50 protein-coding genes and 1 tRNA gene are annotated in these 56,611 nt (G+C 66.3%); 26 read left to right on the forward strand and 25 right to left on the reverse strand.

All coding sequences use genetic code 11. The features are described 5' to 3' along the window. Positions 1-18: 18 nt before the first annotated feature. Together FHW94_RS21860 and FHW94_RS21865 are read left to right on the forward strand one after the other, a co-directional pair. Positions 19-95: transfer RNA gene (locus tag FHW94_RS21860), tRNA-Met, on the forward strand. 317 nt (positions 96-412) lie between these two features. Continuing rightward, positions 413-1,141: a hypothetical protein gene (locus tag FHW94_RS21865; protein WP_168557967.1), complete on the forward strand. Its 729-nt coding sequence runs from the start codon at positions 413-415 to the stop codon at positions 1,139-1,141. Positions 1,142-1,210: 69 nt separating this feature from the next. Here FHW94_RS21865 and gltX read toward each other — a convergent pair whose 3' ends face one another. From gltX to FHW94_RS21890, 5 genes are all read right to left on the reverse strand, one after another. Then, a complete protein-coding gene (gltX, locus tag FHW94_RS21870; RefSeq protein ID WP_168557968.1) occupies positions 1,211-2,539 on the reverse strand; it encodes a glutamate--tRNA ligase in 1,329 nt (442 codons plus the stop codon). Between the two features lie 44 nt (positions 2,540-2,583). Continuing rightward, positions 2,584-3,408, reverse strand: a complete 825-nt coding sequence (locus FHW94_RS21875; RefSeq protein ID WP_168557969.1) for an arylamine N-acetyltransferase — start codon at positions 3,406-3,408, stop codon at positions 2,584-2,586. Positions 3,409-3,535: 127 nt separating this feature from the next. Beyond that, positions 3,536-4,627: an alpha-hydroxy acid oxidase gene (locus FHW94_RS21880; protein WP_246866345.1), complete on the reverse strand. Its 1,092-nt coding sequence runs from the start codon at positions 4,625-4,627 to the stop codon at positions 3,536-3,538. Beyond that, complete coding sequence (locus FHW94_RS21885) at positions 4,624-5,304, reverse strand: Fe2+-dependent dioxygenase (RefSeq protein WP_168557970.1); 681 nt, start codon at positions 5,302-5,304, stop codon at positions 4,624-4,626. Before FHW94_RS21885 ends, FHW94_RS21880 begins: the two co-directional genes overlap by 4 nt. Before the next feature lie 10 nt (positions 5,305-5,314). After that, positions 5,315-6,064 carry an energy transducer TonB gene (locus FHW94_RS21890; protein ID WP_168557971.1) on the reverse strand — a complete coding sequence of 250 codons (750 nt, stop codon included), beginning with the start codon at positions 6,062-6,064 and terminating at the stop codon, positions 5,315-5,317. Positions 6,065-6,468: 404 nt separating this feature from the next. Here FHW94_RS21890 and FHW94_RS21895 point away from each other — a divergent pair, with 404 nt between their 5' ends. Further along, on the forward strand, positions 6,469-8,868 hold the full coding sequence (locus FHW94_RS21895; RefSeq protein ID WP_349237584.1) for a TonB-dependent receptor: 2,400 nt from the start codon (positions 6,469-6,471) through the stop codon (positions 8,866-8,868). Between the two features lie 81 nt (positions 8,869-8,949). On the opposite strand, the gene FHW94_RS21900 is transcribed toward FHW94_RS21895, so the two are convergent. The 4 genes from FHW94_RS21900 to FHW94_RS21915 are packed head-to-tail and all read right to left on the reverse strand — an operon-like array spanning position 8,950 to position 12,166. Beyond that, complete coding sequence (locus FHW94_RS21900; protein ID WP_246866346.1) at positions 8,950-9,906, reverse strand: FAD:protein FMN transferase; 957 nt, start codon at positions 9,904-9,906, stop codon at positions 8,950-8,952. Between the two features lie 23 nt (positions 9,907-9,929). Beyond that, positions 9,930-10,949 carry a DUF4198 domain-containing protein gene (locus FHW94_RS21905; RefSeq protein WP_168557972.1) on the reverse strand — a complete coding sequence of 340 codons (1,020 nt, stop codon included), beginning with the start codon at positions 10,947-10,949 and terminating at the stop codon, positions 9,930-9,932. A gap of 13 nt (positions 10,950-10,962) precedes the next feature. Beyond that, positions 10,963-11,469 (reverse strand): DUF2271 domain-containing protein, encoded by a 507-nt coding sequence (locus FHW94_RS21910; RefSeq protein WP_168557973.1) that lies wholly within the window; start codon positions 11,467-11,469, stop codon positions 10,963-10,965. Positions 11,470-11,491: 22 nt separating this feature from the next. Then, positions 11,492-12,166 (reverse strand): PepSY-associated TM helix domain-containing protein, encoded by a 675-nt coding sequence (locus FHW94_RS21915; RefSeq protein ID WP_168558010.1) that lies wholly within the window; start codon positions 12,164-12,166, stop codon positions 11,492-11,494. Between the two features lie 245 nt (positions 12,167-12,411). Here FHW94_RS21915 and FHW94_RS21920 point away from each other — a divergent pair, with 245 nt between their 5' ends. Beyond that, positions 12,412-14,214, forward strand: a complete 1,803-nt coding sequence (locus tag FHW94_RS21920; RefSeq protein WP_168557974.1) for a HAMP domain-containing methyl-accepting chemotaxis protein — start codon at positions 12,412-12,414, stop codon at positions 14,212-14,214. 18 nt (positions 14,215-14,232) lie between these two features. Here the strand turns inward: FHW94_RS21920 and FHW94_RS21925 are convergent, their stop codons facing one another. Together FHW94_RS21925 and glpX are read right to left on the reverse strand one after the other, a co-directional pair. Continuing rightward, positions 14,233-15,891 carry a hypothetical protein gene (locus tag FHW94_RS21925; RefSeq protein ID WP_168557975.1) on the reverse strand — a complete coding sequence of 553 codons (1,659 nt, stop codon included), beginning with the start codon at positions 15,889-15,891 and terminating at the stop codon, positions 14,233-14,235. Between the two features lie 108 nt (positions 15,892-15,999). Further along, positions 16,000-16,995, reverse strand: coding sequence for a class II fructose-bisphosphatase (gene glpX / locus FHW94_RS21930; RefSeq protein ID WP_349237585.1), 996 nt, complete (start codon positions 16,993-16,995; stop codon positions 16,000-16,002). A 109-nt stretch (positions 16,996-17,104) separates the two neighbouring features. Between glpX and FHW94_RS21935 the strand changes: the two genes are divergently transcribed. After that, complete coding sequence (locus tag FHW94_RS21935) at positions 17,105-17,629, forward strand: hypothetical protein (RefSeq protein WP_168557976.1); 525 nt, start codon at positions 17,105-17,107, stop codon at positions 17,627-17,629. A 67-nt stretch (positions 17,630-17,696) separates the two neighbouring features. Here FHW94_RS21935 and FHW94_RS21940 read toward each other — a convergent pair whose 3' ends face one another. Both FHW94_RS21940 and FHW94_RS21945 read right to left on the reverse strand, forming a co-directional pair. Next, positions 17,697-19,019, reverse strand: coding sequence for a homoserine dehydrogenase (locus FHW94_RS21940; protein ID WP_168557977.1), 1,323 nt, complete (start codon positions 19,017-19,019; stop codon positions 17,697-17,699). Positions 19,020-19,095: 76 nt separating this feature from the next. Next, positions 19,096-19,896, reverse strand: a complete 801-nt coding sequence (locus FHW94_RS21945; RefSeq protein ID WP_246866347.1) for a hypothetical protein — start codon at positions 19,894-19,896, stop codon at positions 19,096-19,098. Positions 19,897-20,315: 419 nt separating this feature from the next. Between FHW94_RS21945 and FHW94_RS21950 the strand changes: the two genes are divergently transcribed. From FHW94_RS21950 to FHW94_RS21965, 4 genes are all read left to right on the forward strand, one after another. Then, positions 20,316-20,978, forward strand: a complete 663-nt coding sequence (locus tag FHW94_RS21950) for an energy transducer TonB (protein ID WP_168557979.1) — start codon at positions 20,316-20,318, stop codon at positions 20,976-20,978. Between the two features lie 96 nt (positions 20,979-21,074). Then, the gene (locus FHW94_RS21955; RefSeq protein WP_168557980.1) at positions 21,075-21,836 is read left to right on the forward strand and encodes a MotA/TolQ/ExbB proton channel family protein; all 762 of its coding nucleotides are present in this window, start codon (positions 21,075-21,077) and stop codon (positions 21,834-21,836) included. A gap of 127 nt (positions 21,837-21,963) precedes the next feature. Beyond that, positions 21,964-22,494 carry a biopolymer transporter ExbD gene (locus tag FHW94_RS21960; protein WP_168557981.1) on the forward strand — a complete coding sequence of 177 codons (531 nt, stop codon included), beginning with the start codon at positions 21,964-21,966 and terminating at the stop codon, positions 22,492-22,494. 65 nt (positions 22,495-22,559) lie between these two features. Beyond that, positions 22,560-22,997 carry a biopolymer transporter ExbD gene (locus FHW94_RS21965; RefSeq protein WP_168557982.1) on the forward strand — a complete coding sequence of 146 codons (438 nt, stop codon included), beginning with the start codon at positions 22,560-22,562 and terminating at the stop codon, positions 22,995-22,997. Positions 22,998-23,188: 191 nt separating this feature from the next. On the opposite strand, the gene FHW94_RS21970 is transcribed toward FHW94_RS21965, so the two are convergent. The 4 genes from FHW94_RS21970 to panC are packed head-to-tail and all read right to left on the reverse strand — an operon-like array spanning position 23,189 to position 26,373. Beyond that, on the reverse strand, positions 23,189-23,530 hold the full coding sequence (locus tag FHW94_RS21970; RefSeq protein ID WP_168557983.1) for an arsenate reductase family protein: 342 nt from the start codon (positions 23,528-23,530) through the stop codon (positions 23,189-23,191). Between the two features lie 24 nt (positions 23,531-23,554). Beyond that, positions 23,555-24,064 carry a (2Fe-2S)-binding protein gene (locus tag FHW94_RS21975; protein ID WP_168557984.1) on the reverse strand — a complete coding sequence of 170 codons (510 nt, stop codon included), beginning with the start codon at positions 24,062-24,064 and terminating at the stop codon, positions 23,555-23,557. 46 nt (positions 24,065-24,110) lie between these two features. Then, complete coding sequence (dacB, locus tag FHW94_RS21980) at positions 24,111-25,508, reverse strand: D-alanyl-D-alanine carboxypeptidase/D-alanyl-D-alanine-endopeptidase (RefSeq protein ID WP_349237586.1); 1,398 nt, start codon at positions 25,506-25,508, stop codon at positions 24,111-24,113. Positions 25,509-25,518: 10 nt separating this feature from the next. Beyond that, positions 25,519-26,373 (reverse strand): pantoate--beta-alanine ligase, encoded by an 855-nt coding sequence (panC, locus tag FHW94_RS21985; RefSeq protein ID WP_168557985.1) that lies wholly within the window; start codon positions 26,371-26,373, stop codon positions 25,519-25,521. A gap of 118 nt (positions 26,374-26,491) precedes the next feature. Between panC and FHW94_RS21990 the strand changes: the two genes are divergently transcribed. From FHW94_RS21990 to FHW94_RS22020, 7 genes are all read left to right on the forward strand, one after another. Continuing rightward, positions 26,492-27,334, forward strand: a complete 843-nt coding sequence (locus tag FHW94_RS21990; protein ID WP_168557986.1) for a division plane positioning ATPase MipZ — start codon at positions 26,492-26,494, stop codon at positions 27,332-27,334. Then, complete coding sequence (locus FHW94_RS21995) at positions 27,331-27,615, forward strand: DnaJ domain-containing protein (RefSeq protein ID WP_168557987.1); 285 nt, start codon at positions 27,331-27,333, stop codon at positions 27,613-27,615. The genes FHW94_RS21990 and FHW94_RS21995 overlap by 4 nt, the downstream gene beginning before the upstream one ends. 30 nt (positions 27,616-27,645) lie before the next feature. Then, positions 27,646-29,049, forward strand: coding sequence for a phosphoglucomutase/phosphomannomutase PgmG (locus FHW94_RS22000; RefSeq protein ID WP_168557988.1), 1,404 nt, complete (start codon positions 27,646-27,648; stop codon positions 29,047-29,049). A 34-nt stretch (positions 29,050-29,083) separates the two neighbouring features. Beyond that, positions 29,084-29,245 (forward strand): hypothetical protein, encoded by a 162-nt coding sequence (locus FHW94_RS22005; protein ID WP_168557989.1) that lies wholly within the window; start codon positions 29,084-29,086, stop codon positions 29,243-29,245. Between the two features lie 83 nt (positions 29,246-29,328). After that, positions 29,329-31,035, forward strand: coding sequence for an Hsp70 family protein (locus tag FHW94_RS22010; protein ID WP_168557990.1), 1,707 nt, complete (start codon positions 29,329-29,331; stop codon positions 31,033-31,035). Positions 31,036-31,045: 10 nt separating this feature from the next. After that, positions 31,046-33,094, forward strand: coding sequence for a hypothetical protein (locus tag FHW94_RS22015; RefSeq protein ID WP_168557991.1), 2,049 nt, complete (start codon positions 31,046-31,048; stop codon positions 33,092-33,094). Between the two features lie 44 nt (positions 33,095-33,138). Further along, positions 33,139-35,568, forward strand: coding sequence for a ligase-associated DNA damage response DEXH box helicase (locus tag FHW94_RS22020; protein WP_168557992.1), 2,430 nt, complete (start codon positions 33,139-33,141; stop codon positions 35,566-35,568). Positions 35,569-35,758: 190 nt separating this feature from the next. On the opposite strand, the gene sucD is transcribed toward FHW94_RS22020, so the two are convergent. Beyond that, positions 35,759-36,643, reverse strand: a complete 885-nt coding sequence (sucD, locus tag FHW94_RS22025; RefSeq protein WP_022675716.1) for a succinate--CoA ligase subunit alpha — start codon at positions 36,641-36,643, stop codon at positions 35,759-35,761. Positions 36,644-36,646: 3 nt separating this feature from the next. Then, entirely contained in the window at positions 36,647-37,846 is a 1,200-nt protein-coding gene (gene sucC / locus FHW94_RS22030; RefSeq protein WP_168557993.1) for an ADP-forming succinate--CoA ligase subunit beta, read from the reverse strand. Positions 37,847-38,072: 226 nt separating this feature from the next. Between sucC and FHW94_RS22035 the strand changes: the two genes are divergently transcribed. Continuing rightward, positions 38,073-38,855, forward strand: coding sequence for a 3'(2'),5'-bisphosphate nucleotidase CysQ (locus tag FHW94_RS22035; protein WP_168557994.1), 783 nt, complete (start codon positions 38,073-38,075; stop codon positions 38,853-38,855). Positions 38,856-38,880: 25 nt separating this feature from the next. On the opposite strand, the gene FHW94_RS22040 is transcribed toward FHW94_RS22035, so the two are convergent. Both FHW94_RS22040 and FHW94_RS22045 read right to left on the reverse strand, forming a co-directional pair. Continuing rightward, a complete protein-coding gene (locus FHW94_RS22040) occupies positions 38,881-39,891 on the reverse strand; it encodes an aldo/keto reductase (RefSeq protein WP_168557995.1) in 1,011 nt (336 codons plus the stop codon). 133 nt (positions 39,892-40,024) lie between these two features. After that, positions 40,025-40,714, reverse strand: a complete 690-nt coding sequence (locus FHW94_RS22045) for an OmpA family protein (protein ID WP_168557996.1) — start codon at positions 40,712-40,714, stop codon at positions 40,025-40,027. Positions 40,715-40,896: 182 nt separating this feature from the next. Here FHW94_RS22045 and FHW94_RS22050 point away from each other — a divergent pair, with 182 nt between their 5' ends. After that, positions 40,897-42,222: a hemolysin family protein gene (locus tag FHW94_RS22050; protein WP_168557997.1), complete on the forward strand. Its 1,326-nt coding sequence runs from the start codon at positions 40,897-40,899 to the stop codon at positions 42,220-42,222. Here the strand turns inward: FHW94_RS22050 and FHW94_RS22055 are convergent, their stop codons facing one another. The 3 genes from FHW94_RS22055 to galE form a co-directional block, all read right to left on the reverse strand. Next, positions 42,223-42,846, reverse strand: coding sequence for an HAD family phosphatase (locus FHW94_RS22055; RefSeq protein ID WP_168557998.1), 624 nt, complete (start codon positions 42,844-42,846; stop codon positions 42,223-42,225). A 176-nt stretch (positions 42,847-43,022) separates the two neighbouring features. Then, complete coding sequence (gene ykgO, locus FHW94_RS22060; protein ID WP_008069451.1) at positions 43,023-43,148, reverse strand: type B 50S ribosomal protein L36; 126 nt, start codon at positions 43,146-43,148, stop codon at positions 43,023-43,025. A gap of 108 nt (positions 43,149-43,256) precedes the next feature. Further along, a complete protein-coding gene (galE, locus tag FHW94_RS22065; protein WP_168558013.1) occupies positions 43,257-44,276 on the reverse strand; it encodes a UDP-glucose 4-epimerase GalE in 1,020 nt (339 codons plus the stop codon). 222 nt (positions 44,277-44,498) lie between these two features. Between galE and FHW94_RS22070 the strand changes: the two genes are divergently transcribed. The 3 genes from FHW94_RS22070 (at position 44,499) to FHW94_RS22080 (ending at position 47,176) form a co-directional block, all read left to right on the forward strand. Next, positions 44,499-45,302: a DUF4136 domain-containing protein gene (locus FHW94_RS22070; protein ID WP_210425820.1), complete on the forward strand. Its 804-nt coding sequence runs from the start codon at positions 44,499-44,501 to the stop codon at positions 45,300-45,302. 102 nt (positions 45,303-45,404) lie between these two features. Continuing rightward, positions 45,405-46,019, forward strand: coding sequence for a DUF4136 domain-containing protein (locus FHW94_RS22075; protein ID WP_168557999.1), 615 nt, complete (start codon positions 45,405-45,407; stop codon positions 46,017-46,019). Next, complete coding sequence (locus FHW94_RS22080; protein ID WP_168558000.1) at positions 46,016-47,176, forward strand: M14-type cytosolic carboxypeptidase; 1,161 nt, start codon at positions 46,016-46,018, stop codon at positions 47,174-47,176. Before FHW94_RS22075 ends, FHW94_RS22080 begins: the two co-directional genes overlap by 4 nt. A 264-nt stretch (positions 47,177-47,440) precedes the next feature. Here FHW94_RS22080 and FHW94_RS22085 read toward each other — a convergent pair whose 3' ends face one another. Then, a complete protein-coding gene (locus FHW94_RS22085; protein ID WP_349237587.1) occupies positions 47,441-49,351 on the reverse strand; it encodes an EAL domain-containing protein in 1,911 nt (636 codons plus the stop codon). Between the two features lie 527 nt (positions 49,352-49,878). Between FHW94_RS22085 and FHW94_RS22090 the strand changes: the two genes are divergently transcribed. The 5 genes from FHW94_RS22090 to FHW94_RS22110 form a co-directional block, all read left to right on the forward strand. Next, positions 49,879-51,198 (forward strand): site-specific integrase, encoded by a 1,320-nt coding sequence (locus FHW94_RS22090; RefSeq protein ID WP_168558002.1) that lies wholly within the window; start codon positions 49,879-49,881, stop codon positions 51,196-51,198. A gap of 169 nt (positions 51,199-51,367) precedes the next feature. After that, entirely contained in the window at positions 51,368-52,432 is a 1,065-nt protein-coding gene (locus tag FHW94_RS22095; protein WP_168558003.1) for a chromosome partitioning protein ParB, read from the forward strand. A gap of 82 nt (positions 52,433-52,514) precedes the next feature. Beyond that, positions 52,515-53,438, forward strand: a complete 924-nt coding sequence (locus FHW94_RS22100) for a HEPN domain-containing protein (RefSeq protein WP_168558004.1) — start codon at positions 52,515-52,517, stop codon at positions 53,436-53,438. A gap of 795 nt (positions 53,439-54,233) precedes the next feature. Then, complete coding sequence (rlxS, locus tag FHW94_RS22105; RefSeq protein ID WP_168558005.1) at positions 54,234-56,183, forward strand: relaxase/mobilization nuclease RlxS; 1,950 nt, start codon at positions 54,234-54,236, stop codon at positions 56,181-56,183. Positions 56,184-56,255: 72 nt separating this feature from the next. Continuing rightward, a partial coding sequence (locus tag FHW94_RS22110) for a CopG family transcriptional regulator (protein ID WP_168558006.1) occupies positions 56,256-56,611 on the forward strand: 356 nt, incomplete at its 3' end.

Below are 56,611 nucleotides of genomic sequence, written 5' to 3' on the forward strand. Positions count from 1 at the left end.
GGGCTTTGTTGCTAACATCGCGGGGTGGAGCAGCCCGGTAGCTCGTCAGGCTCATAACCTGAAGGTCGCAGGTTCAAATCCTGCCCCCGCAACCACTTACACACTCACAACATCTCAGCCGCCTCTCACAACGAGGCGGCTTTGCTGCGTCTGGCGCATGCACCCCGCAACATACCCGCTCGCCTGTGGAAGGTTTTTTGTGTCCGGAAAGGGTGAACTCATGATCTGGACCGCTTCGTGGCTCCCGTGTAGCAAACGGATGCTGATGGAAATTTCGCGTCATGCCGATGGAGGTTGATTGCTTGATGCGCAGAGGCGAGAGAAAGAATCGTCGCATCCATGCCCTCGCTTGAGCCCACTTTCCCGCTGCATGACAACGGATGACCAGAGGGATCATCGACGGGGGACCTGAATGCATATCGTCAAGTTGTTACCGCTTGCCCTGGCCGCCCTGCTGGCTTTGCCGGCGCAGGCACAGGAAGCACCTGCAGCCGTCGCGGCGTCGGCAGCATCGTCGTGCGAACTGCACGTCTTTCCCACCGAGAACTATATCGGCCTGAACACCGGTCTGCTCTCGGGCATGGGCTTGCTGGGTGCGGTTGCCGATGTTGAGGCGCACAAGAACCGCGTGGCGACGGTCAAGGATCTCATGGCGGGCTATCTCGGGCCGGATATTCAGGTCGAGGAACTCAAGCGCGTCGGTTTCGTCAAGGCGCTCGGCCTGAATGACAGCTATCGTGTCATCATCGAGCCGGCGACGCCTTCGGGTGATGACGCTAAGGCGCATCCTGAAATCAAGGCGATGGCCAAGGCGTTCAACGAAAAGCTCAAGACTGGCAAGCGCGTAACCGCGTCGACCAACCCGTGCTATGCCGAGCTGCTCTTATTCAGCATCTTCTACCACAAGGCGATGATGTATGGCAGCAACCTGTTCGTTGGCACGATGTTTCGCGATTTTACCGGGCGTGAAGCACCGCTGGTTTCATCAGGCGCCGTGAAGAACCCTCTCGAAGATTTCCCGCCCAAAACGCCGGACAAAGTCGATGCGGCCAAGGCGGAACTGCGCGAAGCCTTCTCCAAGGACTTTCTCGAATGGGTCAACAAGAAGCTGGCAAAGCCCGGGGCCGTCCCTGCCAAATAGGGGCGTGAGGCGCCGACTCGTTGACTCTTGGCCCTGCTGCTTCGGCTGCCGAAACGGCGGCAGCCGGAGTTAATCGCCCAAGCGGCGCACCGCCTCGTCCTGGGCGATCAGCGGCAGCAGGGTTTTCATGTCGGGCCCGTGGTCCATGCCGGTCAGCGCCTGGCGCAGCGGCAGGAACAGGGCCTTGCCCTTGCGGCCGGTGCTGTCCTTGAGTGCGCCGGTCAGGGCAGGCCAGGGATCGTTCGTCCAGTCGAGCGTCGCTGCCACTTCCGCGGCCTCTGCCAGGAAGGCGCGCGTGTCTTCATCGAATGCCGGGGCGGCGATCGGTCCCTGGATGACCCGCCACCAATCGGCCGCTTCGCCGATGTGGGCAAGGTTGGGGCGGATCGCTTCCCACGCCGCTTCACCCATGCCCTGCGGCAGCAGGGCGGCAACGCGCGCGTAGGGCAGGCGATGGACCACCCCGGCGTTGACGCGCTGAAGTTCGGCTTCATCGAAACGAGCCGGCGCGCGCCCGAAGTGGGCAAGGTTGAAACTGGCGGCCAGTTCCTGCGCGGTGAGTGCCGGGTCGACCGGATCGGACGTGCCCAGCCGCGCCAGGAGCGCGACAAGGGCCTCGGGCTCGATCCCCGCCTCGCGCAAGTCTGCCACGCCCAGCGAGCCCAGGCGCTTGGACAACTTGCCTTCGCTGCCGGTCAGCAGCGCTTCATGCGCGAAACGCGGCGGCGTGGCGCCCAGCGCCAGGAACATCTGCACCTGCGTGGCGGTGTTGGAGACGTGGTCTTCACCGCGCAGCACGTCCGTTACGCCCATCTCGATATCGTCGATCGCGCTGGGCAGCATGTAGAGCCACGAGCCATCGGCGCGGCGCACAACCGGATCGGACATCTGGCGCGGATCGAACTGCTGGGGCCCGCGAATGCCGTCATTCCAGGTGATCGGCGTGTCATGGTCGAGCAGGAAGCGCCAATGCGGCTTTTCACCGGCCGCGGCCCGGGCGGCGTGGTCGGCCTCGGTCAGTGCCAGGCCTGCGCGATCATAAATCGGCGGCAGACCGCGCCCGAGCAGGATCTTGCGCTTGAGATCGAGTTCCTGGGCGGTTTCATAGCAGCGATAGAGCCGGCCGGCGGCCACCAGGCGCTCGAACGCGGCTTCGTAGATCGCGAAACGGGCGGACTGGCGCTCCTCGCGTTCCGGGTGCAGGCCCAGCCACGCGAGATCCGCGCGGATCGCCTCGACGTATTCTTCCCGGCTGCGTTCGGCATCGGTATCGTCGATGCGCAGCAGGAAGCGCCCGCCATGCTTTTGCGCCAGCAGCCAGTTGTGCAGCGCGGTGCGGATATTGCCGACATGCAGGCGGCCGGTGGGCGAAGGCGCAAAGCGGGTAACCACAGTCATGGCCCGCGCTATAGCGCGATTGGCGGCCAAGGCCACCCGTGGCGTTAGCCGAACAGGCGCGGTGCGAGCTGGCCCACTTCGGTATCGCTCAGTTCGATGTGGAAGACATCGGCCAGCGTGCGTTGCCAGGCTGCCGGATTGGGCAGGTCCTCCACATGGCGCGTCTTGGCGGTCTGCACCGTCATCTGTCGGTCGAGCAGCGAGGCGAAGCCTTGGGGCTGGACGATCGAGACGATGCACGCTTGCGTGAAGCGCGATTCGGGGCGCGTGGCGACCCAGTGGTTGGACATCGCGAGATCGAGAGCGCCGACTTCGGTGGTGTCGAAGCTGTATTGCGCTTCCCACGTGGCGCCATCCAGGCTGCGTTCCACCTCCCATTCGCCGCGCAGCGAACCCGGCGCCCGCGCCCGGCGCAGGCGGTGGCGATAGCCATCGGCGGCGAGCGCGCTGGCGCCATCGACCAAGGGCATGGGCGGGACATAGGACGAGCCGAACCCGGCGTCACCCAGCCATTGCTCGCCGCCCAGCGTCACCAGGCTGAACGTATGGGTGCGCGGCGGCACCACGCCCGGCGCCACCCGCAGCCAGACGCGGGCCAGCAGTGGCCGATTGGGCATGCCCATGGTGGCCAGCATCGCGCCGAACAGGCGATTGTGTTCAAAGCAATAGCCGCCGCGCGCGCGATCGACCAACTTGCCGCGAATGTCCGCCGGCTCCAGGCCGATGCCGCGGCCGAGCATCACATCGAGGTTTTCAAAACCGATCGACTGGCGATGGGCGCGCTGCACCTGTTCAAGCCCCTGCGGGGTGGCAGCAGGCGAAGTGGCGAGGCCGATGCGGGTGAGATAGCTGGGCAGGTCGCAGATCATGCGGCGGGGCTTAGAGCATTTTCAAGGCAGGTGGAATCACCTGCCGACTCGGAAAATGCGGCAAATCAAAATGGTAGAGCGCCGGCTTTGACGCAGTCAAAGTCGATCGCGACCTACCGCCTCGCGCTCACAAGGCAACCACCAGGGCGGGGTCGATCTCGCCCACATGCGCGCAGCCGCATTGGGCCATGGCGAGCTCGAATTCGGTGCGAAGGATGTGCAGCATATGGGCGACGCCCGCCATCCCGCCCACGGCGAGGGCATGGAACTGCGGCCCACCGACCAGAACGGCCTGTGCGCCGAGCGCCATGGCCTTGAGTGCATCGGCGCCGCTGCGAATACCGCCATCCAGCAGCAATGGATAGCCCGGCCCCAGCGCGGCGCGGATAGAGGGGAGCATGGCCAGCGCCGGCACCACCCCATCGAGCACCCGGCCGGCGTGGTTCGACACGATGACGCCGTCGGCCCCGGCATCACGGGCGCGCAGGGCATCGTCGGGGTGGAGCAGCCCCTTCACCACCAGCGGCAGGGCGGTTTCGCGGCGCAGCCAGGCAAGCGTTTCCCAGGTGGGTGCCTGCCGGGCCAGGGGACTGCCAAACACCAGGTGCTGCCCTTGCGCGCCGGCATGATGCCGCTGCGGCGGGAAGCCGGCCAGATTGGCCGCGCCGACCCCGTCGGGCAGAACGAATTCGGCGCGCTTGATCGCGGCATCCACGGTGAAAACCAGCACGCCATAGCCGGCGGCTTCGGCCCGGCGCACCAGGGCCAGCGAATGGGCAGGATCGGGCTGCGCGTAGAGTTGGAACCACGCCGGCGGTGGCGCGGGGTGCTGCAATTGCCCGGCGGCATCGCGAAGTGCCTGCGCGATTGCTTCCAACGGAACGCTCGACAGCGTGCTTGCCACCAGCGCCGTATCCATCGCGGCGGCGGCCTGGGCCGTGGCGATTTCTCCCTGAACGTGGGCCAGGCGATGGTAGGCGACAGGCGCCAGCAGGATGGGGGCGGCGTGGATCTGGCCAAACAGGGTGGTGGCAGTGCCACCCTTGTCCAAGGCACGCAGCATGCGTGGCACCAAGCCCCAGCGGGCGAGCGCGGCGCGGTTGGCGGGTGTCGCGCCTTGCTGGATATGCGCCCAGGTGGCAGGCGCGAGCCGTGCCGCGGCGTGGCGCTCGTAATCGGCCAGCGTGGCGATATCGTCTGGCAAAGGTGCGGCGCTCAAGGTTGCGACCAGCGGCGCAGCAGGTTGTGATAGACCCCGGTCAACGCGGCGACCGAAGGATGATCGGGCCGGTCGGTGGCCAGGGCCTGGATCGCCTGATCCATTTCGAACAGGCTGCGCCGGTCGGTTTCCGAAGGGACAAGGCTCTGCGTCCAGAAGAACGCGGCGAGGCGGGTGCCACGGGTAACCGGGGTGACGTGATGGTGGCTGGTGCCGGGATAGAGCACCATGTCGCCAGCGGCGAGCTTGACGCGGTGGGCGCCGTAGCTGTCTTCCACCACCAGTTCGCCGCCCTCGTATTCGTCTGGGCCGGACAGGAACAGCGTGCTGGAAATGTCGGTGCGCACATAAGTGTCGGTGCCCGGCATGCGAAACAGCGCGTTGTCGATATGGCTGCCATACGTGCCGCCACCCTCATAGCGGTTGAAGCGCGGGGGTAGCACGCGCAGCGGCAGGGCGGCTGCGATGAACAGCGGTGTCTGGCCCAGCCGTTCGAGAATGCGCTGGCCGAGCGCTGCGGCTACCGGGCTGTCGAGCGGGAGTTGCAGGTTCGCCTTGGTCCGCACGGCCAGGTGGCCGGCGGTGGTGCGGCCGTCTTCCCATTCGGCCTCGGCCAGGGCGGCCCGGGCCTGCGCCAGATCGTCCGGCGTCAGCACGCCGGGAATGTGCAGCATCATGACGCGGCAATCAGCCCTGCAGCACGAAGGGAATCGAAACGAGGCCCTGAATCATCATCGCCTGGCCGTTCTGGCGCGTGGGTGTCCAGCGCCAGCGCCTGACGGCGGCGAGCGCGGCGCGATCGAGCCGGTCGAAGCCACTGGAGCGCGACAGGCCGATCTCAGCCACGCGGCCATCGATGCCCACCGTGACATTGAGCACGACAGTGCCTTGCTCGCGCGCGCGGCGCGAATCGATCGGATACCGGGGCGGCGCCGCATCGACCAGGTTGGCCGAAAGATCGCGTCCCGTGGCAACCGAGGGTGCTGCCGGGGCAGCCGCCGACGGCGCGGGCGAGGCTGCGGCGGGCGCCGCCGTTGCCACCGGTACGGCCACCGGGGCCGGGGCGGGCGCGGTGGCCACGGCAGGCGCCGGGACCGACAAAGCAATCGGCGGCGGCGGCACCACGATGGGGGAGGCCGGCCGCAGCGGGGATTGGGGATGCTGCGGCGCGGCCTGGGGGGGAGGCGGCGGCGGGGGCGTGAGATCAGCCGAGAGGCGCACGGCGGTGAGCACCTCGCGATGCGGTTTTGCCGCGATGATCCCCAGCGACAGGAAAGCGGCGAGCAGTCCGCCGACGGCGGCACCAGCTCCGATCAGGGCCAGGCCACGCGGCCGGGTGCTCGCCTGATAGCGCGACGGCTGCCAAGTCGCGACGCGCAAGGGCACCACTTCGCCACGCGGCCCGGTTTGGGCCGGGCGAGGCGCAAGGGATGGCATTGCGATCAAACTGGCCTGGCTGCTCACTATTCTGGCCCCCGTTGGCGGTTTCGCAGGTTATTGAGAGTCATTCGCATAGCCACTTCGCAATGCGAAGTCGAGCGAATAGATCGCAATAGCATTACATTTGTCGCGCTTCCTCACCGCATCAGCCGCCGGCAGATTGCCGTTGGCAGGGTGGTTGGCTCCATTTCGCCAACGCTTGACCGGCATCCGGCGCAGCTGCCTTGACCAGGCGCAAATTGGCGAATCATTATCAATAGCGTTGCGACTGATAGCAGTTCGCATTAAGGGCGGCCTATTCGTCTGGTGGAGAGGGAGCAGCGGGGCAGGCCAACAGGCCGCCCAAAACCTGCAACCCCCTTCGCCGTCGCACGCACATGACCTGCGCAAAGGATTGATGAGTGAGGGATTCTTCTGATCGCAACAGCGCTGCCGGCGCTGCCCGCTTCCTGGCCCTGGGCTGCATTGGCCTCATGGCCGGCACCGGCCCGGCCTTGGCGCAGGATGGCACGACCGCAGCCGAACAGCCGCGCGTGCTCGGTGGGGTAACGGTCACCGACACGGCCATCGTTGAAGGCAGCTACAAGACCGACAAGGCCGCCTCGCCCAAGTATACCGCGCCCCTGCTCGATACCCCGCGCTCGATCACCGTCATTCCCGCGCAAGTCCTGCAAGACAATGCCACCGCCAGCCTGGCCGATGCGCTGCGTTTCGTGCCCGGCATCACGCTGGGCGCGGGCGAGGGCGGCAATCCCCAGGGCGATCGCCCGTTCATCCGCGGCTCTGATGCGCAGAACAGCCTGTTTCTGGACGGCGTGCGCGACATCGGCGCGCAATCGCGCGATGTCTTTGCCATCGACCAGATCGAAGTGGTCAAGGGATCGGACAGCACGATGAACGGCCGCGGCAGCGTGGGCGGGGCGATCAACCTCGTGTCCAAGCAGCCGACCAGCGAACGCTTTGCCAATTTCTCTGCTGCCACCGGGACGGCCGAATATCGGCGCCTGACCGCCGATGTGAACCAGCCGATCGGCAACGTGGGCCTGCGCCTGGCTGCGATGTACCACGACCAGCACGTGGCCGGCCGCGATGCGGTGTGGCAGGATCGCTGGGGCGTGGCGCCGTCGGTGAAGTTCGGCCTGTCTGGCCCCACCAGCCTGACGCTGGATTACTATCACCTGGAAAGCCACGAACTGCCCGATTCGGGCATTCCCTATCTCTATACCACCGCCAATGCCCCGGCCGGCTATAGCGAGACCACCGTGGCCAGCACGCCGCGCACGGCGTTCTATGGCCTGGTCGACCGCGATTTCCGCCACACCCTGGTCAACACCGGCACCGCCCGGCTGGAGCACCGGTTCGACAACGGCCTGACCTTGCGCAACACCACGCGCTATGGCGTTTCCAGCCAGGGCTATGTGCTGACCCAGCCAGACGATAGCCAGGGCAACGTGCTCAACGGCAATGTCTGGCGCCGGGCCAACACGCGCTACAGCCGCACGACCGGATTCATCAACCAGACCGATTTCTTCGGCACGTTCACGCTTGGCGGGATCAAGAACAGCTTTGCCGTGACCGGTGAAGTGAGCCGCGAAACCGCCAATGTCGGCAGCTATGTCTCCAATGCGGCCACGGGCACGGCGATTGCCACGGGAACCACGGCAGTTGGCGGGCGCTGCGGCACGGCATCGATCGCGGCCTACAACTGCACCAGCCTGGCCAACCCCAATCCCTATGATCCTTGGGTTAGCTATACCGCCGATGGATCGGGCGTGACCACGCCGATCGTGCTTTCGGCCGAGAAGACCTGGACCAGGGCGCGCACCAATACCCAGGCCGTTTCGGTATTCGACACGGTCAGCTTTTCCGATGCGCTGCTGCTCAACCTGGGTCTGCGCTATGACCACTATGTCACCCGCGTCAGCCCCGGCCTGGCCGTCACCGCCGCCGATGAAAGCGGCCGGGCGTGGTACAGCCGGATCGACAACCTGTGGACCTGGCAAGCCGGCCTGACGTGGAAGCCTGCGCCCAACGGCAGCATCTATGCCTCTGCCTCCACCGCCGCCACGCCGCCGGGATCGTACCTGGCCAATGGCAGCGAAAGCAACGCGCTCAACACCACCAGCCAGGCGATCACGGATTCGCTCAAGGTGGAGCGCACGCGCAGCTATGAAGTGGGCACGAAGTGGAACCTGCTGGGCGAAGGGCTTTCGCTGACCCTGGCCGCATTCCAGACGGAAACCACCAACGCCCGCGCCACTGATGCCAACGGCACGGTCACGTTCGTCGGCAAGAAGCGGATCAAGGGGATCGAACTGTCCGCCAGCGGCAACATCACCGACCGCTGGAACGTGTTCGGCGGCTATACCTACATGGATTCGACCATTGTCGATGGCGGCTATTCGTCGGTCACGGCTGGCGGGGTAACCTATTACGTGGCCTCGCCCAGCACCGGCCAGCGTTTCCCCAACACGCCCGACCACAGCTTTACCGCGAACACCACCTACAAGGCCACCGATAGCCTGTCGCTCGGCGCCAACGCGCTGTACATGAGCAAGGTCTATGGCGGCTATGGCGCCGCGGTGAGCGGCGGCGTCGTGACCAAGACGCTCGCGCGCTATGTGCCTGGCTATTGGCGTTTTGATGCCAATGCCACGTTGCAGGTAACGCCGCGCTTCTCGCTGCAAGCCAACGTCAACAACCTGTTTGACAAGCGTTATTACGACAAGGCCTATAACTCGCACTTTGCCAGCCAGGCTGCAGGCCGTACCGCGATCCTCACGGCCAACGTCAAGCTCTGAACAGTCCGACACACACAATGGGCCGCCGGATACGCTCCGGCGGCCCATTTCATGTTCGATGTAATAGTTAACGTATCACGATTATTCGAGCATCGCGGTCAATGCGGGGCTGAGCCATTCCGCCCCATTCTCGTCGATCAAGCGCGCCGCCAATCCATGGTGCGCCGCCATCGCCTGCGCATCGGCTGGTGATCTGACGAGAAGCGCGCTGGCCCATGCGTCGGCCAGTCCGCCGCGCGCGTGGATCACGGTGGCTGCGAGCGATCCAGCACAAGGCTCGCCCGTGGCCGGATCGATGGTGTGGCCGCCCAGATAACGGCCCGAAGTGGCCATGCTCAATTGGTGCAGCGCCACGCGCAGCGGCGGCAGCGCCAGGCCGGGTGGGCTTTCCACGTCCACCCACCATGGGTCTCCATCCGGGCGAAGCCCACGCCCGGCGCATTCGCCGCCCACTTCGACCAGGGCATGGTTCAAGCCGGCCTGGGCCAGGAGATCGGCTACGGCATCGGCAGCGTGGCCTTTGGCCACGCCTGACAGATCGAGCCACAGGCCGCCTGGTTGGCGCAGCCAACCTTGTTGCAGGATCACGCGCTGCCAGCCCGAGGCGGCGCGTGCCCGTGCCAGTGCGGCGGCATCGGGCGGAAACGCGTGGCGGTTGGGGCCCAGGCTCCACGCGTCGGTCAGGCGGCCGATGGTGGGATCGAACGCACCGGCCGATGCACGGGCGACGCTGAGCGCTTGGGCCAGGACCGTGGCCAGATCGGGGGCAAGGCGGCACCAGGTGCCAGGCCTGGCGTGGTTGAAGCGCATCAGCAGGCTTTGACCGTCCCAATGGCTCAACGCCCGTTCCATGCCATCGAGCCGGGCCTGGATGCGGGCGTGCAATTGGGCCTGGGGCGGTGCACCTGCCGGAATGGCCAGGCGCGCATGCCATTGCGTGCCCATGGTCCTGCCCGAAAGGCTGGCCACGGGCGCATGAGGATCGAACCCGGCCAGATTGGCCGGGTCGATTGTGGGCGGCACGGCGATCCGTCGCAACAGGGGCGCCATGCCGGGCAAGGTCAGGGCGCCACCACTTCCAGCGTGGTGGTGTAGCTGGTGCGGCGGTGCGCGGCGCGCGGGTTGGCCGGGTGATCATCGGCAACACTGGCGTTGAGCCAGTAGAAGCCGGCAACCGGCCACTTGACCGTCACCACGCCATCGGTGCCTGTGGTCAGTTCCTGCGCCCCTTCGATATCGCGATAGCGCTTGCCACCGGGAACGACCGTCACCTTGAGCTTGGCGGCCGGCTGGCCGTCGATCAGGAAGCGGAACTTGCCGGGCTCGTCGGTCACCAGTTCGTCGGGATGGGTGACGGGCACCATTTCCAGGCCCTTGCCGGTGGGGGTAAAGGCCTGCGTGGTGGGCGTGCCGGCGGTAACGAACACGAAGTTGCGGTTGAGCGTCTCGGTCAGGCTCACGTCGGTGGCATTGGCCGGAATGTCGGCCACGTTGGCCACCATGTGATCGGGCGCGATCTGCACGCGCGGGCCACCTTCGCCGCCCGGACCGCCGGGACCACCAGGGCCACCAGGGCCGCCGGGGCCGCCGGGGCCGCCGGGGCCGCCAGGACCACCAGGACCACCGGGCATCATGCCGCCCGGACCACCAGGGCCGCGCGGGCCGGCAAAGTTACCCGGACCACCCGGACCACCAGGGCCCCCCGGCCGGCGCATGCCCACACCCCACAGTTCGCCGTTCACTTTGAACGTGCCGGAAAGATTGGCCATTTCAGTGCCGATCTTCCAGGTGCCGGGCTTGTCGATCGCCACGTCGAATACCGAGCGCGTGCGCAGGCGCGCGGCGTTTTCCACTTTGCCTTCGGTGCCATCGGGCGCCCAGACTTTCACCTGCTCAACCCCCAGGGGGAAATGATCGGGATAGAACAGGTCGTTGGAAACGGCCGCGTCCACGGTGACCGACTGGTTGGTATCGGCCAGGACGGTGATCGAGGGCAGCAGCCACATGCGGTGGGCCTGGGCGGGGCCGGCCAGGGCCAACGCCATCAGCGGCGCGGCCATCAGGAAAGTCTTGCGATTCATCGGCAAAGTCCTGTCAGCGAAGGGAAACGGAAACCTGGCCCAGTTCGGCATGGCCACTGGCGCCCGCCGGGGCAGGCTTGGCGGGGACGGAAAACGGCACTTGCACCAGTTCACGGCCGCCGGTTTCGCGCGCGGCTTCCACGAACAGGGTATAGGCGCCCGGCTTGAGCCCGGCTGGCAAGGGGATGCGATAGGCACCGGGCGCGCGGGTCTGCCCCGAAAGGCCATCAGCCGGCAGCGAGAGCGAGCGGCCACCCTTGCGCCACCAGCTGCGCAGATCGCCCAGCCACTTGGTGCCCGGTTCGCGGCCCACTTTCTTGATATCGTACCACACCCACAGCGTGCGCGCGGCGCCGCCGCCGGCGGGCTCGATCCAGCCGGCCACATAAGGGCGGTGGTATTCCGCCACTGCAAGGCGCGGCACGTTGACGGTGATCACGCCCGCGGGCGCGGCCGGCGCGGCGAAAGCGAGGTGCGGTGCGGCCAGCACACCGGTTGCCAATGCAAGGGACTTGCGCATGAACGATCGGTTCTTTCTTGCGTCAGTGGATGAAGAACAGGGCAATGCCGGCCGGTATCACCAGGCCCAGCGCCACCAGGGGCCAGGTGGCCGGGCGATGGCGGGCATGAAGCTGCAGCAGGATCAGCCCGGTCAGCGTGAAGACGACGCAGGCCAGCGCAAAGACATCGATGAACCAGAACCACACCGATCCGGTATTGCGGCCCTTGTGCAAGTCGTTGGCCCAGGAAATCCAGCCGCGGTCGGTCTTTTCCGAAGAGATCGCGCCGCTTTGCCGGTTGATGCTGACCCAGCGATCCGTGCCCGGGCCGGGCATGGCGACATAGACTTCGTCGTCAGACCATTCGCCGGCACGCCCCTTGGGGTCGATGCCCACGGCCCCGGCCACGGCGGCGGCCACGGCATCTGGCAGGGGGGCGTCGCTGGCGGCCGGGGCGGGTTGGATCTGGCGCAGCAGCGGGCCGGGCAGGGTGGCATTGCGATCGACCACCACGGGCTGCGCGTTGATCTGCGCCGCGTGATTGAGCGTGATCCCCGTGATCGCGAACAACATCATGCCGACCAGCGCAATCGCCGCGCTGATCCAGTGCCAGGTGTGGAGCTGCTTGAGCCAGAACTGCCTGGCCTTGCGCGCTTTCTTGGCATCCGCGCGCGCGGGGGGCCGAGCGGGAGCCCGGGCGGGGGCTTGCGCGGGCACGCTGGCCGGCGCGGCGGCCTGGCTGTGGGGGCGGTCGATCTGGTCAAGCGTGCTCAAGGGGGTGTCCGTCCGAGGCGGTCTGTTAGGTCGCTCCTAACCTAATGCGAGTCATTTGCAAGTTTGCCATTGTATCAAGTCTGTTACGGATTCGTGCGGCTCCGCATTTGCCCGCAGGCCGGGCTGCCCGCCCATTAAGCATCCCAACGCTAGGGAATGTGTGAAAATCCGCCACCGGAGTGATCTCGATGCTGAGCGTGCAAACCCGGCAAGCGACACGGCTTGTCATCGGCCTGGTCGTCCTTGCCATCGCGCTTGCCGCGTTCGTGGTCGGGCAAATCCGCTTTGGCGGGCCGATGCACCACGAAAGCCTGCTGCAGGACGAACTGCTGGCCGATATTCTGCCACCGCCCTGCTTTGTGGTGGAGCCTTACCTGCACACCACGCTTATGCTCACCGATCCCGGCCATGTCGAGCCTGGGATCAAAGCCCTGCAGGAGGAAGAAGCCCAGTTCAAACAGCGTCTGGCCTATTGGCAGGCTGCGCCCGTGCCCGATGACATGCGCGGCGCCGTAAACGCCACGCTGGATGCCGAAGTGCAATTCTGGAAGACGGTGGACGAACAGTTCGTGCCGGCCGTTCGGCGCGGTGACAGCGCCGCGATGCGCGCGGTTCACGATGGCCCCCTGACCCAGGCCTATGGCCTCCAGCACGATCGCGTGAATGCGCTGGTCGACTTGTCCAACGCCGAGCGGGGGCGCCTTCTGGATGAAGGATACCGGCGGGTGCTGGGTTCGCTGGCGCTGGCCGGGCTGTTGGCGCTGGCCGTGCTGGCAGTGATTGTCTGGGCCGGGATCCAGTTGCGCCGCCGGGTGATCGCGCCGCTGGTGGGCACGGCGGCCGGCATTCAGGAAATGGCCAAGGGGGATTACGATTACCCCATCGATGGCAATACCCGGCCTGACGAAATCGGCGAAATCGTGCGCGCGCTGGACGTGTTCCGCGGTGCGGCCAAGCGCAGCCAGGCCGGCCGGCGCGATCAGGAACTGGTGGTCAGGGCCTTGACCCAAGGGCTCGACGTGATGGCCGCACGCAATCTGGAAGTGCGCCTGGAAGACCCGTTCCCCGGCGACCTCGATACTTTGCGCAACAATTACAACACGGCCGTCGGCGCCATGGCCGAGGCGCTGCGCGCGGTGCGTGTGGGTGCCAACAAGGTGTCGCGCGCGATTGCCGAGATCCGCGCCGCGTCCGAAGACCTGGCCCAGCGCAACGAGCAGCAGGCTGCCAGCCTGGCCACCACGGCGCATTCGCTCGATACCGTGACCAGCAGCGTGGGCGAAACGGCCGAGCGCGCCGCCAACGTGCAAAGCGCGGTGGGCGCCGCGCAGCGCGAGGCCGAGGCCGGCGGAGACGTGGTGACCCGCGCGGTGGCGGCCATGGCCGGGATCGAAGCTTCGTCCGAGAAGATCGGCCAGATCATCAGCGTAATCGACGGGATCGCGTTCCAGACCAACCTGCTCGCGCTCAACGCCGGGGTGGAAGCGGCGCGTGCCGGGGACGCCGGCAAGGGCTTTGCCGTCGTGGCCAGCGAAGTGCGCGCCCTGGCCCAGCGCAGCGCCGACGCCGCGCGCGACATCAAGGAACTGATCGGCGAAAGCACCGCGCAAGTAAGCCAGGGTGTGACGCTGGTGGGCGAAACCGGCGAGCGGCTGGGTGACATCGTGGCCCGCGTGGGCGAGATCGGCGGCCTGGTTTCAGGCATTGCCGAAGCGGCGATTTCCCAGGCGGACAAGCTGCGCGAAGTGAATCGCGCGGTCAGCGACATGGACCGCATGACGCAGCAGAACGCGGCCATGGTCGAACAATCGTCTGCCGCCACGCGCAGCCTCGCGACAGAGGCCGAGGCTTTGGCCCAGCTCGTCGGCACGTTCCAGACCCGCGACGTGGCCAACCGCCCGGCCCACGTCGCCAAGGCGGGAGACCTGCGCCGCGATTCAATGTTGGAACAAGCCCGCACCGGCCCCCGCCTGGCTCTGGCGGCGGGCTGACCGGGGCCGCCTGTCCTGCTATTTCGCCGCTGCGCCGGCCTTGGCGCGCTGGGCAAGTGCTTCGGGTGAGGGGATCACCTGGCCCAGCTCGGCAATGACCGGATCGGGATCGATCAGCAGCGCTTCTGTCGTGTGGCCATCGCCCTTGCTGCCCAGCCGCACCCAGGCAATCGACGGCTTCTGGCCGTTGATGAAGATATTGAACATCTTGCCCTGCGCCTTGGCCGTGAGCGCGGCATGCAGCAGCAAGGCATCGGGCTGGGTCAGGGGCGCGCCGTCGTTGAAATAGGCCACCAGGCCATTGGGCCTCGGCTGCTTGGGCACGATTGCCATTTTCGATTTCTGGGTGTTCCACACCTGCTTGCTCTGCGCCTCGAACGCACTGACCGAGGCATAGGGCAGGATGTAGGAAAACAGCGTGCGGTTGTTCTTGTCGCGCTCGGCCAGGGCGGCCAGCATCCGTTCGCGCCGGCGGTTTTCGCGCTGCAGCCGGGTTTCGGCCAGCATGCCGATCTGTTCCTCGGGCTTGCTGCCGGGCAGCAGCAGCGCGGCCACGCCTTCGAGCGCGCCTGCCGAGGGGGCGGTCCATTCGCTGCGCGCGGTGAACACGCGCCGCGCTTCGGGCACCTTGCCGGCGTGGAACGCGGCCACGACGCCGTAAAGGTCCAGCAATTCGATCACGTTGCTGGCGTCGGCCTCGGCCTTGCCTTCGGCGCGGCGCGCTTCCAGGTTCTGGCGCGCTTGCTCGGCCCGCTTGGCCGCCAGCTCCCACTGGCCGGCCAGGGCCAGCGTGAGGGCGCTCCCGGCATAGACGGCGGATTCGCGCGTGTCGGCCAGTTGCGACTCAAAATCGGCCAACAGCGTCTCGCGCCGCGCTGCCGCCTCGGCAAAGCGGCCGGCATCCTCCAGGCGAATCGCGGCGCGCAGCAGGCTCAAGGTATCGAGCAGCGCGGCCTGGTCGTAGAACCGCAGCTCGTCAGCCGTCAGCGCCATGCCCGCCACGAAATAGGGCTGCGCGGTAACTTTGGGATACCACGACCACGGCATCTTCAATGCGCCGCGAATCCGCACGGCGGTCGATCCCTCGGGGTCGCCCAGTCGCAGCCGTGCCTCGCTTTCCAACAGGTCGAACGACAGGCCCATCGACCGGTCGAAATAGGGATTGCCGACCAGGTTGGCGGCCTGCGCCTCGGCCCGGGCCTTGCCCACGTCGGCCACGGCGCCGCCGAAATCCCTGGCTTCGATCCGGTGCGCCGCGCGCGCCAGGATCAGGGGCAGGCGGCGGATCACGTTGTGTTCGCCCTTCTGCGGATCGTCGATCAGCTGGCTGCAGGCCTCCACCCCCTTGGCGCCGAACTGGCGCTTGGCCGGATCGGCCATCTCGCGCGCGGGGGCCAGCAGGCCCAGCAGCGTGACGGCGCCCACCAGCCGGGCAAAGCTTTCGCCACCGGTCAGGTTGTTGGGATTGCCGTCGCAACGCAGGTACCAAGAGCCGTTCTTGCGGAAATCCTCCAGCTCGGCCGCTTTTGCTGCAGCCTCTGCATTGCGTTGCTGTTCCTTGGTCAGCCGCGCAGGCGGTGCCGTCACCGGCGCGGGCGGCGCGGCATCGGCGGCCTGCGCCACGGCGCCATGCAAAATGGCCAGGGCAGCGGCCCCGGCCAGGATGGATCGGTTCATTGTTTCTTGCCCCCTGCTGCGTTCGTCAACGCTGCCCAGCAAACGGCATTTTGCAATGTTTCGCAATATGCCGCCTGCGTGCGATCGTGGGCAAGGCAAGCGCCAGGCTCAGCGCGGTCGGCGGTGTTCGCCTTTCACCCAGCGGACCGTGCCCGAAGACGCGCGCATCACCACGCTGTCGGTGGTCATCACCCCGTTCTTGCGGATCTTGACGCCATCGAGCAGCGAGCCGTCGGTCACCCCGGTGGCGGCAAAGATGCAATCGCCCTTGGCCAATTCGTGCAGATCGTAGATCTTGCCAAGATCGGTGATGCCCCACTTGCGCGCGCGGGCGCGTTCGTCCTCGTTGCGGAACAGCAGGCGTCCCTGGAACTGCCCGCCCACGCAGCGCAGCGCGGCGGCGGCCAGCACGCCTTCGGGTGCGCCGCCCGTGCCCATGTAGAGGTCGATGCCGGTGTCCTCGTTGGTCACCGCGATCACACCGGCCACGTCGCCATCGGGGATCAGGCGAATGCCGCAGCCCAGGCTGCGCAGTTCGCCGATGATGCCTTCATGCCGCGCGCGGTCGAGCACGCAGACCACGATATCGCCCGGCTCCACGCCCTTGGCGGCGGCCACGGCCTTGACGTTGTCGGTGACCGACCGGTTGAGATCGATCACCCCGGCGGGGTAGCCGGGGCCAATCGCCAGCTTTTCCATGTAGACGTCGGGCGCGTTGAGCAGGCCGCCTTCTTCGGCCACGGCCAGCACGGCCAGGGCATTGGGGCCGGCCTTTGCCGTGATCGTGGTGCCTTCCAGCGGATCGAGCGCGATGTCGATGCGCGGTCCGGTGCCGGGGGCAGAGCCAACCTTCTCGCCGATATAGAGCATGGGCGCCTCGTCGCGCTCGCCCTCGCCGATCACCACGGTGCCATCCATGTAAAGTTCGTTGAAGGCCGCGCGCATGGCCTCTACAGCGGCAGCGTCGGCTGCCTTTTCGTCGCCGCGGCCGATCAGGCGTGAAGCACCGATCGCCGCAGCTTCGGTGACACGTACCATTTCGAGCACGAGAACACGGTCGAGAACTTGGGAAGCTGCGGGCTTCTCGGGAGATTGGGCGGTCACGGTGCCTCCTGTGGGTGGACAAACAGCGCGGTCGACGCCTGTGCAGACGTATGCACGCTATGTCTGGGCAGCCCCTAGACGGGAGGTTACCGTGTTGTCGAGAGTGCCCTTGCCGATTGTTGCCATGGCTCTGGCCGGCTGGCTTGCCCTGGGCCAGGCGCCCGCTGTTCGCGCCCAGGATGCCACGAGTGCCTCGGCTGCTGCGCCTGCCACCGATGCTTCCGCCGATCCGGCCCCGGCCGTCAAGGTGCCGCAGGTGGCCGGCCCGGGCCTGCCCACGTTGAGCGACACCGACGGCAATATCGCCCAGCGCATCATCACCGGCAGCCAGGCGACGCGCTGCCGCCCCGGCCGCAGCGCCGATGGCGCGATCGTGGTGTGCCGGGATGCCGAATCGCGCGAGAAGGAGCGCCTGCCCCTGCGCGACCAGACCGACACCGCCCAATCCACCAACGACGGCCTGCCCCGCGCGCCCAATGTCTTTGGACTGGCACCGTGCAAGGGCAATGGCGCCTGCGTGGGTTTTGGCAGCGTGCCGCCACCGATGTATTACTTCGATATCACCGCGCTGCCCGAGCCGCCCGCCGGATCGGATGCGGACCGCATCGCCAAGGGCGAGATCCGGGCGCCTTGAACTGCAAAAAGGCCGGGAAAGGGTGTCCTTTCCCGGCCTTTTTGCATTGGCGATCAGGTGCTTTGCCTCATTCTTCCAGGATCGGCAGCACCACCGGCGCCTCTGCCAGGCAGGGCGAGCCGTCGAGCAGGCGCAGCGCATGGTCGATCGCGCTTTCCGGTCCGTCGTGGGTCACCATGTGCACCAGGACGGTATCGGCATCGCCGGCCACCGGGCCGGGCGTGCCCTTCTGGATCAGGCTTTCGATCGAAACCCCGGCATCGCGCATCGCCGCGGTGATTTCCGCCAGGGCGCCGGGGCGATCGGCCACGTTGAAGCGGATATAGGCGCTGCCGATGCGCTGGCCGGTCTGCGCGGGCGGCATTTCGCGCAGTTCGGCAACCGGCATGGAGAAGGGCGCACCGATGTCGCCGCGGGCGATGTCGATCAGATCGGCCACCACGGCGCTGGCGGTGGGGCCATCGCCCGCGCCGGCGCCCTGGAACAGCAGGCGCCCCACGAAATTGCCTTCGGCAACCACGGCGTTGGTGGCCCCGTCCACGTGGGCCAGCGGATGATCGCGGTGGACCAGGTGGGGTTGTACGCGCTGCACCAGGCGGCGCTGGCCGGCGGCGTCCAGCTCGGTATCGGCCATGCCGATCAGGCGGATGTAATAGCCCAGCACATCGGCCTGGGCGATATCGGCGGCCACGATGCGGCGGATGCCGGTGGTGGTCACGCTCTTGAAATCCACCTTGGTGCCGAATGCCACGCTGGACAGGATTGCCAGCTTGTGAGCGGCATCGATGCCATCGATGTCGAACGTGGGGTCCGCTTCGGCATAGCCCTTGGCCTGGGCCTCGGCCAGCACGTCGGCAAAGTCGCGGCCGGTGTCTTCCATGGTGGAAAGGATGTAGTTGCAGGTGCCGTTCAGGATGCCATAGACGCGGTTGATCTCGTTGGCGGCAACCCCTTCCTTCAGGCTCTTGATCACCGGGATGCCACCGGCGACCGCCGCTTCGAACTTGAGCGCGGCGTCGGCCTTTTCGGCCAGCGCGGCCAGTTCCAGGCCGTGGTGGGCGATCATCGCCTTGTTGGCGGTGACCAGGTCCTTGCCCGCGGCCAGCGTGTTGCGCGCCAGGGTCAGCGCCGGGCCGTCAGACCCGCCGACCAGTTCCACCACCACGTCCACGTCGGGCCGCGCGGCCATCGCGGTCATGTCGTCTTCCCACGCATAGCGCGACAGGTCGACGCCGCGATCCTTGCTGCGATCGCGCGCGGCCACGGCCACGATCTCGATCCGCCGCTCGGCCCGGCGGGCAATGAGATCGGCGTTGGTTTCGATCAGCCGGATCACGCCACCGCCAACGGTGCCGAGCCCGGCGAGCGCGATGCGCAAGGGTTCGCTCATGGTTTTCCCACTCTCGTCAAGTCTGGGGGTGCCCTAGGCGAGCGCCGCCCAAAAGGCCAGTATCAGTGCGTGGGCATCAGTGCGCGGGCCGGTTGCGCGTGCATGGTCCCAGTTCACGCACCACCTGGGCATAATCCTCGCTGGCGATCTGTCGATCATCGGCCGTGCCGCCGATCACGCTGCGCGGCGGCAGGGCCGGGGGCAGCGAGCAGGCCAGGCGATACCAGGCCAGGGTTTCAGGCTGGGGCGGCTTGGCCGATTGATCGACGATCTCGGAAAAGCTCACCCCCCAGACGGTGGGCTGGCCGGGGCGGCGCAGGATCGAAAGCGACGCGGGCTTGCCGTCGGGCGTGGTCAGGAAGACCTGGGTTTCCCCCTCCCCGGCCAGATTGCCGGGAACGTGCATGGTTTCGCGCACGCCGGTGATCAGCGGCGGCTGGTCCCGGTTGACCAGTTCGGTCAGGATCGGGCGCAGGCGCGCTTCGAGTTCGGGCGTCCACGCCAGCATGGCATCGGGCGCCACGAGCTTGAATTCGCCCGGTCGGCCATCCACCGTCTCGCCCAGCAACAGCACCGGCAGCTTGCGCAGCTTGGGCACCTTGCCGCGCGCATCGAGCGGAACGTCGGCCAGGAAGCGCAGCGTCTCGCCAATGTCCGAGCCCACCAGCAGGGCGGTGGTGCGCGCCTCGATATAGAGCCGGACCTTGCCCGGGGCGACGTCGGTGGCGATGCCGGGCTTGATCGTGGATTGGACGGTGATTTCCGCCTTGGCCACCACGCGGGCGGGCATCGCCAGATCGACCAGATCGGCATAGCTGAGCGCCGGCCCGTCGATCGGGCGAATCATTGCCGGGGGTGTCTGGGCCTGCAAGGGCATCGAAATGCTTGCAAACAGCAGCGAGCCAGCGACAAATTTTCGCACTGGATGCGCGGATTTGGGCATATTCCTCCTTCCGTGCGGCGCTGCGCCGCAAAATTGCTAAGATTTCCTTGCGATTGCGGGACGCATGGCTGAATCATGGCTTAACCGATAAAGCATTTGCGCCCTTATGGGTTCGGCGTTAAAGCTCCCGGTCGTTCGGGCAAAGAAAAAACCAAGTCCGAACCATGCCGCCGCCGGGCCCTCTGCGTCCGATGTCGGCGGTCCGGGTTGTTCGGCAGGGTGGAATGAAATCGCTGGATTGTCTCGTCGGCCGGAACGGTGATTCCGGGCGTCGGTCCTTTCTGGGCGCGATGGGCGTTGTCTTTGGGCGATGTATCGGGCCTGGCCGGGACGTTCAGGAGTAATGGAGCTGAATGGCATACGCTGACCAACAGATGAGCGGTAACAAGATCACCGCGCTCATCATCGTTGCTGTTCTTCATGTCGTCGTGGGGTATGCGCTGGTCACCGGCCTTGCCTACTCGGCGTTCAAGAAGATCAAGGACGTGACCACCGCGGTCAAGATCGAAGAGGAAAAGCCGAAGGAGCCGCCGCCGCCGCCCCCGAAGCAGCCTGATCAGCCGCCGCCGCCGATCGTTGCGCCGCCGCCGCCGATCAACCTGAATCTGGCCCCGCCGCCGATTCAGGCTGTGACGACGCCGCCGCCGGTCGCCCCGCCGCCGGCTCCGGTCGTGCTGCCTCCGGCGCCCGCTGCGCCGCCCCCTCCCCCGCCTCCGCCGCCGCCGGTTCCCGGTACGCCGCGTGGGAACCCGGGTGATTGGGTGACGCCGAACGACTACCCCTCGCGTGCACTGCGTGAAGGTGCCACCGGCACGACCGGCTTCCGTCTGGAATATGACGCAGGCGGTAAGCCGACGAACTGCACGGTCACGCGCTCTTCGGGTAACCAGGAACTTGACGCCGCAACCTGTCAGAATCTGATGCGTCGCGCCCGTTTCAAGCCCGGCACCCAAAATGGGCAGCCAGTCGGCAGCGTGTACTCCAGTTCGGTGCGCTGGCAGATCCCGAAGGATTGATGCTCGACATCGATCCTGGGGATCAGCCCCGGGTTCGGCCAACGTCCCTGCGCAGCTTTTTGCACTTGCTATCGAATTCTTGAGAGGAAGACCCGAATGTTTATCCAGACGCTTGCCGCTGCTGCGGCCAATGCCGCGCCGCAGAACAAGTTCGGCTTCGTTGAAGCCCTGCAGGCCGGCGGTTTCATTTCGTACGCCACGGTGACCATCCTGGGCATCATGTCGTTCGGCTCGTTCTTCATCCTGTTCACCAAGTACTTCGAACAAGCGAAGATCCTGGGCCAGTACAAGGCTCTCGCCAACTTCTGGCGCGCGCCTTCGCTGCGTGAAGGCGCTGCCAAGCTGGACAAGAACAGCGCATGGCGCCAGCTCGTCGACGACGGCATCGCCGCCGAAGACCAGCACGCCAAGATGACCGACTCGCTCGAAGCCCATGACTGGCTGCACGGCTCGCTCGCTCGCTCGGAAGCTTCGATCAACGCGCGTCTCGCCGGTGGTCTGCCCTTCCTCGCCACCGTGGGCGCCACCGCGCCGTTCATCGGTCTGTTCGGTACCGTGGTCGGCATCTACCGCGCGCTGATCGCCATCGGTCTGGCCGGTTCGGCCTCGATCGACAAGGTGGCCGGCCCCGTCGGTGAAGCTCTGATCATGACCGCGCTGGGTCTGCTCGTCGCCGTGCCGGCCGTGCTTGCCTACAACTGGCTGCAGTCGCGCAACAAGAAGATCGCCGAGCTGCTCCAGGGCTTCTCGACCGACGTTCTGGCCAACATCACCTCGAAGGGCGCTGTGAAGCCTGCCGTGGGTCCGGCTCCGGCCGCCAAGCCGGTTGCTCCGGCTGCTGCTCCGGTCAAGAAGTAAGCTGTCACCCCAAGACCGGTGGCAACCGCTACCGGTCTTGTCCGCAGAACGCGGGTCATGGCCAGGGCGGCCTTACCAGCCCACACCCTGGCCCCTCCCGCGGCTTCAATCGGATAGGATGTAACCAATGGCAATGTCTGTAGGCGGCGCTGGCGGAGAAGAACGCCCGATGTCGGACATCAACACCACGCCGCTCGTGGACGTGATGCTGGTGCTGCTGATCATCTTCCTCATCGCGGTTCCGGTCGCGATCCAGACCGTCGAGAAGCTCAAGGTTCCCGTACTTCCCTCGGAAGAAACGCAGGACAAGGTTGAAAACCTGCTTCTCGCCGTTGTCTCGACCGACGCGAACGGCCGCAGCCCGCGCGAACCGGGCTATCAAGGCTCGACCCGCAACGGTGAATGCCGCGTCTATTTCAACAACGTGACTCCGGTGGACAACACCGAGCTGTACAAGCAGGCTTTCGAGCGCCTCGATGCGATCGTGAAGCGTGAAGGCGGCGCGGCCAACATGGACCCGGAAAAGATCCCCGAAGTGCACATCCGTGGCGACGTCAATGTTCCGTGGAAGTGCATCGCTGGTGCGATCTACAACGTGCAGGCTGCGGGCTATCCCAAGGTCGGCTTCATCTCCACCCCGGTCGATCCCAACGGCTAAGGCCTGACGGAGACCGCCCGGGGCGCGCCTTTCCGGGCGCGCACGGCGAACAGGAGTAACACACCATGGCAATGAGCGGCGGCAAGGACGATGGCGCGCCGATGATGGAAATGAACACGACGCCGTTGATCGACGTCATGCTCGTGCTCCTCATCATGTTCATCATCACCATCCCCGTGGCCACGCACTCGGTCAACGTGAACCTGCCGCAGGCGACCCCGCCTACGAACACGCCTCACATTGACCCGGTGAAGAACAAGCTGATCCTGACGCAGGATGGTCAGATCCTCTGGAATGGCTCGACCATTACCGAAGGCAACCTGATCTCGCTGCTCCAGGCGACCAAGGCGATGAATCCGGAACCGGAACTGCAGTTCCAGCCGGACGCCTATGCCAGCTATGAAACGGCCAACCGGCTGCTGAAGGACATCACCGAATCCAAGGTGACCAAGTTCGGCTTCGTCGGGAACGAAAACTTCGCCACCTTCGGGAAGGCGCAGTAAGGCGTTCGGGCCCGTTTCTTCCGGTTGCCACACCGGAAAACCCGATCAAGGGGCGGAGTGATCCGCCCCTTTTTCTTTGTCTGTGCGCAGCATGATCGGGAGAAACAAGGCGGGGCCACGGATCAACGCCGCGGCCCCGCTTTGTGTTCAGGCGATCCAGCCCCGGCACATCGACCGGCGGCACGCCGCCGTCACAGGATTTCGAAGACCTTTTCCTTGGGCCGGCACAGTCGCACGCCCTTGGGCGTTTCCACCAGCGGGCGCTCGATCAGCTTGGGCTCGGCCGCCATGGCAGCCAGCACGGTGGCGTCGTCCGCTTGGGGAAGCCCGCGCGCCTCGGCATCGGTGCCGCGCAGCCGCAGCCCTTGTTGCGGGGTGAGGCCGGCATCGCGATAGAGCTGCGCCAGCTTTTCAGCCCTGGGCGCCGTCTTGAGGTATTCGATCACAGTCACTTCGGCACCGGCTTCCTGCAACAGGGCCAGCGTGTTGCGCGAGGTACCGCAGGCGGGATTGTGCCAGATCGTGGCGTGCATCGAAATCTCCTGATGAGAGTGGGATCAGAATCCACCGGTCGTGGCGGTGCGCGGCGCGGGCAAGCGCACCGGCGCTTCCTGGCCGCGCAGGATACGTCCGGCGCGCTGCACCGCGCGCACCAGCCGGGGCTGCACCCCACACCGGCACACGTGGGGCAGGGCAGCGGCGATGTCGGCCTCGGTCGGATCGGCGTTGTGGGCAAGCAGCGCTGCCGCCGCCATGACCAGGCCGGGTGTGCAGAACCCACACTGGATCGCCTGCTCGGCGGCAAAGGCCTGCTGCACGGGGTGGTTGCGATCGGGCGACAGGCCCTCGATCGTGGTCACGCTGCGCCCTTCGGCTTCGCCCAGCGACAGGGTGCAGCTGGGCATCGCCTGGCCATCGACCATCACCGTGCAGGCGCCGCATTCGCCGGTGCCGCAGCCATACTTGGTACCGGTCAGATTGGCGGCATCGCGTAGGGCCCATAACAGCGGCGTGTCAGCAGGGAGTCGAATGTCGAGCGGCTGGGCGTTGAGCGTGAGGCTGGCCATGGCCGGTGTATAGAGCAGCGCAGCCCAGGCTCAATGCCCGCCTGCCCTATAGCCCGGCCAGCGCCAGCAGCAGCGTGTCGACCACGGCAGTGGCGCTGGTGCCTTCGGGCAGATCGCCCACCAGCACCGCAAAGGCGAGGGTGTGGCCATCGGCCGTGGGCAGGACGCCGGCCAAGGCCTGGGTGCCCAGCAATGTGCCGGTCTTGGCGCGCAGCTTGCCTTCCAACGCCGTGCCGCGCAGGCGGTTTTTCAAAGTCCCGCTCTGTCCCGCCACTGGGAAGCCGCCAATCCAGGTGCCGCCCCAGGGCTGTGCCTGGCCCCAGCGCAGCAGCGTGACCAGCGCCCTTGGCGTGACCCGGTTGTAGGTGGACATGCCCGAACCGTCATAGAGGCTGACGCTGCCGGGCATCAGGCCGACCGGGGCCAGCGCCGCCGTGCGCGCCGCGATGCCGTCTGCCACGGTGCCACTTGGCGCCAGGCGGCGCAGCAGCAGTTCGGCGTGGAGGTTCTGGCTGTTGCGCAAGGTCAGCGCCACCTCGTCTGCCAACGGCGGCGGGACAAGGCGCGCGAGCGGGGTTGGTTTGGGCGACGCAGCACCCAGGCGATGGCGTGCGAGCGCCGGGCCACGCACGGCCACGCCGCGCGCCACCAGCATGGCGCGCAGCACCGCGGCCGCGCGCGCAGCGGGATCGGCCACGGCGAGGGGCACGCGCAGATTGCTGCCCGCCGGCATCGTGCCACCCAGTTGCCAGTTATCCGATCCGGGCAGCGTGCTGCGCGCAACGGCGACCGGGCCGGCGCGGACGCTCATCACCGTGCCGCTGACGGCAAGGCCGACCGGCGCCTCGATCTTTGCGGGCGTGCCTTCCGCCCCCGCGATGACGGTTGCCAGCGCGATATTGTCATCCAGCGTGAGTGCAGAAACGGCCGTGCCCGATGGCGTCGCCATGTTGTCCCAGCTCATGCCCGAGGGCCAGCGCTCGTCGGCCATGGCGCTGTCATCGCCGATCACCTGCCCCACCCGGCGGGTGCGTGCCGCGATCGCATCGGCGAGGGTGGCCAGGCAATCCACCGTGCAATCCGGTGCGGCAGACAGGCGCGCATCGCCATGGCCGCGCAGCACCACATCGGGCCGGTTGCCGGCGCCTTCCAGGCTCACGCTGGCGCCGCCGGTGGTATCGGGCTGGTCGGTGGCGGGCAGGGTTGCCAGTGCGGCAGCGGTGGTGAACAGCTTGGTGGTGGAGGCTGGCACCATCCGGGCATCGGCATTGCGCTGCGCCACCACGGCGCCGGTTTCGTCCACCACCATCAGGCCGATGCGTGCCCCGGCGGGAAGGGGGGCAAGGATCGCATCGAGCGCCGGCTCTGCCATGCCCCGGCCCTGCGCCACAGGCGCCGCGACAAGCAGCGCAAGGGCCAGGCCAAGGCGCGCTGCGATTGTCACGCAGCACGCATCAGTTCGCGGGCCAGTTGTCGATCAGCCGCGCCTTGCCCAGGTGCGCTGCAACCAGCACGCGCGCGGGGCGGTCTCCCAGCGCGTCGAGCGGATCGAGTGTTTCAGCATCGCGCAAGTCGGCATAGTCCACCCGCGCAAAGCCGCCACGCAGCAGGGCCGTGCGCAAGTCCTCCAGTGCGGCATCGGCGTCGGCGCCGGCGTGCAACGCGGCAATCGCCGCCTCGATGGCGCGTGGCAGGGCGACCGCGTTGGCCCGTTCGTGCGCGGTCAGGTACTGGTTGCGGCTGCTTAGCGCCAGGCCATCGGCCTCGCGCACGGTGGGCACGCCGATGATCGCGTCGGCGCGGGGAAACGCCAGGTCCAGATCGCGGGCCATGCGGCGGATGATCGCCAACTGCTGCCAGTCCTTTTCCCCGAACAGCGCGAAATCGGGCTGAACTTGGTTGAACAGCTTGCACACCACCGTGGCCACGCCATCGAAGTGGCCGGGCCGCGCCGCGCCGCACAGCGGTTCGTCCAGCCCTGCCACCGAAACCGTGGTGGCAAAGCCGCGCGGGTACATCACCTCGGGGCTGGGTGCCCAGAGGATGTCGACCCCTTCGGCGGCGAGCAGCGCGGCATCGCTTTCCAGCCGGCGGGGATAGGCGTCGAAGTCTTCGCCCGGCCCGAACTGGCGCGGATTGACGAAGATCGACACTGCCACGGCATCGGCCAGATCGCGGGCGCGGCGCACCAGCGTGAGGTGCCCTTCGTGCAGGGCGCCCATCGTGGGCACCAGGGCCAGGGTTTTTTCCCCGATTTTGGATGAAGCTACGGCCGCGCGCAGGTCTTCCAGGCGATAGATGGTTTGCACGCCGGGTGCCTCTCCTTTAAGCCGTGGCAACAACCGGCCGCGCGGCGGGGTTTCCCCTAGCCGCGCCGTGCCCGGTCTTCAAGCGTTCGGTTAACCGCCCAGATCGAGAGAGAGCCGCGTGTCGACAGGTCCCCATCGCATCGTTTTCGCCAACGAAAAGGGCGGCACCGGCAAATCGACCACCGCCGTGCACGTCGCCGTGGCGCTCGCTTACCAGGGCGGGCGCGTGGCGGCGATCGACCTGGACAACCGCCAGGCCACGTTGCACCGCTATCTGCAGAACCGCGACGAAACCGCCCGGCGCCGCCAGATCCCGCTGCCCAATGCCACCCACGTGGTGTTCAACGAAACCACGCCCGAAGCGCTCGACGCGCTTGTCGCCGATCTTTCGCAAGACCATGATTTCCTGATCTTCGATACGCCGGGCCGCGACGATCCGCTGGCGCGCCACGTGGCGACCGGCGCCGATACGCTGGTCACCCCGCTGAACGACAGCTTCGTCGATTTCGATCTGATCGGCCAGGTGGACGCCGAAACCTTCCGCGTGCGGCGCCTGTCGTTCTATGCCGAGCTGATCTGGGAAGCGCGCAAGAAGCGCGCCATGGCCACGATCCAGCAGGCCCGGCGCGAGATGGACTGGGTGGTGGTGCGCAACCGCACCCAGCACGTGGAAGCGCGCAACCAGAAGCGTATCGACCAGGCGCTCAACGAACTGTCCAAGCGCGTCGGCTTTCGCATTTCCAACGGCCTGTCGGAACGCGTGATCTATCGCGAACTGTTCCCCAGCGGCCTCACGCTGCTGGACAAGGGGCATCTGGGCGAACTGGGCACCAGCCATCTGGTCGCGCGCCAGGAGTTGCGTACGCTGGTGGCCGGGCTCAACCTGCCGCTGCCTTCGCAGCGCGCGGCCAATGGCGGCCGGGAAAACGGGCAATCCACCCCGATGGTGGACGTGGCGTGACCAAGCTGCTGGTTCTGGCCGCACTGGTGTGCCTGGCGGTCAAGCTGCTGACGCAACGCTGGCCGTGGGAACTGGGCCAGCCGCAGGCGCGTTCCTTGGCAGAATCCCGGGCGCGCAATCTCCTGGGCGTGGAGCCGAATGCCAAGCGCGAACAGATCATCGAGGCGCACCGCCGCCTGCTGGCCATGGTCCATCCCGATCGCGGTGGCAGCAGCGAAGCCGTGCATGAAGCCAATGCCGCGCGCGACCTGCTGCTGGCCCGGCTGGTGGAGCGGCGCTGATACCCTGGGCCGTGGTGTAGGGGCCGCCTGATGACCCACCGGTTCGATCCCACGATCCTGCGCGAATACGACGTGCGTGGCGTGTTCGGGCAAAGCCTGGGTGCCGATGATGCGCGCGCGATCGGGCGCACATTTGGCACGCTGGTGGTGCGCGATGGCGGCGGCGCGGTCGTCGTGGGCATGGATGGGCGGGTCAGTTCGCCGATCCTGGAACATGCCTTGGTCGAAGGCCTGGTGGCGAGCGGGGCCGATGTGCTGCGCATCGGCATGGGGCCAACCCCGATGCTCTATTTTGCGGCCATCACCCTGCCCGGCGTGGCGGGAGGCATCCAGGTGACGGGCAGCCACAATCCTCCCACCCACAATGGCTTCAAGCTGGTGCGTGATGGCCAGCCGTTCTTCGGCGCGGCGATCCAGGCGCTCGGCGATCAGGCTGCCGCCGGCGATTGGACCAGCGGCACGGGCGCCGTGCGCCAGGTTGCGGTGATGGATGCCTATGTCGATCGCCTGCTCAAGGGGCTTGATGGCATCGACCGGGAAAGCCTTGCTGGCCTGGCCATGGCGTGGGACGCGGGCAATGGTGCGGCGGGGCCGGTGCTGGAGCGATTGGTGGCCCGGTTGCCTGGGCGGCACGATGTGCTGTTTGCCCAGGTGGATGGCACTTTTCCCAACCATCATCCCGATCCCACGGTGGAGGAAAACCTGGCCGACCTGCGCACGGCGGTGGCGCGCGGCGGGCTCGATTTCGGGGTGGCTTTCGATGGTGACGCCGATCGCATCGGCGTGGTCGATGGGCAAGGCCGGGTCATCTGGGCCGATCAGTTGCTGATGATCCTGGCGCAGGATCTGCTGGCCCGCCATCCCGGCGCGCTGGTGCTGGGCGATATCAAGACCGGTCGGGCGCTGTTTGAGTCCGTGCGCGCGCTGGGCGGGCGGGCGGAGATGTGGAAATCGGGCCATTCGCACATGAAGGCCCGCCTGCGTGAAAGCGGCGCGTTGCTGGCCGGCGAAATGAGTGGGCACGTGTTCCTGGCCGACGATTGGTACGGTTTTGACGATGGCATCTATGCCGCGATCCGCCTCATCGCCGCCGCTGCGCGGCTTGGCCGCTCCGTCAGCGATCTGCGCAGTGCCATGCCCGAAACCGTGGCCACGCCCGAACTGCGCTTTGCCGTGGACGAGGCGCGCAAGTTTGCCGCGATGGACGAGGTGAAAGCCCGGCTTGAGGCCCAAGGCGCCGATATGGTGGCGATCGACGGCGTGCGTGTGACCGCGCCCGATGGCTGGTGGCTGCTGCGCGCCTCGCACACCCAGGCTGCGCTGGTGGCGCGGGCCGAAAGCGAGACCGAGGCCGGCCTGGCCCGGCTGATGCAGCAGGTTGATGCGCAACTGGCGCTGTCGGGCCTGGCGCGCGGGCCGCAGGCGGGGCATTGATTGTCCGCGAAGCTGCACAACCAAGGCGCTACCGATGCACGACTTCATTGGCGACCTTATGCAGGACGCGCTTGGCGATCTTGCGTGCGAGAGCGGCAAGGCGGTTCATCGCCGTTGGGGCAGGACCGGTTGCCTGCTGGCCACCTTGGCGATTTTGCTGGTGGTGGGTGGCGGGCTGTGGCTGCTGACGCGATGACTGCACGTGAACGGACATGGAAGCATCTTGCAATGGGCACTGTCGCCCGGCCATGATGGCCCCATGGGAGCGAGCACGACGGCATGATCATCGGAATTGACCTGGGCACCACCAATTCGGCGGTGGCGCTGTGGGATGGCGACGCGGCGCAGCTTGTGCCCAATGCACTGGGGCAGATGCTGACGCCCTCGGCCGTGTCGGTTCTGCCCGATGGCACCACGCTGGTCGGCCAGGCCGCGCTGGAGCGCATGGCGGCCAAGGACGGCGCTACCCAGGTCAGCTTCAAGCGGTTTATGGGCACCGATCGCAAGCTGAAGCTGGCGCGGCAGACCTTCACCGCCGAAGAGCTTTCGGCGCTGGTGCTGGCCAGCTTGCGCGATGATGTGGCGGCGCAGACCGGCACTGTGCCGACCGAAGCGGTGATCACCGTGCCGGCCTATTTCAACGACAAGCAGCGCAAGGCCACGCGCCGGGCCGGCGAACTGGCAGGTCTTTCGGTGCGCCGCCTGATCAACGAGCCGACGGCAGCCGCCCTGGCTTTCGGCCTCGCCAGCCGCGGGGAGCACGAGCCGTTCCTGGTGTTCGACCTGGGTGGCGGCACGTTCGACGTGTCGATCGTGGAAATGTTTGCCGGCATCGTGGAAGTGCGCGCCTCGGCCGGGGACAACCGCCTGGGCGGCGACGATTTCAACGAGGCGCTGGCCCAGGCCGTCCGCACGCGGCTTGATCCCGAAGGGCTGCTCGACAAGGCGCATCCCGAGCACGCCCGCGCCCTGTTGCTCCAGGCGGCCGAGCGCACCCGCCGCGCGCTGAGCGACAAGGGCGAGGCGGAATTTGCCCTGACCGTTGACGGGGTGCGCCTGGCCACGGCGGTCACGGCGGCCGAGTTGGAAGCGGCGGCGGAACCTCTGCTGCGCCGGCTGCGCGATCCTGTCGTGCGGGCGCTGCGCGACAGCCAGATCGACACGGCCAGCCTTTCCGAGGTGGTGCTGGTGGGCGGCGCCACGCGCATGCCGGTGGTGCGCAAGGCAATCACCCGCCTGTTCGGGCGCTTCCCCAATTCCACCGTCCATCCCGATCATGCCGTGGCGCTGGGCGCGGCGATCCAGGGCGGGTTGATCGCGCGCGATGGCGGGCTGGAAGAAGTGCGCATCACCGATGTGTGCCCGTTCACCCTTGGCGTGGACCGCAGCGAGCGCGATGGGCGCGGCAACGTGATGTCGGGCCTGTTCACCCCGATCATCGAGCGCAACACGCCGGTGCCGGTCAGCCGCGTGCACTATTTCCAGACCATGGCCGACAACCAGCGCCGCGTGGAATTCGGCATCTTCCAGGGCGAGGCGCGCGAGGTTTCGGGCAACGTGAAGCTGGGGGCGCTGGAAATTCCGGTGCCGCCGCGGCCAGCGGGCGAAGTGCAGGTGGATGTGCGCTTCAGCTATGATTCCTCGGGGCTTCTGGAAGTGGACGTGACCATTCCAGCGACGGGCGAAAGCCGCAATGTGGTGCTGGCCGACGAGGAAGACCGCAAGGACGAGGCAGAGCTCGATCGCCGCCGCCGCGCGCTGGCCGCGCTGAAAGTCCACCCGCGCGAAGAGGCTGCCAACCAGGCACTCCTGGCGCGGGCCGAGCGCCTGTGGGAAGACCATCTGGGCGAGGTGCGCGAGGCGATCGGGCACTGGATCCTGGCGTTCCAGGGCGCGCTGGAAACCCAGGATCACCGTGTGATCGCGCAGGCCAGCGCCGATCTGGCGATGCGGCTCGATAGCCTGGACGCCGAGATGCCCCTATGAGTGCTGACCTGTGAGTGGTGCCTTGCGCGCCGCCTGGCGCCGGCTGGGGATTGATCCCACCGCCGACCAGGGGGCAATCCGCCGCGCCTATGCCGATGCCTTGCGCGCGATGGACGTGGACGCCGATGTGGCAGGCTTTTCCGCCTTGCGCGAGGCCCGCGATGCCGTGCTCGCCTGGGCGCGCCAGCAGCCCGCCGATGCGCCGATCGCGGAGGTCTTGCCGGAGCAGGGGGCGGCGGAAGCGGACGCGTTCGTGCCTGGCACCTGGCCCCATGCCGCCCCCCGGCTCGATGGCCTGGCGGGCGATGGCCTGGTGCAGGCCGGAACGGACGATCGCCACGATGCGCTGGTGCCGCCGCTGCCGCTTGCGCCCGCCAGCGGCCCGTCCGATCCCCAGTTCGCGCTGCGGCAGCCCACGCTGGGCGTGGTCGAATGGTTTGCCTCCGATGTCGATCCGGTGCGGCTGGCGCGGCCTGAACAGCCGCGGGCCGATCACGCGCTCCATGCCCTGCTGCTGGAAGGGCCGGGCACCGAATTCGGCCTGAGCGAGGACGAACGCGCCGACGCGCAGGCGCATGTGGCAGCGTTGATCGCGCAGGCCGATGCTGGCGGGGTGGACCTGTGGGGCCGCACAGAGGAATGGCTGGCCGAAACCCTGGCGCGCGGCTGGCCGCGTTCGGCACCCTTGCTCGATAGCGCAGCGCAGGCCTTCGGCTGGGCGGACCGCCCTGCCACGACTGGCGATTCGCCTGCCGTCGCGTTCCTCATCCCGCGCCTGAACGAACGCCCGCTGCTGCGCACGGCCCGGCCGGTCGAGGACGCGCTGCTTGCGCTCTTGATACCCGACGACGGGGGCGATGAACCGCTTGATGACGCAGATGAGGCAGCGGCAAGGCGGGCTCTCGAAGCCGTGCTGGACGAAGCGCGCGATGCCCGAATCGAGCGATCGGAAGAAATCGAGACATGGCTGGCCGACCTGTTGGTGCAGTCCTGGCCGCGCTCAGCGCCGCTGCTCGAACCTGCGGCGCAGGGATTCAACTGGGAAAGCGAGCGCGGCCATCTGAACGAGCGGCCGCAGATCGCCTATCTCAACGCCCGCCTGCGCGGATTGCGCTTCGTGAAAAAGGTACAGGAGAAGAAACACCCGCTGCACCGCGCGTGGCAGGAACTGACGCGGCAGGGCAGCCGCAAGGGCCTGTTCGTGCCAAAGTCCCAGGTGCGCCAGTTGATCGACGGCGTGCGCACCAATTTTCCCGAGCTGGAGCAGCATTTCAATCCGATGCTGGTGGCCGCGTGGGAGCGTGCGAACCGTTCCGGCAAAGGCCTCAATTTCGGCTGGATCGCGATTGTCGTGATCGGGCTGATCCGCCTGGCGATCGCGATCAGCGATTATCATGGCGCGCCGCCCGGCCAGGCGCCCGCAGCCTATGAAACCACCGCGAGTTTCGATCCGGTCAGCGATTTCGTCCTGGGGAGCACCATCAGCACATTGTTTGGGCCGGGTATGTCCTACACCGATCTCAAGCAGCGCAGCCCCAATTTCGCCCAAACGCTCTACGCCAACCGGCAAACGACCGATGATCCCTTTGCCCTGGATCGCAAAGGGCAGACTGTGCTCAATCTGCGCTTCCTGTTGGCCCACTACCGTGCGGTGCCGCCCCGGCTGGATGATTTGGCCCGCTGGCGACTGGACATGATGCAGACGGCGCTGGCCGACGGGCCGGATACCTGCCTCTCCGTGGCAGGCGGTGGTGATTTGCCGCAAGGCGCCGAACTGGCCAAGGCGGCCCTTGCGCGACAGCAGAAGCTGGCGCGGGCAATGCTGGAGGCAGGCGAACTCGATGCGCCGCAGCCCGCGCCAGGCGACAGGAGCTATGCGATCCCCGGCCCGATGGTCGATCGCGTGATCGCCCTTACCGGCCTGCCCGAAGCACGCGTGCGCGCCGCTTTTCACAACAAGGGTACATCTGCCGACCAGTGCATCGTGCGCATGGCGCTGATCAAGGCGGCGTTGGCGTGGAAGGGGGCAGACCGGGTGCCGATCCTGCAGGGTACCTGAAAGGCCCTCTCGCGCTGGCGGCATCTGCTTCCTATCTAACCCTAATGGCCACGATCCCGCCCGAAATCGAATACTGGTTTGCCGGGCGGGGCTGGCGGGTGCGGCGGCACCAGGCCGAAATGCTCGATGCCGCCGATGCCGGGCAGCATGCGCTGCTGGTGGCCGATACCGGCGCGGGCAAGACGCTGGCCGGGTTCCTGCCCACGCTGGCGGCGTTCTGCCCTTCGCGCCTTGGCCGGGAGGCGGCGCCCGACGGGCTGCACACGCTCTATATCTCGCCCTTGAAAGCACTGGCGCACGATGTGCAGCGCAACCTGCTCGCGCCGATTGCCGAAATGGGCCTGAACCTGCGGGTGGAAACGCGCAGCGGCGATACGCCATCCGATCGCAAGGCGCGGCAGCGCGCGCGCCCGCCGCACGTGCTGCTGACCACGCCTGAATCGCTGTCGCTGCTGCTCAGCTATCCCGAGGCTTGTGAAATTTTCAGCGGGCTGAAGCGGGTGGTGATCGACGAGATTCACGCCTTTGCGACCGGTAAGCGCGGGGACTTGCTGGCCCTTGCCCTGTCGCGCCTGCAAGCCATCAGCCCCGATCTGCAACGCGCCGCCCTGTCGGCCACCGTGGCTGAGCCCGAGGGGTTTCGGGCGTGGCTGGCCCTGTGGGGCGAGATCGACGGCGTTGCGCTGGTGGAGGGGGAGGAAGGCGCCCCGCCCGAAGTGCAAATCCTGTTGCCACGAGAAGAGCGCGTGCCCTGGGGCGGGCATGCCGCCGCCTGGGCCGTGCCCCAGCTGATCGAGATGATTCGCGCCAATCGCGTCACCCTGGTGTTCACCAACACGCGCTTCCTGGCCGAATATATCTTTCAACTGCTGTGGGATGCCAACGAGGGCAACCTGCCGATCGGCATTCACCATGGCTCGCTTTCGGCCGAGGCGCGACGCAAGGTGGAAGGCGCCATGGCGCGCGGGGAACTGCGCGCGCTGGTCTGCACCGCCAGCCTCGATCTGGGCGTGGATTGGGGCGACATCGACCTGGTGGTGCAGATGGGGGCACCCAAGGGTTCGTCGCGTCTGTTGCAGCGCATCGGCCGTGCCAACCACCGGCTCGACCAGGCGAGCCGCGCCGTGCTGGTGCCGGGCAACCGCTTCGAATACCTGGAAGCCATGGCCGCGCGCGATGCGGTGCACGAAGGCCAGCGCGATGGCGAGGATTTCCGCCCCGGTGGCTTGGACGTGCTGGCCCAACATGTCATGGGCTGCGCCTGCGCTGGCCCGTTCGAGGAAGCGGCACTGCTGCGCGAAGTGCGCTCGGCACTGGCCTATGCGTGGGTGGACGAAGCCGCCTTTGCCCGCGTGCTCGATTTCGTGGCCACCGGGGGCTATTCCCTGCGCGCCTATGATCGCTTTGCCCGCATCGTGCGCGATCGCAATGGCACCTGGCGCCTGACTCACCCGGAGCAAGCCGCGCGGCACCGGCTGAACGCGGGGATCATCGTCGATTCCGAAATGCTGGAAGTGCGCTTTCGCAACGGCCGCTCGCTTGGCAAAGTGGAAGAGCATTTCGGCGCGCAACTGAGCCCGGGCGACACGTTCCGCTTTGCCGGGCTGGACCTGGAAGTGGAAGGCGTGCGCGATCTGGAATTGGTGGTGCGCGCCGCGAAAAAGGCCGGGCAGATCCCCAGCTATGGCGGGGCGCGCATGCCGCTGACCACGCACCTTTCCACCCGCGTGCAGGCGATGCTGGCCAATCGCGGCACCTGGGCGCGTTTCCCCGATGATGTGCGCGAATGGCTGGAAATGCAGGATTGGCGCAGCCGCCTGCCGGCGCCGGGCGAACTGCTGGTCGAAAGCTTTCCCCACCATGGCCGCGCCTACAGCGTGTTCTATACGTTCGAGGGGTGGAACGCGAACCAGTCGCTGGGGATGCTGATCACCCGGCGGATGGAGGAACGCGGGCTGGGTCCGCTGGGGTTTGTCGCCAACGACTATGCCCTGGCGGTGTGGAGCCTGCGCCCGATCCGCGATCCTGCGCCTTTGCTGTCGCCCGATATCCTCACCGATGAATTCGTCGAATGGGTGCAGAACTCGCACTTGTTGCGGCGGGCTTTCCGCGAAGTGGCGGTGATTTCCGGCCTGGTGGAGCGCCAGCATCCGGGCAAGCGCAAGAGCGGCAAGCAGGTCACATTCTCGACCGACCTGATCTATGACGTGCTGCGCAAGTACGAGCCCGACCATGTCCTGATCGAAGCCGCCTGGGCCGATGCCCGCGCGCGGATGACCGACGTGGGCCGCCTGGCCGACCTGCTCGACCGATCGGCGGCTGAACTGGTCCATGTGGAGCTGGAGCGCGTAACCCCGCTGGCCGTGCCGGTGCTGGTGATGATCGGGCGCGAGAGCCTGCCGGCAGGGGCGGCGGATGATGAGCTGGTGCTGGAGGCGGAAAGCCTGGGCGGGCTGGCGATGCGGGCGGATTAGCGGCCTTGGGTTTGGCCGACAGGGGCTTCGACAGGCTCGGCCTGAACGGAATTCCACGATTGTCTTCCAGCTCCCGTTCGCCCTCAGCCTGTGGAAGGGCGGCCAGCGCAACACGAGCGGCAAGCGCCGCACCCACAAAAAAGGCCGGAAGGTTTCCCCTCCGGCCCCTTTGCTAACCGTGATTGGCGGATCAGCCCTTGAGCACTTCGGCCAGGGTTTCGCCCAGCAGGCTCGGCGAGGGCGAGACGCGGATGCCCGCGGCTTCCATCGCGGCGATCTTGCTTTCCGCATCGCCCTTGCCGCCCGAGACGATCGCCCCGGCGTGGCCCATGCGGCGGCCCGGAGGAGCCGAGCGACCGGCGATGAAGCCGGCCATCGGCTTCTTGCGGCCACGCTTGGCTTCGTCGATCAGGAACTGTGCGGCCTGTTCTTCCGCGTCGCCGCCGATTTCACCGATCATGATGATCGACTTGGTTTCTTCGTCGGCCAGGAACAGTTCCAGCACGTCGATGAAGTTGGTGCCGTTGACCGGGTCGCCGCCGATGCCGACAGCAGTGGTCTGCCCGAGGCCGATGTTCGAGGTCTGGAACACGGCTTCATAGGTGAGCGTGCCGGAGCGCGAGACCACGCCGACCGAGCCCTTCTTGAAGATCGAACCGGGCATGATGCCGATCTTGCATTCGTTGGGCGTGAGCACGCCGGGGCAGTTCGGGCCGATCAGGCGCGACTTGCTGCCAGCCAGGGCACGCTTCACGCGCACCATGTCGAGCACCGGGATGCCTTCGGTGATCGCCACGATCAGTTCCATTTCCGCGTCGATCGCTTCCAGGATCGAATCGGCGGCGAATGGCGGCGGCACGTAGATGCACGAAGCGGTCGCGCCGGTGGCATGCTTGGCTTCGGCCACGGTGTTGAAGTTGGGCAGCCCGATGTGGGTGGTGCCGCCCTTGCCGGGCGTCACGCCGCCGACCATCTGCGTGCCATAGGCCAGGGCCTGTTCCGTGTGGAACGTGCCGGTGGCACCGGTCATGCCCTGGGTGATGACCTTGGTGTTCTTGTTGACCAGAATGCTCATGGATCAGGCGACCTTCTGCACTTCGGCGACGATCTTCTTGGCAGCATCACCAAGGTCGTTGGCCGGAACGATGGGGAGACCGGAGTTGGCGAGGATATCCTTGCCCGCTTGCACGTTGGTGCCTTCGAGGCGCACGACGAGGGGAACCTGCAGGTTCACTTCCTTGGCCGCGGCGACGATGCCTTCGGCGATGATGTCGCACTTCATGATGCCGCCGAAGATGTTGACGAGAATGCCCTTCACCGCCGGGTCCGACAGGATCAGCTTGAACGCAGCCGTCACCTTTTCCTTGTTGGCGCCACCGCCCACGTCGAGGAAGTTGGCCGGGAACATGCCGTTGAGCTTGATGATATCCATCGTCGCCATGGCGAGACCGGCGCCGTTGACCATGCAGCCGATGTCGCCATCGAGCTTGATGTAGGCCAGATCGTACTTGCTGGCTTCGATTTCGGCCGGGTCTTCCTCGGTTTCGTCACGCAGTGCAACAACGTCGGGGTGACGATAGAGCGCGTTCGAATCGAAGCTCATCTTGGTGTCCAGAACGAGCAGCTTGCCGTCCTTGGTTTCCACCAGCGGGTTGATTTCCAGCATATCGCAATCGAGCGCGACGAACGCGGTGTAGAGCTGCTGCGCGATCTTGGCGGCCTGCTTGTTGAGGTCACCCGAAAGGCCAAGGGCAAAGCCCACGGCGCGGCCGTGATGCGGCATGAAGCCCTGCGCCGGGTCGATCGTGATCGTGGTGATCTTTTCGGGAGTCGCATGGGCGACTTCCTCGATGTCCATCCCGCCTTCGGTCGAGACGATCAGGGCGACGCGGCCAGTGGCGCGGTCGACGACCAGCGAGAGGTAGTATTCCTTGGCGATATCAACGCCATCGGTCACGTAGAGGCGGTTGACCTGCTTGCCCGCTTCACCGGTCTGCACGGTGACGAGGGTGTTGCCGAGCATTTCCTGGGCGAAGGCTTCGACTTCCTCAATGCTCTTGGCCAGGCGCACGCCGCCCTTGGCATCGGGGCCCAGTTCCTTGAACTTGCCCTTGCCACGGCCACCGGCGTGGATCTGCGCCTTGACGACGTAGAGGGGCCCGGGAAGCTGCTTGGCCGCAGCCACCGCTTCTTCGACCGTGAGGGCGGCGATGCCGGCCGGAATGCCGACGCCAAATTTCGCCAGCAGTTCCTTGGCCTGATATTCGTGGACGTTCATGCAGGATCCCCGCTTACGTATGAGTGAAGGGATGGCTTGCGCCGTGATTTTCCGCGCTGCCATAAGCACAGGTCTTCGCAGTTGCAAAGGCCTTCGTTGCCCGATCGGCCGTGCACTGTCGGAATCGCTAGCCCGCGGCGCGCCTGCAGCCTTGCTCTTCACCGCCATTCCGTCCTGGCAATCCGTCTTGCCAATCGGGCTGGGCGCGCCCAAGGCTGGGCGGCATATGATCGATCCCGTCACTCTGGCCGCAATCGTGGATGAAGCCGCTGCCAAGGCGCTGGCGCTGTGGCCCGGACATGGACACGTGCCCAAGGTGTGGGAAAAGGGCCCGAACAATCCGGTGTGCGAAGCCGATATCGCGGTCGATACGTACCTGCGCGTCGCACTGGGTGACCTTGTGCCCGATGCCGGCTGGCTTTCCGAAGAGACGGCGGATGACCCCGCCCGGCTGGCGCGCGAGCGCTGCTGGGTGGTCGATCCGGTGGACGGCACGCGCGATTTCGTGCGCGGGCGGCCGGGCTGGGCCGTCTCGGTGGCGTTGATCGACACCGGGCGCCCGGTGGTGGCGATGCTGGCGGCGCCGGCACGCGGCGAAGTGTGGCTGGCCCAGGCCGGGCATGGTGCGACGCGCAACGGCGTGCCGCTGGTGGCGAGCCAGCGCACGCAATTGCACGGCGCACGCATGCCCACAGACCACATGCCGCCCGGCAGCGTGGACCTGACCATGGTGGCCAAGCCCAATTCCATCGCCTTGCGCATGGCCATGGTCGCTTCGGCCGAAGCCGATCTGCTGGCCACATGGCGCTGGGGCTATGAATGGGACATCGCCGCCGCCGCCCTCATCGCGCAGGAGGCCGGGGCGACGGTCACCGATGCCCATGGCAGCGCGCTTGCGTTCAACAAACCCGATCCGCGCACGTTCGGCGTGCTGGTCAGTGCCCCCGCGATCCACGCCGAAGCGCGTGCGCGGGTGGCGCCGACCACCGCCAAGGCGCTGCGCGGCTGACGGTGTTGCCGGTTCGAGGCGGCGATCAGGCCGGCTCGAAATCCTCGGTGTCGATCGTGGGCAGCATGGCGCCGGCATAGCGGTGGCCAGCCACGGTCTGCTGGTTGATCAGGGCGTCGATTTCTGCTGTCACCTGCGCCGGGATCGCCCAGTTCCAGCGGGCGATGTTTTCTTCCAGGTGCGCGATCTTGCCGGTGCCGGGGATGGCCACGATGTGCTCGCCCTTGCCCAGCACCCACGCCAGCGAAAGCTGCGCCGGGGTCACGCCTTCGCGTGTGGCAATGGCGTTGAAGGCATCGACCAGCGCCAGGTTGCGTGGCCAGTTGTCCCCCATGAAGCGTGGCATGGCCTTGCGGATGTCTCCGGGTTCCAGCGCCTCGGGATCGCGCACGCCATTGGCCAGAACGCCGCGCGCCACGGGCGAGAACGCGACGAACGTGGTGCCCAGATCGCGGCAGGCCTCGATCACGGCGATTTCCGCCTGGCGCGTCCAGGGCGAATATTCGGTCTGCATCGCGGCGATCGGGTGCACGGCGGCGGCACGGCGCAGCGTGTCGGCCGACATTTCCGAAAGGCCGATGGCGCCAATCTTGCCTTCCTTGACGAGGTCGGCCATCGCGCCCACCGAATCCTCGATCGGCACTTTGAAATCGCGCCGGTGCATATAGTAGAGATCGATGTGATCGGTCTGGAGCAGGGCGAGCGACTTTTCCAGTTCCGCGCGGATCGTGTCGGGGTGGCAATCGATCCCGCGCTTTTCGCCGCTGGCGAAAATGCCCATCTTGCTGGCCAGGAACACCTTGTCGCGCTTGCCCTTGAGGGCCTGGCCCACGAGGGTTTCATTATGGCCATGGCCATAAAGACGCGCGGTGTCGAAATGATCGTAGCCCAGGTCGATGGCGCGGTGCAGCAGGGCAATGCCGTCGGCATCGCTCGGCCGCTCGCCATAGGCCCAGCTCAGCGACATGCAGCCAAGGCCGATCGGGTTGAGCGTTCGCCCGGCGAGCGCGCGGCGGGTGATCTGCGAAGTGGACATGGCCAGTTTCTCCTTGTTGACGCGCGAGATGCCAGCCCATGCCGCATTGCGTCAACCAGTATGCAGGGCAAACGGAAAGGGGCGCCACCCGATCCGGATGGCGCCCCTTTCGCTAGGTTGCCGGTGGCAGCGCTTACTGGCCGCGGGCGCGGGCCACGTCGTCCTGGGTGACGGGCACGATCTTGATTTCCACGCGGCGGTTGGCGGCGCGGCCTTCCTCGGTGGCGTTGGAGGCGACCGGGCGGGTCTTGCCGAAGCCTTGCGCACGGATGCGCGCCGGGGCCACCCCGCGCGAAGACAGGTAATCCGCCACGGCCTGGGCGCGGTTCTGCGACAAGGTCATGTTGTAGGCGTCCGAACCGGTGGAATCGGTGTGGCCATAAACGTCGATCAGCGAGTTGGGATACTGCGTGAGCGATTGCGCCACGCGGTCCAGCGTGTCGCGGAACGCCGGCTTGATCATCGTGCTGTCGGTGTCGAACGTGACGCCGTTGGGCAGGTTGACCAGGATGGCCTGGCCATTGTCGGTCGGCGTCACATCGACGCCCGAACCGGCGGTCTGTTCGCGCAGCTGCTTGATCTGCTTGTCCATGGTGTAACCCACGGCCGCGCCGGCGATGCCGCCGATGCCCGCGCCCACGATGCGGCCGGTGCCGCCGCCGATCAGCCCGCCCAGCAGCAGGCCACCCAGTGCGCCAGCGCCGGCGCCGATCGCCGTGCGCGATACCTTCTGCTGGCCGGTGTTGGGATCGGTGACGCAGGCCGAAAGGCTGACCAACGACACGGCGCACATGCTTGAGACGAGCACCCGACTGAACTTCATGATAAATTCCCCTTTTGCATCCACCGCCCGGCGTTTTGCCATGCCAGGCGTCCCGACATGATCGGTAATTCGGACGAAACCAATACACCAGCCCCGCCTGAATGGTTCCCGAATAGGCGGGGCCCCTGCCGGCGCGATGCAAGGTCTTCGCGGCGCGGCACAAATCTGCTAGGGGCATGCGCGTGACCTCTTTTCCGTGGCCAGACGCCCTCGTGATCCTGGGCCTTGTCGTGCTCAACGGCCTGTTTTCCATGTCGGAACTGGCCATTGTCTCGGCACGGCCAGCCCGCCTGAAAGTCCTGGCCGAAAGCGGCCGCGGGGGCGCCAAGGTGGCGTTGGAGCTGGCGGCAGACCCCGGAAAATTTTTGTCGACCGTGCAGATCGGCATCACCCTGGTGGGCATTGTGGCCGGTGCCTATTCCGGTTCCAGCCTGGGCGGCCCGGTGGGCGAGCGGCTGGCAGCGCTCGGCGTGCCGCAGGCCTATGCTGCCGAGGCGGGCTTTGCCCTCGTCATTGCCATCACCACGTATCTCAGCCTGGTGGTGGGCGAACTGGTGCCAAAGCAACTGGCGCTCAATGCGGCCGAGCCGATCGCGGTGGTGGCAGCGCGGCCCATGGTCATCATGTCGCGCGTGACGGCGCCGTTCGTCTGGGCGCTCAACCGGTCTTCCGGCCTTATCATCCGCCTGTTGGGCCTGTCGCGCGGCGGAGATCAGGAAGTCACCGCCGAAGAACTCCAGATGATCTTTGCCGAAGCGACGCGTTCGGGCGTGATCGAGGAAGAAGAGCGCGCGCTGATGGCCAGCGTGATGCGCCTGGCCGATCGCCCCGTGCGCGAGGTGATGACGCCGCGCATCGAAGTGCACTGGATCGAGCAGGACGCCGTGCCTGCAGACCTGGACGCCGCGATCGAGGACAGCCCGCATTCGCTGTTGCTGGTGGCCGATGGTTCGGTCGATCGCATCGTCGGCGTGGTCAAAGTGCGCGATGTGCTGGCCGCGCGCCTGCGCGGGGCAGAGCCGGACCTGGCCAGCCTGATGAAGAAGCCGGCCATCGTGCCCGACCGCCTGGATACGATGGATGCACTGCGGGTGATCCAGCAGGCCGAAGTGGCCCTGGCCCTGGTCCATGACGAATATGGCCATCTCGAAGGGATCGTCACGCCGGCCGACCTGCTGGCCGCGATCGCCGGCAATTTCGTGGCCCATGGCGACGAAGGCGATGGGCCGATGATCACCGAGCGTGAGGACGGTTCGCTGCTGATCGCCGGTGCGCTGCCGGCCGATGCCATGGCAGACCGCCTGGGCATCGATCTGCCCGAAGACCGCGACTATGCCACTGCCGCCGGCTTTGCGCTTTCGGTGCTGCGCAAGCTGCCCACCGAAGGCGAGCATTTCACCGAGCAGGGCTGGCGCTTCGAAGTGGTCGACATGGACGGCCGCAAGATCGACAAGCTCTTGGTGCAGCGCGCCAAGGCCGCGACGCCGCCGGCCGAACTGGACGGCTGATCAGAGCAGTCCGTACCCCACCAGGTCGGCCTCCAGCGCGGCGGCGCCCTGGGTGAAGTGGTGGGTGTGCCAGCCCAGGGCGCGGGCCGTGGCGATGTTGGCGGCGTTGTCGTCGATGAACAGCATCGTTTCCGGCGTCTGGCCAAACCGCTGCGCCGCCAATTCGAAAATGGCCGGATCGGGCTTGATCAGCCGTTCCGCCCCAGACACCACGATATCGCGGCAATGGTCGAGGATCGGGAACGTGGGGCGAAACAGCGCCCAGGCATCCACCCCGAAATTGGTGATGGCATATTGCGGCACGGTGCGCGCGCCCAGGCGGCGGACAAGATCGTGCGTACCGGCGACGGGGCCTGGAATACTGTCCATCCAGTGGCTGGCATAGCGGGCGATCAGGGCGGCATGCTGCGGAAATTGGGCTATGCGCGCAGGCACCATGTCCGACCAGGGCACGCCGGCATCGTGTTGGCCGTGCCATTCCTCGCTCACCACCTCGGCCACGAAACGCGCGCGCGCTGCCGCATCGGGAATGGCATCGCGATAGAGCAACGCCAGATCCCATTCCACCAGCACCCGGCCCACATCCCACACGACGACGGTTGGTTGGGCAGGGGAATCGGTCATGGCAGGGCATCCATGCAAAGGTGGGCGTCACGCCCGTGGCGCACAAACGGAACCAGCCCGCTTCCTGGGCCGGGGCCGCAACAGGTGCGGTTACCGGGCCAGGAAGCGGGCTGGAAGCAGCGTTGCAGCCTTGCCGGTGGTGTGCCGGACCGGGGCCGCCAGCGCGAAAGGGCTGATTAGCCCTGGCGCGCCTTGAAACGACGCTGGGTCTTGTTGATCACATAGGTCCGGCCACGGCGGCGGATCACGCGGTTGTCCCGGTGACGGTCCTTGAGCGACTTCAGGCTGTTGCGAATCTTCATGACTATTCCCTTTGCCCGAATCCGACCCGGGCGCGAAACTGAAGGTGCGCCGTTAGTGGCCCACCTGTGGAAAGTCAACCGTGGCCAGGCTGAATCATGGTTGGCGGTTCAGCCCGGTGTGGGCGTCAGCGTGGCCTGCATTTCGCCCAGCTTGCGCTCCCACGCCAGGGCATGGGCGATGATCGTGTCGAGATCGGCATGGCGCGGCACCCACGGCAAGGTGGCCTTGATGCGGGCGTTGTCGGAAATCAGCGAATCGGGGTCGCCAGGGCGGCGGCCCTGCAGCACGCGATTGATCGGCTGGTTGGTGGCGCGGTCAACGGCGTCGAGCACGTCGAGCACCGAAAAACCCCGGCCATAGCCGCAGTTCATGGTAAGCGAGCGCCCCGGATTCTCGATCAAGGCCTCAAGTGCCAGAACATGGGCATCGGCAAGGTCGGTCACATGGATATAGTCGCGCACGCCGGTGCCATCGGGCGTGTCGAAATCGGTGCCGAACACGGCCACGCTGTCACGCTTGCCCAGGGCGGCTTCCACCGCCACCTTGATCAGGTGCGTCGCCCCGGCGGTGGATTGGCCCGTGCGCGCCTGGGGATCGGCCCCGGCGACATTGAAATAGCGTAGGGCACAGAAGTTGAGCGGATGCGCGCGGGCCGTGTCGGCCAGCATGAGCTCGGTCATCAGCTTGGACATGCCATAGGGATTGATCGGCCGCTGCGGGCAGTCTTCGGTGACGGGCGAAACCTCGGGAATGCCGTAAGTGGCGGCCGTGGACGAAAAGATGAAGTGGCGCACTCCGCCGCGCACGGCCGACGCGATCAGGCTGCGCGTGCGGGCGGTGTTGTTGTCATAATACTTGAGCGGGTTTTCCACCGATTCGGGCACCACCACCGACCCGGCGAAGTGCATGATCGCGCCGATGCCCTGCTCGGCCACGATGCGCGCCAGCAGCGCTTCATCGGCAATGTCCCCCTGGTAGAACGGCACGCCATCGGGCACGGCAAATCGAAAGCCGGTGACCAGATTGTCGATCACCACCACGGGCCAGCCGGCATCCTTGAGCGCCAGCACAGCATGGCTGCCGATGTAGCCGGCACCGCCGGTGACGAGAACGGGGATCTTGAACATCACGGCGAATCACCTTCTTGTGGCCTGCCTTTTCGCACTAGCAGCATGATCACTTAAGAGAATTTGCTAATTGATCCGCCACCGGGCAATTCCATCCGTAACGGGCTGTCCGCCCGCCGTGGCGCATGGTTTTGGGCGCTGGCGCGTTTAACCTGATGGTTCAGCCGTGCGACAGCCCACTGGTGTCATGCCGTTCGGCCAGATTGATGGGAATTCCTTGCCATGCCCGCCCGCGTTCGTGTTCTTGCCCTGCTTGCTCCGGCCTTGGCCGCCCTGACTTTGCCCATCGCGGCGCAGGCGCAGCCGTGGGGCGGGTGGGGTGGCTATGGCCCCGGTTATGGTGGCGGCGGTTGGGGCGGCTATGACGGCCCGCGCCGTGGCGTGAGCGCGCCAGAACCATCGAGCAAGATCGACGTGACATCCTATCGCAGTGCCGATGCGATGGCGCTGCTGGGCAAGGGCAAGATCGTGGTGGCCGGTGTCGATGCGCCAGCCGAGGACCTGGAGCAGGGCGCCGACGAACCCACGCCAGACAAGCTGCCGGTCTATGAAGCGGCCGTGATCGATGCCCTGGTCGGGCATGGTTATGACACGCAGACGGCCACCGATGCCGGCCAGATCGCGCAAGTGGCAGTGAGCCACCAGGTCGTGGTGCCCGAAGAGCAGAAGCGTTCTCCGGTAAGCGGTGCGATGAGCACCACGGTGAGCAACCGCGGCTCGGCCGTGTCGCTGGGCGTGGCGCTGGATTTCACCAAGCCGGCCAAGGCGATCGTTTCCACCCGCATGGACGTGCGCATTCGCGACAAGGCCAGTGGCCGCGTGCTGTGGGAAGGCCACGCCGAAGGCATGGCACGCGAGGGCGAAGGCGGGCTGGACGATGGCAAGATGGCCGCGCGGCTGGCCAAGGCGCTGTTCGCACGCTTTCCCGAAGGCCAGGTGGTGGTGGCCGATGCTGGCGCGCCGGGTAATGTGCCGGCCGGCATGGTGCCGGTGGGCATGGCACCGCCCAGCGAAAACAATCCCTGATCGCCATGGCGCTTGTGCCCTGCCCTTGAGTGCCTTGGGCGTCATCCCTATCTTCGAAACAGATCCGCGTTCGGCGGGCATTTCACGAAGGATGAAGGGCCTATGCGCCGCCTGGCGTTTCTCATGCTCATGGCCGCCCCGCTTGCGGTTCCGGTTGCAGCACTTGCCGCGCCTGTCCAGGTGACGCGGTTTTCCAAGCCCGATAGCGTAGCCCGGCTGGGCCACGGCGCGGTGGCGGTGGTTTCCGTCAGCGCCGGGCCGAACGGCAGCCCGCAGGCCGATCCGCAGAGCCTGGCCGACCAGCCCTGGCTGCTGGCGGTGCAGCGCGAAGTGGCCGCGCTCGGCTTTGGCGCGGCAACCCCTGGCGCGGCTGACGTGGTGGCCGAAGTGGATGTGCAGCACGACACGCAAGTGCGCGGCGGCGGCAATGGCCCGGTCAGCCTGGGGCTGGGCGGGGCCACCGGTGGCCGGCACAGCAGCGTTGGCCTGGGCCTTGGCTTCAACATCGGTGGTGGTCCGCGCCGGGTGGACAGCACCTGGCTGCGCGTGGTGCTGCGCGATCGCGCTTCTGGTGAGCCTTTGTGGGAAGGCCGCGCCGAATACAGCGAGAAAAGCGGTTCGCCGGCCGCTTCGGCCGATGTTCTGGCCCCGCGCATGGCCCATGCGCTGTTTGCAGGCTTTCCCGGCAAGTCTGGCGACACTATCTCGGTCAAATGACGCAATACGCAAACCCTGCCGCCCCGATCCTGATCAACGCCGCTTTCGATGCCGGCAATATCGAAGTCCTGGCTATCGACGGCGCCCGTGCCACCCTGGCGATCCGCCGCGACAACCAGTCGGAATTTGCCCAATGGTTCCATTTCCGCGTGAGCGGCGTGGCCGGGCGCGAACTTGACCTGGCGATTACCGGCCTCAACACCTCGGCCTATCCCGATGGCTGGCCCGGCTATTCCGCCTGCGTTTCCGAAGATCGCCAGGAATGGACCCGCGCCGAATCGAATTTCGACCGCGGGCGTGATGGCGGCACGCTGCACATCCGGCACCGGCCCGAAGGCGACCAGGCATGGTTTGCCTATTTCGCACCCTATTCGCTGGAGCGGCATAACGACCTGGTGAGCGAGGCCGCAGCCAGCCCGGGCGTTTCCCATCGCGTGCTGGGGCTCTCGCTCGACGGGCGGCCGATCGATTGCCTGACGCTTGGCACCGGGCCGCGCCAGGTGTGGCTCTATGCCCGGCAGCATCCGGGCGAGACGATGGCGGAGTGGTGGATCGAAGGTGCGCTGGAAGCGCTGACCGATCCGGCCGATCCGCATGGCCGCGCGCTGCGCCAGGCCTGCACGTTCCACATCGTGCCCAATTGCAACCCCGATGGCAGCGTGCGCGGGCATTTGCGCACCAATGCGGTGGGGGTCAATCTCAACCGCGAATGGCATGAACCGAGTGCGCAGCGCTCGCCCGAAGTGCTGGCCATCCGCAATGCGATGGACGCCACCGGGGTGGACTTTGCCATCGACGTACATGGCGACGAGGCGATCCCCGCCGTGTTCCTGGCCGGGTTCGAAGGCATTCCCGGCCTCACGCCCGAACAGTTGGCGGGATACCAGCGCTATCGCACCATCCTTGATCGGCGCAGCCCCGATTTCCAGGTGCGGCGTGGCTATCCGGAAAGCCGGCCGGGGCAGGGCAACCTGGCGATGTCCACCAACCAGGTGGCGCAGCGCTTTGGCTGCGTGGCGATGACGCTGGAAATGCCGTTCAAGGACAATGCCGACTTGCCCGATGCGGTCTATGGCTGGAGCGCGGAACGCAGCAAGCTGCTGGGCCGCGAATGCCTGGCGGCGCTGTGGGAATGGTTGCAGCCGCAATCGGATTGATGGCGTAACCGTGCACAAAGCCTGGTCGGTTTTTACGACCCGTTAAGGCTTGTGGGATCATGGGAGAGGGATGGTACGCGCCCTCTCTCTCTCCCTCTCTGCCCGGCCGGCGCTTGGCGCCCTGCCAGGCCTTGCTGCGCACGCGCTTGCTTGCCTGCCGGTGCTGGGTTGCGCCCTGGCCTTGATCTGTGCGGGGCGCGCGCTGCCGTTCTGATGGTTATCGCCGCCTCGCCCACACGCCCCGCTAGAGGGGCGGTTTGGTCTTCAGGCGGCGCCCCGTTTCCCCTGGCTTTCGGCCCAAGGCTGGGCATCATCATCGGCGCATAGCGCAAGCAGCGCGGCGAGCGGCAACGGCTTGCTGAACAGATAGCCCTGCGCGTGCTTGCACCCGGCTTCCTGCAGCATGCGCCGCTGGGCCGTCGTTTCCACCCCTTCCGCCACGCAGGGAAGGCCGATGGCGTGGCAGAAGGTGATCATGGCCTTGGCGATGGTGTCGCCGCCGGGCTCGTTCAGCGCCGAGACAAAGCTGCGATCGATCTTGATCTTGTCGAGCGGCAGGCGTTGCACATAGCCCAGGCTGGAATAACCGGTGCCGAAATCGTCGAGCGCGATGCGCACGCCGATGTCGCGAAAGGCCTGCAGCGCCTGCGCGGCCACTTCGGCATTGGCCATCACTGCCGTTTCCGTCACTTCCAGCCAGATCCGCCCTGGATGAATGCCGGCGCGCTCGATCTCGCGGCGAATGAAAGCGAGCGTGGTGGCCGATGTCAGGTCGCAGGCCGAGATGTTGAACGACAGCGCCACGGATTCGGGCAATTGTTGCGCGGCCTTGAGCCCCTTGCGGATCACCGCGCGGGTGATGCTGTGGATCGCGGTCGATCGTTCGGCCACGGCGATGAAGTCGGTGGCGGAGATTTCCCCAAGCACGGGGCTGGTCCAGCGCGCCAGCACTTCCACCGCGCTGAGCCGGCCGCTCTCAAGCTCGACGATCGGCTGGAGCACGATGCTCAGCTCATCTTCCAGCGTGCTGGCTTGCAATGCCACTTCGATCGCCCGGTCGGCCCGCACCGCGGTTTCCAGCGCGGCGGTGAACACGCACACGCCGCCGCCGTTCACGTGCTTGGCATGATAGAGCGCATAGTCGGCGCGGTCGAACAGGTCGGCCGCGTTTGTGCCGGCCTGCGGGAAATGCGCCACGCCCAGCGATCCGCCCACATGGAGCACGATTTCTCCCACGTGCAGCGGCGCCTGGATCTGCTGCAGCAAGCGCTCGCAGGTGCGGGCAAAGCCCTTGGCGTCGCTGTCGATCAGCCCGAATTCGTCGCCGCCCAGGCGATAGACCCGCGCCGTGGGGCCGGCAGCATGGCGCAGCCTTGCGCCGATTTCGGCAAGCAGGCGATCGCCGACGTGATGGCCATAGGTATCATTGATCGGCTTGAACCGATCGAGATCGAGCACGCCCACGGCAAAGGCGCCGTTGCCGCCATCGCTGGTGGTCCAGCGATCGAGATCGGCATGGAACAGCCGCCGATTGGCCAGCCCGGTGAGGGCGTCGGTCATGGCCAGCTTGCGGTTTTCCTCGTTGAGGCGCTGCAACTCTTCGTGCTGCTCGGCGAGCAGAGTTCCGGCCGAAACCTGATTGCGGAAATGGGCAAAGCTGTTGAACAGCACCCGCAGCAACACGGCCAGCACCAGCGCCACGTTGATCCCGACAGTCACGAAGATCAGTTGCTGGCGCGCAAAGCATACGATGATGAACGGGGGGAGCACTGTCAGCGCCACCAGCAGCGCGGCCTGCGGCAGCACGATCAGGCAAAAGATGCAGCCGATCACCGTGGTGGAGATGTACAGCGCGACATGCGCCTGTTCGTAAGGACCGCCATAGGGCGCCAGGGCCAGCGACCAGCCAACGTAAGCCAGGGCCACCGGCCCGGCGACGATGGTAATTGCCCGCAACTGCCGCCGCGCCTTTTCGGGACTGGGTGCGCCACGCCGCGCCTGGCCCAGCCAATGGACCATGCGGATGACCGTTACGGCAAAGAGTACGGCAGGCACGCTGACGGTGAGCGCAGCGGGAGCCTGGTGGCGGTGGGTAATGGCCACCGCCGCCGAATTGATCAGCAGCAGGCCATAGAGCAAGGGCACCTGGCGTTGCAGGTTGACCGCCTGGGACACGGCCAAGGCAGGATCATGTCCGATTTCCGCGAACCATCGAAACGGACGCGATGCGCGCAATGGCTTTCTCCCCTGGCCGCCGAATACATCCGCAAGCAGATTTCATGCACCTGAAAGCATGAAAAGAATCATACCTGGGGGCTCGTGTTCCCCGACGTGGACACCAAGCGGGCGTTTGCCTGCGGGCTGTCGCAACGAAGTGACACAATCTGTTGCGGGGCCCGGCTTGGCAAGATTTAACGCCCGTGTCGCCGCAGGCTGCGCTCAGCGTGGGCTCAACGGACTTGGCAGCGCGTGGCCGCGTGCGCGAACGAACCGCGGTTGGGCCGCGGCGTTAAATCAGCGATTTCGGGAAACTGGATGCCCCGCGAGGATTAGAACTTTGATCCTCGAATTTCCATTAATGCCCGAAAAATACCAACGATTATAGCGAACTTGAAAAATGGTTCTCCGCAGCGGTCCGTTGACGTTCGCCAGAATCCGCGATATTGTGTGGGGGCAAATGTGGGGATAAAAGTGTGGGGAAATTGACCGCCGCCAAAGTTCGCAATGCCAAGCCCGGATTCGGGCCGTCGGGAAAGCCGGTTAAGCGCGCCTACCAGGACGGAGACGGTCTTTTCCTTCTGGTCTCGCCCGGCGGGGCTAAGTCATGGATGCTTCGCATGCAGGCCGATGGGAAGCGTCGGGACATCGGACTGGGCGCGGCGGACATCGACAATCTCGGCAGCACCGCCTTCGGCAAGGACGATTCCCGGCATTCTGATCTGCCCCTCATGCTACGCAAAAGCCTGTCCTTGGCGGAGGCCCGAGAAAAAGGGGCTGCACTGCGGAAGCTCGCCAAAGCAGGAAAAGACCCCAAGGTGGAACGCGATCGGCAGCGGGTGAAGGTGCCAACGTTTGCCGAAGCTGTTATCGAAACCCACAACGCCCTGATGTCTGGCTGGAGCGATCGCACTGCCAAGGCATTCAAGGCCTCGCTGGAAGAACATGCAAACCCCAGGCTTGGGGCATTGAAGGTCGATGCCATTGGCAGCGCCGAAGTCATCGCCGCGCTGGCTTTGATCTGGAACGATAAGCCTGTCATTGCCCGCAAGGTGCGCAGCCGCATCGGACAGGTACTCGCCTTTGCCAAGGCACGTGGCTGGAGAAAGGACGCTTTGCCCGACGCTCGCGAATTGCGGACCGGCCTTGCCAAGCAAGACAAAGGGAAGAATTTCGGCGCTATGGCCTTCATGAGGGTACCGAGTTTCGTTGCCGGAGAATTGGCCAAGAATGCCACGGCCAGCCGATTCGCCGTCCTCTTCACGGTATTGACGGCCGCACGGTCAGGTGAGGTGCGGAGCGCGACTTGGGAGCAAATCGACCTTGATGCCCGCACCTGGAGCCGACCGGCCAGCCTTATGAAGATGGACAGGGGCCACGTCGTCACTCTGTCCGATGCCGCCGTTGCGCTATTGACGCTCTGGGCGCCTGAGGAAAGCCTGCGCACAGGCCTAATTTTCAGTGGCATGAATGGCGGCGCTTTGTCGGATATGTCGTTGACCAAGGCCTTGCGCGCTGCACACGAAGCCGAACTCTTGGCTGGGCGACCTGGTTACACCGACCCTAATTCAGGCAAGACCGCCACTGTACACGGCTTCCGCTCTGCTTTTCGTGATTGGGCCGCAGAACGGATGCCGACCGTTCCCGCTATGGTGGCAGAAATGGCATTAGCCCACAAAGTCGGTACGTCCACCGAGCAAGCCTATCTGCGCACCGATCTGCGCGACATGCGCCGAACTCTGATGGAAGCCTGGGGCCACTTCGCCGCCGCATCCTTGTCCGGCGCGGCTCAGAACTTGCACTGATTCGAGCGGTAGTAAGGCACGGCAAAGCGGTGTAGTGCTACGGCGGCCTCCGCCCGCTATTGGATAGCTGCAATTTTCTGGGCACCTTCTATCCTGCTGTTGAGGACAGGCGGCGACGAGAGGGACGGCCAATTTCAGCGTCGGGTTCGATGTGTTCTGGACCGCGCAGATGGAAGCCATCGAGGCGCGGGCCGAAGCCTATCGCGATGCCGGGTGGGACGAGGTCGTAATCATGGCCAGGGGCGAGGCGTTCCATTCGTGGGAGCACGTCTCCTGTCCCAAATCCAAGGGTGGCCGGGTCTATGTCACCATCGGCCATCGCGGTGATGTCAGCTTCCACGAAGGCTTTGTAACAAACAAGGAAGCGCGGCGACTGGAGCGCGGCGAAGCGCTGGAGAAGGCGGTCCGGCCCGAAGTGTCGAGCACGGTGAATGCCTATGTCGACCTGCATCGCCATGCCGCCGTGCGCGCCAAACTGGTCGAGGACAGCAGCCTTTCTCTACCGGTGATGGTCGCCCATGCAATTGCCGGGTCGGGTCTGTGGACGGTGCGGATCGAACCGCAGAAGGCCCCCAGCGATGCCGTAGCCGAAAGCGTCGAGAACTGCCTGTCCGAAGCCTTGTTCGATGCCCGGCGGCGCGAGGTTCTGCGCCTGCTCGACCTTGATCCTGACACCCCAACCGTCACTGGCAGCGATCCCGATGGGCAAGGTATCTGCGGTCTGGTCCGGCGGCTGGTCGCTCTGGACGACGCTGCCGTGCTGCGCGTGTTGGCCGTGGTCATGGGCGAAACGCTCGACGTCGGGACCGGCCTGATCGAACTGCTGGGCGAGCACTTGGGCCTCGACATGGCCGATGTTTGGCAGGCGGACGATGCCTTGCTCGACGCCGTGCGCGACCGCGAATTGATGGGCCATCTGCTTGCCGATGTGGCGGGCGAACAGGTTGCTACCGAGAACGGCAAGGCCGCCACCAAGGTCAAGCGTGGCATCATCCGCGACTGCCTTTCGGCCAGCAATGGGCGTGCGAAGCGCGATAACTGGGTGCCACGCTGGATGGCTTTCCCAGCGAGCGCCTATACGCCGCGCGGCGGGGTTGGCAGCGCCGAGCGAGCGGCCCGGATCGCAGCGGTTGGTGAACGCGAGGCCGAGGCGGAAGCTGCCGCAGACGTCGAGGTCGAAGCCGCAACAAGCGACGACACCGAAGTCGATGCCACCTTGCCCAAGGCGGCGTGACAGGGGATATGGCCGGTTCCAACTGGGGCCGGCCAACCACTTTGTACTTGGCAAAGCGCCGTTTTCCCGCGATTCTGCACCCATGAAGACCGACCTCGACCATCTGCCTGCGAGCAAGCAGCGCGACCTGGACCGCGTGGTCCAGATCCTGTTCGAGGAGTTTGCCGCCGCGCATGAGAATGCCACCGCACGGCGCCGTCGGGGCCGCATTCTCAAGGTCATTCTCTATGGCAGCCATGCGCGTGGCGGCTGGGTGGACGAGCCGCATACCGCCAAGGGCTACGTCTCGGACTTCGACCTGCTGGTGATCGTCAACCAGAAGGAACTGACCGACCGTGCCGCCTACTGGACGGCGGCCGACCAGCGACTGATCGAGGAGAAGATCGCCGGCACGCTGCGCACGCCGGCAAATTTCGTGGTCCACACCTGGCAGGAAGTCGGCGACGGCCTTGCCCATGGGCGCTACTTCTTCATGGACATCGCCCGCGATGGCGTCTTGCTGTTCGAGGCCGACGACAGGCCCTTGCCCGAACCCAAGCCGAAGACGCCGGAGCAGGCACTTGCCATGGCGCAGGAATATTTCAATGAGTGGTTTCCTGCCGGGGCGGGAATGTTGGAAACGGCTCGTTTCAGCCAAGAGCAGGGACGGCTAAAAGACGCAGCGTTCTTGACGCACCAAGCTGCCGAACGTCTCTATCACTGCGTGCTGCTGGTCTGCACCTTCTACACCCCACACAACCACAATCTGGCCTTCTTACGCACGCAGGCTGAGGGTTTGGACATACGCCTGGTGGAGGCGTGGCCGCGCGATACCCGGCGCGAGCGGGCCTTGTTCGAGAAGCTGAAAGACGCCTACGTGAAGGCGCGCTACTCCAAGCATTACCGCATTTCAAAAGAGGATTTGCTGTGGCTTGCCGAGCGGGTCGAGAAGCTCGGCCAGCTCGTGCAGGACGTCTGCCAAGAGCGGCTGGCACTGCTCGACTCGGAAGTCCGAGAAGCAGGGTGACCCGCGTCTAGCAGGGAGTGGTGGCCCCCTGCGCCTCCCTGATTGTCCCAGCGGCAACCATCCTAGAACTATGCAAGTAACTGCCGCGCGCACTTCGATATCGAGCGTCAGTTGCAGCACAGCATCGATCGCTACACTGGCTTCCGCCTGCGGCGTCTGCGCGCCGCAGGCCAGCGTGATCCGGTCAAATTTCCGGTCCAGATCGAGCGCTTCGCCCAGCCCGTGGCGGGTGATCCTTACCATCGCCGCACCCTCGCTGGCGATGCCAAAACGGCACGCATTCCCGCCAGGAATCCAGCACCCAAGCACCGCGTTCCATCCGAAAAGGCCAACGGAAATCCCGCGCAATCCCACGCGCCGGGACATCTAGGACTGTCTAAATGCCACCCTGCAATTGCAGGCGATGCCCTGCCTTTGCTTCGATCCGTATAGGCATAGACCCGTCCTCCGTCACAGCTCACGTCGCAAAGTTCAAATAGACCATATAGCGAACGACGTAAGGGTTAGTGAGGATGGGCGAAGGGGTGCTGGGGGGCAGATCGGCAGGAAAAGGAACCGACGCAAGATAAAGGCCCCCATCTCGCGATGGGTGCTAAGCTGTTGTCTGCACGTCGTTTTCTTTGGAGATAGGCTGGACTTGCGCCATCCGACCGCCTCCGGTTGCGAGATGCGTGGCCAAGAAAGCGTGTCGTTGCAGGCATTTGCCGCGAGACAGGCGTGGAGGCCCTTGCAGCCTCGCGCGCGCCACCCCTGATTGCTGGTTCCGGCAGGAATTCCAGCATCGAGGAAGCGGCAATGGACGACGGGTTCGACGTGTGGCTGGGTCATATCGGCAAGGAACGGCCCATGCGCCACGACCTGCGCCGGGCGGTCAACCATGCCGGTGGTTCACGCCTGGCGAAAGGCCAGGCCAAGCCCCGCTTCACCGGCGCCCGCACCGGGCGCGGCGTCGCCGCTGGACGGATGCTGGCGGGTGCGCCGCGTCAGGTGGGCGCGGGCACCCGCCGCGTGGTGGTGAAGGCCCGCTTCGTGAAGCTTGCCGGCAGGGGGGTGAAAGCGGCAAGCGCGCACCTCGCCTACCTGCAGCGCGACGGTACCACCCGCGAAGGCGAGCGCGGCACGCTGTACGGCCCTGATAGCGACCACGCCGACGGCAAGGCCTTCCTCGAACGCGGGGCTGGTGACCGCCACCAGTTCCGCTTCATTGTCGCCCCTGAGGACGGCGAGCAGTACACGGACCTGAAGCCGGTGACCCGTCGGCTGATGGAGCAGATGGAGAAGGATCTCGGCACCCGCCTCGAGTGGGTGGCGGTCGATCACTTCAACACTGGCCATCCTCATACCCATATCGTCGTGCGCGGCGTCGGTAAGGACGGCAAGAATCTCGTCATCGCCCGCGACTACATCAGCCAGGGCATCGCTGCGCGTGCCTCGGAAATTGTCAGCCGCGATCTCGGGCCCCGTACCGAGCTCGAGATCGCCACCGCCAACGCGCGTGAGGTGACGCAGGAACGATTCACCCGCATCGACCGCCGCCTGTTGCGCGACATCGACGAGCAGGGTCTGGCTTCGGCCTGGCATGCCGACCCGGCCGAGCAAGCCTTGCGCGCCGCGCGCCTCGGTACGCTGCACGCGATGGGCTTGGCGGAGAAGGAAGGCAAAGGCCTCTACCGCCTCGATGACGACCTGGAAGCCACGCTACGCGCCATGGGCAAGCGCGGCGACATCATCGCCACCATGCACGAGCGGCTGCGCAGCCATCCCGAGGTGTTGCCCCAGGACTATGCGGTCTACGCCCCTGCCGCGCGTCAAGCCATCGTTGGTCGCGTGCTCGACCGGGGGCTCGCCGACGAGCATGGCGATCGCCATTACCTGATCGTCGAGGCGACCGATGGACGCACGCACTTCGTCGATCTCGGGCACGATCTGGCAGATGGGGCGATGAAGGATCGGCTGGTCCGGGTTTCTCCAGCAGCGGTGGAGGTGCGGCCTGCCGACAAGGCCATCGCCGAAGTCGCGCGCGCGAATGGCGGGCGTTACAGCGTGGACCTTCACCTGGCGCATGATCCTTCCGCTACCGATCGCTTTGCCCAGGCCCACGTGCGCCGTCTCGAAGCCCTGCGCCGCGATGGCGCGGCTGTGCAGCGCGAACCCAATGGCACATGGACGGTTGGCCCGGATTACCTCAGCGAAGCGCTGCACCATGAAGAGCGGCAAGCGCTCCGGCGCCCGGCCACCATCGCGGTGCTAACCGACCGGCCGCTCGAACAGCTGGTCCATCACGATGGCGAGACCTGGCTCGACCGCCAGTGCGTCGCGACCAACCCGGAGCGACTACAGGGGCGCATCGGCACCACGATGGGCCAGTCGCTGCAGCAGCGACGGCAATGGCTGATTGAGCAGGGCCTCGCGGCCCAAGAAGGGGATACGATCCGCTATCGCGCCAACTTGCTGGCGACGCTCCGCCAGCGCGAACTGAACCGCGTCGGAGCCCAACTCTCGCAGGAGCTTGGGTTGGAGTTCACGCCCGTGCAGGGCAACCATGTCGAAGGCACCTATCGTCGCGCCGTCGACGTGGGCGGCGAGAAGTATGCCGTGATTGCCAAATCACGCGAGTTCACGCTGGTCCCGTGGCAGCCGGTACTGGAGAAGCAACTGGGCCGCCAGGTCACCGGGACCATCGAGCGCGGCGGCAGCATCGACTGGACCTTCGGGCGGCAGCGTTCCGGGCCGCAGATCGGCTGAGCCATCAAAGCGCACGTCGAGATACCGGAGAGGGTCTGTTGCCAAGCCTATGCGCCGCGCATCATCGCCGGCATGCAAACGCGCAAGACCCGCCACCAGTTCTACCTGCCCGACCATCTCTCGGCGAGGCTTGATGCCATGGCAGCCGAGCCGGGGGCAACGAAGACGACTATCCTGAGCAAGGCGCTCGGCGCATGGTTTGAGCAAGCTGGCGACGAGCAGGCAGGCGCACAATTCGGCAAGGCGCTTTCCCGGCAGGTGCGCGCCATCGAGCGGCTCGAGCAACGGCTCGATTACCTGACCGAAGTGCTCGGCCTGTTCGTGCGGCATCAGCTGACACTGACCGCGCATCATCCCGCCTTCGATGCCGAGACGCAGCGCCTGGGCCAGCGCCGCTACGACCAGTTCGTCCGGACGGCGGGCGAATT

The sequence above is a fragment of the Novosphingobium sp. SG720 genome (assembly GCF_012275365.1).
Lineage (GTDB): Bacteria > Pseudomonadota > Alphaproteobacteria > Sphingomonadales > Sphingomonadaceae > Novosphingobium > Novosphingobium rhizosphaerae.

Excerpts from the sequence above, each read along its gene's own strand:
- FHW94_RS21890 (WP_168557971.1), bottom strand. The coding sequence starts at position 6,064 with ATGCCATCCCTTGCGCCTCGCCCGGCCCAAACCGGGCCGCGTGGCGAA.
- FHW94_RS22035 (WP_168557994.1), top strand. The coding sequence starts at position 38,073 with ATGATCGATCCCGTCACTCTGGCCGCAATCGTGGATGAAGCCGCTGCC.
- FHW94_RS21960 (WP_168557981.1), top strand. The coding sequence starts at position 21,964 with ATGGCAATGTCTGTAGGCGGCGCTGGCGGAGAAGAACGCCCGATGTCG.
- FHW94_RS21865 (WP_168557967.1), top strand. The coding sequence starts at position 413 with ATGCATATCGTCAAGTTGTTACCGCTTGCCCTGGCCGCCCTGCTGGCT.
- sucC (WP_168557993.1), bottom strand. The coding sequence starts at position 37,846 with ATGAACGTCCACGAATATCAGGCCAAGGAACTGCTGGCGAAATTTGGC.
- FHW94_RS21955 (WP_168557980.1), top strand. The coding sequence starts at position 21,075 with ATGTTTATCCAGACGCTTGCCGCTGCTGCGGCCAATGCCGCGCCGCAG.
- FHW94_RS21885 (WP_168557970.1), bottom strand. The coding sequence starts at position 5,304 with ATGATGCTGCACATTCCCGGCGTGCTGACGCCGGACGATCTGGCGCAG.
- FHW94_RS21940 (WP_168557977.1), bottom strand. The coding sequence starts at position 19,019 with ATGAGCGAACCCTTGCGCATCGCGCTCGCCGGGCTCGGCACCGTTGGC.
- FHW94_RS21925 (WP_168557975.1), bottom strand. The coding sequence starts at position 15,891 with ATGAACCGATCCATCCTGGCCGGGGCCGCTGCCCTGGCCATTTTGCAT.
- rlxS (WP_168558005.1), top strand. The coding sequence starts at position 54,234 with ATGGACGACGGGTTCGACGTGTGGCTGGGTCATATCGGCAAGGAACGG.
- FHW94_RS22010 (WP_168557990.1), top strand. The coding sequence starts at position 29,329 with ATGATCATCGGAATTGACCTGGGCACCACCAATTCGGCGGTGGCGCTG.
- FHW94_RS21975 (WP_168557984.1), bottom strand. The coding sequence starts at position 24,064 with ATGGCCAGCCTCACGCTCAACGCCCAGCCGCTCGACATTCGACTCCCT.
- FHW94_RS22020 (WP_168557992.1), top strand. The coding sequence starts at position 33,139 with ATGGCCACGATCCCGCCCGAAATCGAATACTGGTTTGCCGGGCGGGGC.
- FHW94_RS21970 (WP_168557983.1), bottom strand. The coding sequence starts at position 23,530 with ATGCACGCCACGATCTGGCACAATCCCGCCTGCGGTACCTCGCGCAAC.
- FHW94_RS22095 (WP_168558003.1), top strand. The coding sequence starts at position 51,368 with ATGGAAGCCATCGAGGCGCGGGCCGAAGCCTATCGCGATGCCGGGTGG.
- ykgO (WP_008069451.1), bottom strand. The coding sequence starts at position 43,148 with ATGAAGATTCGCAACAGCCTGAAGTCGCTCAAGGACCGTCACCGGGAC.
- FHW94_RS22045 (WP_168557996.1), bottom strand. The coding sequence starts at position 40,714 with ATGAAGTTCAGTCGGGTGCTCGTCTCAAGCATGTGCGCCGTGTCGTTG.
- FHW94_RS22055 (WP_168557998.1), bottom strand. The coding sequence starts at position 42,846 with ATGACCGATTCCCCTGCCCAACCAACCGTCGTCGTGTGGGATGTGGGC.
- FHW94_RS21905 (WP_168557972.1), bottom strand. The coding sequence starts at position 10,949 with ATGAATCGCAAGACTTTCCTGATGGCCGCGCCGCTGATGGCGTTGGCC.
- FHW94_RS22070 (WP_210425820.1), top strand. The coding sequence starts at position 44,499 with ATGCCCGCCCGCGTTCGTGTTCTTGCCCTGCTTGCTCCGGCCTTGGCC.
- sucD (WP_022675716.1), bottom strand. The coding sequence starts at position 36,643 with ATGAGCATTCTGGTCAACAAGAACACCAAGGTCATCACCCAGGGCATG.
- galE (WP_168558013.1), bottom strand. The coding sequence starts at position 44,276 with ATGTTCAAGATCCCCGTTCTCGTCACCGGCGGTGCCGGCTACATCGGC.
- FHW94_RS22005 (WP_168557989.1), top strand. The coding sequence starts at position 29,084 with ATGCACGACTTCATTGGCGACCTTATGCAGGACGCGCTTGGCGATCTT.
- FHW94_RS21910 (WP_168557973.1), bottom strand. The coding sequence starts at position 11,469 with ATGCGCAAGTCCCTTGCATTGGCAACCGGTGTGCTGGCCGCACCGCAC.
- FHW94_RS21875 (WP_168557969.1), bottom strand. The coding sequence starts at position 3,408 with ATGATCTGCGACCTGCCCAGCTATCTCACCCGCATCGGCCTCGCCACT.
- FHW94_RS21950 (WP_168557979.1), top strand. The coding sequence starts at position 20,316 with ATGGCATACGCTGACCAACAGATGAGCGGTAACAAGATCACCGCGCTC.
- FHW94_RS21920 (WP_168557974.1), top strand. The coding sequence starts at position 12,412 with ATGCTGAGCGTGCAAACCCGGCAAGCGACACGGCTTGTCATCGGCCTG.
- FHW94_RS22000 (WP_168557988.1), top strand. The coding sequence starts at position 27,646 with ATGACCCACCGGTTCGATCCCACGATCCTGCGCGAATACGACGTGCGT.
- FHW94_RS22040 (WP_168557995.1), bottom strand. The coding sequence starts at position 39,891 with ATGTCCACTTCGCAGATCACCCGCCGCGCGCTCGCCGGGCGAACGCTC.
- FHW94_RS22080 (WP_168558000.1), top strand. The coding sequence starts at position 46,016 with ATGACGCAATACGCAAACCCTGCCGCCCCGATCCTGATCAACGCCGCT.
- FHW94_RS21945 (WP_246866347.1), bottom strand. The coding sequence starts at position 19,896 with ATGCCCTTGCAGGCCCAGACACCCCCGGCAATGATTCGCCCGATCGAC.
- FHW94_RS22100 (WP_168558004.1), top strand. The coding sequence starts at position 52,515 with ATGAAGACCGACCTCGACCATCTGCCTGCGAGCAAGCAGCGCGACCTG.
- gltX (WP_168557968.1), bottom strand. The coding sequence starts at position 2,539 with ATGACTGTGGTTACCCGCTTTGCGCCTTCGCCCACCGGCCGCCTGCAT.
- FHW94_RS22075 (WP_168557999.1), top strand. The coding sequence starts at position 45,405 with ATGCGCCGCCTGGCGTTTCTCATGCTCATGGCCGCCCCGCTTGCGGTT.
- FHW94_RS21965 (WP_168557982.1), top strand. The coding sequence starts at position 22,560 with ATGGCAATGAGCGGCGGCAAGGACGATGGCGCGCCGATGATGGAAATG.